A 57,671-nucleotide genomic window follows, 5' to 3' on the forward strand; every position below is an offset into this window, starting at 1 on the left:
CTAATCCGCGGTCAAAGTAACTCAAATCTTGTGTGAAGTGGCTCAATTCCGGTTCGAAGTGCCTCAATTCTTATTGAAAGTGGCTCAAATATGGTTAGAAGTGGCTCAATTCCAGTTGGAGCGCCTCAATTCGTATTGGAAGTAGCTCAAATCCGGTTGGAGTGGCTCAATTCGTTCTAGAAGTAGCTCAAATCCGGTTCGAAGTGCCTCAATTCGTATTGGAAGTAGCTCAAATCCAGTTCGAAATGCCTCAATTCGCATTGAAAGTGGCTCAAATCCGGTTGGAGAGGCTCAATTCGTACTAGAAGTAGCTCAATTCCAGTTCAAAGTGCCTCAATTCGTATTGGAAGCAGCTCAATTCAAAGCCGAAGTAGCTTAAACCCAGCCTATAGTAGCTCAATTAAAAGTAAAATTAGTTCGCCCCCCTCTCAGAGCGGTACACTCTAGTTGAGGCGACCCAACACCATTCACATTTACACTAACCCAAACCCAAAGGAGGATAAGAGCGATGCAGCGAAGTATGATTACCAGCAGTGTCACGATGGGGCAAATCCAGAAGCAGTTAGATATGATTGGCAATAATCTAGCTAACGCCAGCACGACAGGGTACAAGAGTAAAAATGCGACATTCACTGAATTACTGGAGCAGCAAATGGATAATATCAACCCCAAAGAAGATAAGGCACCTCGTCTGACACCAGATGGGATTAGATCTGGTACTGGTGCAAAAATTGACGATATAAAAACCAATATGACGCAAGGCGGTATTCAATCAACCGACCGTGATCTAGATCTTGCTCTGACTTCTCCTGATCAAATGTTTGAAATTGGTGTATCTAATGGAACGGGTGGACGCGTCACACAATATACACGCGATGGTGCTTTTTACTTATCTACAAATGATCAGAATCCATCGCAAGTCAATTTTGTGACAAGAAATGGACAAGCTATACTCGATTCAAATGGAAATCCCATTAGTCTTCCGAGCGGATCAAAGTCGATTGAAGTGAGCTCGAATGGGGAAGTGACCGCTATCATGCCAAATGATACACGTCAGACAGTCGGACAAATTGGCATTGTCACGGTCAATCGCCCTGAATTGTTAGAATCCAGAGGGGATAATTTATACGGTTTACCGAACATGCAGGCTCTAGGTCTTACTGCGGCCGATGTGCTAACGCAAACTCCGCTAGCGGATCGGGCTGTAAAATCACATGCTCTTGAAAATTCAAACGTTGATATGACAAAAGAAATGACAGATCTAGTAACTTTAGAGAGGTCGTATCAATTTAACGCACGGGCACTAACGATGAGTGACCAAATGTCTGGTCTTGTAAATAATTTAATCCGTTAAGAGAGGAATAGAATCATGGCAAACAACACTGAACAAAACGATCCTAAGGCATCTCGCATACGGCAAACAGAATCAGGCAACAGTCAGCAAAATCGCCCGGGTGCTGAAAAGAAACCCGCTTCAAGAATAGAACAGAAAAATACAAAAAAAGAAAAAGAAGAATCTGCGAAAGAAGAGACTCAGTCCACGTATCGTCGCCGTATGTTCCCAATTTGGCAACGACTCGTCCTTATTTTATTTTGTGCACTTATCATGTTTATCGTAGGAAACATGATAGGCTATAAAGTGGGCGGCGGACATGCCTTAGATGTATTTAAACCCTCAACTTGGAGCCATATTACTGACTTTTTGAAGGGTTCCAAATAGCTCGTATTTTACATAGAAAGGACTAAAAACATGTTAACTATTGATGAAATAAAAAAACTTCTCCCACACCGTTATCCATTTCTTCTCGTTGACCGAGTACTTGAAGTAGAAGAAGGAAAACGTGCGGTTGGAATAAAAAATGTATCCGTCAACGAACCGTTTTTTAACGGCCATTTCCCAGACTATCCTGTGATGCCAGGCGTCCTCATTTGTGAAGCACTCGCTCAAGTATGTGGCGTCGCCATGCTTTCTAAAGAAGGAGCGAAAGATGACCGCATCGCTCTATATGCAGGAATTGACAAATGCCGTTTCAAACGTCAAGTTCGACCTGGAGACCAATTGAAACTCGAAGTCGAAATCACACGTTTCAAAGGTTCAATTGCAAAAGCCACAGGCACAGCGACAGTCGATGGCGAACTCGCTTGCCAAGCAGAAATGATGTTTGCTTTGGTTGATAATAAAAATTAAACACTTACTGAGACTTTGGGTGAAATCCTGGGGTCTCAGTTTTTTTCTATGGTTGATATCGTAACATTATCTGTTGAACACTATAAAACTCATCGGAACGTCACATAAAAATTTGCGGAAGCCACATATCCTCGAACGAACGCCACATAAAATCTGCGCTCACAACAAATTCCCGAACAACCTAAAAATCTGAGTCAATGACATAAATATATAGTCTACATAAATAATGATCCCAACATTGAACCTGAGTACGGACCATATCCCATTTAACTCATACAGCCCGTTTTATTATCTTACTCCCGAGTATATTCTCTTTTCTAAATATACGCTGTGCCTTCTTTGAGTAACAATATGCTCTTATATATGAATCAGACACCGCAATCACTCTTATGGTACGCTGGCTGATGTTGTTATTTTTATCTATATAAATAAGTTGAATAATATCACCTTTACGCATATTTATTCACGCTCCTATTTATACTATATTATACCGAACATATGTACTTATTTCCAGTATGAATCGAACATGTATTCCTGTATAATATATGGTAAATGAGAGGAGATGATGCTATGAAACCGAATAAATTAACAAAAGGAAGTAATGTCAGATGGGAATCTATGCGAATGTTGCTGCCGGAACATGTTCAGGCACTATTGAAGTACAAAGAAGAGCAAAAGAAGATTGTCAAACCCATCTTAGATGATCAAGAACTCCAAGAAATCGGAAGAACATTAAACGAAGCACTACATAATCACCATCAGATTAGAGTTAAGTATTATAAAGACGGGTTTATCGAATCACTTGATGGATACATCACGAATTTCGATCATGTCATGAAGCGGATCAAAATTGAGAAGGAGCCTGAAATCTGGTGGTTAAAAATTGAAGATGTAACAGGGGTTGAACCTCTGTAAATTGAACTCTGCTCTCTAGCAGAGTTTCTTTATTTATTATAAAAAGAATTGTCTCAAGGTTCCTCATCAATTGTATGTAATGATATACGTAAAAGCAAAGGTTGTGCAATTATGATATGATTAGGGGTGGTGCAAATCCATTTTAAAGCCTGTGAAAATTTCTCATAGAAGAACCTCAATTCCATACCGAAGCTCATTAATTAGACGTCGAAGTGCCTCAATTCCACTTCGAAGTGGCTCAATTCCTCTATGAAGTAGCGCAATTCCTTTTCGAAGTGGCGCAATTCCTTTTCGAAGTGCCTCAATCCCACGCCGAGGCGCCTCAATTCCACGTCGATATGCCACAATCCCAAGCCAAAGTGCCTCAATCTCACGCCAAAGCTCCTCAATTCCGTGGCTATTCCCCAATAAATCTAGAAGAAGCTCAATACCGCAATACAGCTGAAGCTCTTCAATCCCAGCAAGTAGTGCAATCCCCAAGCGAAGTAGTGCAATCCCACCCCCAGGTAGTGCAATCCACAAGTAAAGTGGTGCAATTATGCTTGTAGGTGGTGCAATCCAAAAGCGAAGTGATGCAATCCCACCCCCAAGTAGTGCGATAATCCGAATTCGAAGTAGCACAATACCGCTCCGCCCGGGCGTAATCTTGCCCACAAATAGTCCAATCCCGCTCCGCCCTCGCACAATCCCCAAACCGCTCAATCCCACACCAAAGCGCCTCATCTGCCGCCCCCCACACATCCGGTATTCATTCACACCGAAGCAGCAATTCTCGCCACCCGATGTCCATCGCACAACCTAACAGCACAAATATTCAGCCCACATTACCCCCACGCCTCAACCAGAAGCACTCACCACCCGCCCCACACCCCATCCCTACAAAACAAGAACCCCGTTCAATCCCTGCTCTCTACCTTCCGATATGCTTGAGTTCCTCCTCACAATATCCCGGATAGGGCTCAGCTAGTTTGTATTGCTGCAACAACTGAGTGAGTTCTACTGTCAAGTTTCGTTGTTTGAGTTCGTCAACGAGGAGGAGGAACATGTCGTGTAGTTGGTCTTCGATGTGATCATGAATGCGAGTGGCCCATTCGCCGCGAATATCCTGGCCAAATTTGCGATTGACGTCAAAGTGAATGAAGTACATGTACGGATAGTAACGTCTCATGACGCCAAATTTTGGGTCAAAGAGGTGGTCAAGGGCTTGTTGGTAATTGAGTAAATCACATTCAATATGAGCTTTTAGTGTAATTTGATCTCGTGTGATGATAAGGGCGTCATGCAATGCGGGATCAGGATGCTGCCGGAAGATGTTTTTTAAGTGATTGAGTGTGACGCGTAAATGGTTTTTGGCTTTTTGGTAGTCCAGGTTGCTGAAGAATTCGTCGACGCATTTGTCTCGTGTGACGGAGCCTTTGTTCATAATCAGAAATAAGAGAAAGTCTCTTGCATGCCGTCTGAGCCAATGCCCTTCAACAAGTTGGTTGTTCCATGTTACTCGGTAGTCTTTCATGACTTCCATCCGCAGGGAACCGAGAGATATCACAGCGGTCTTGATCGTTTTTATTTTTCGGGCTGGCACTTTCGTTGTGATATCGTCTAAAAATTGATCGATGAACGAAGCGACGACGTCTGGGCGATCAAGGGCGACTTCGCTTGAGCTGTTCGCAATCATTAAGGCTCTGGCTTTTTTAAAATAGCTGGCATATAAAATAGCCATTTTGGCAGGGAAAATGGGATCGTATTCACCGTGTAAAATAAGAACGGGCTGGGTGACGGATGTCATATCCGTTAATCGTGTTTCCTCTTTGATTAGTAGCGTCGTCGATTGGATGAGAATGTTCAATGGGATTTTGAGCATCGCTTGTAAGACGATATTTAATTTTTCTTCATCAATAGGGTAAATCATCTGCTTAGCTAATTCATAACAATAATCATAGGCACCCGTGACGCCGGTCTGTTCCATATGTTCACCGTGCAATAAACCGGATGGGAATCGAAAGGGGGTGGAAAGCAGCGTGATCGATTGGACGTCATCTTGAAAGGTCGTCGCAAAGTTTAACGCTAAGTTCCCTCCGAAACTGCAACCGATTAAATGTACATCAGCTAAGGAAAGATGGCTTAAAAGCGACCTAAATTCCAATTGTAGTTGTTTAAGATTCAGTGGACGAGAGGAATAGCCGGTTTTCCCATGTCCATAAAAATCATACACAAGAACATTGTATTTAGTTATAAAATAGGGCAAAAGTCGCTTCCAAGATGTCGAATCAAGCCCAAAACTCTGGATTAGGACAACGGTTGGTAGGCGCGAATGGCGTTCGAAGTACTCGTAATATAGTCTATAGTCATTCATCTGAATATAAGACATCGCACGGATCCCCCTTAGTTATTCCTATCATACAATGTAATAAGTCCTAATAAAATAAAAATCATTCCAAAAATATCGACAACAGTCGATGAGAAAAGGAGCAAAATACGACATTTCAAACATTTTTAACAAAAATAACCATTACAAATGACCCATGACGGGCCTAAAGACTTACGTAGGGTCAAAACCATGATGATTGCAAATCTCGTCCCAAACAACTCTTAAGATAAAGAAACTTGTCAATTGCGGGGCCTATAAGACGAGACAGAGGCCTAGTTACACGTATACTGATTGAACGAAACTATCAAGGTCCCTCACTTTTTGGCTATGTAGCCTCTTTTAGAGAAAGCACTTTTCGCGTGTTTTCCCACTTCAACATACTTGTACTTCTTTAAAGTGCAAAAAAAAAATCCCTAACACATAGGTGCTAGGGTATCCTTATGGTAAACAAAGGAAAATAATATGAGAGGAGATAGGGTAATTAAGATTTTCAGAGATTACATTCCCTCTCTTTCTGAATAATAAACACTCTTTTTATCGATTTTTGTATGTAATGTGCCTAATTCCTGTAACGTTTCTTTACAGAAGCCTTCATACGGTTCGATCGGTTCACATTTTCGCAAGAGACGTTTGATTTCATAGATGAAGTGTCGTTTTTTTAGTTCTTCATAGATGGTCATCATGGCTTTAGTAAGACGTCGATCGATTTTATCACTTAAGTTCACAAACCACTCACTTCGGAAAGTTGAGACAAGGTTAAAAGAACCGGCATTCAATAAGTCGATGAATATCACGTAACGCTTCATGAGCGATTTATTTGGATTGAACAGGCTGTCGAGCTGTTTGACATAATCCACAAGATCACATTCGACTGGCAAGAGAAGCTGAACGCCTTCTCGTGTTATGGAAAGTGCTTCGTTCAGTCGCTCGTCTTCTTGCTGTTTGAACAGAGAATGCAGATGGCTCAGCTGAACGCGCAAGGCACTTCGAGCTTTTTCCATCGATTGATGTGGAAAGAACATGGTGATAATCGTCTCACGCGTAGCCACCCCATCATGAAAAGCAAGAAAGACTAAGAGCTCCTTCGCATTCCGGCGATTCCACGTCCCCTCCACAGGGGTGCCCTCCCAGTAAACTTGAAAGGAGCCTTGTGTATGAATCTGAAGGATCGGCTTCTCTGAATTCATGGTCTGGTTACTCCAACTCATCGGTCCCACCAATGAGACATCTTCAAGACATTTTGTAAAAAAATCTTCGTTATAAAAAGGGACCGTCTTTTGTTCAACCTTCTCATCCTCCAAAAAATTCAGGAGAAACTGACTCACAATTTCGGGACGATCCAGCGCAACAAGGGTCGAGCTGTTGGCAACAATGAGGGCCCTGGCGTTTCGCAAATCATTCGCATAAAGAATCGCATGATGTGCGGGATATAAAGGATCATACTCCCCGTGTAAAATGAGTACCGGACAGTCGATGGAAGAGAGATCCGGTTTCATCAGTTGTTGATTGAGTGGGTAGTTAAAACCTCGCTCATTGAGGGAGGACAAAGCTTTTTCCACGATCTTACGTTTCTCGCTTGTACAGGGATAAATGAATTTCCCCGCCAGCTGCCGTGCGTATTCCTTTTGAGTTAAGGTCTTATGAAGGTCCTGCTCTTCTTGTAAGAACAGATTCGGAATAGAAAAGGGAGTGGACAACAAGGTAAGCGATTTCACGATATGGTTAAAAATAGGGTAAAAGCCTAATGCCACATTGCCACCCGTGATGCTGCCAATCAGATGAACCTTCGTTAGCTTAAGATGATTTATCAAGGCACGGAATTCATGGCAGAGATCTTGGAAAAAACAGGCTATTTCCTTTGTGGTGACGACCGAGCGGCCATGTCCTTTGATATCATAGATCAGCGTATTATAGTTTTGCCCAAGTAGAGGCAGGAGAGATTGCCAAATTGACGAGTCAAAACTTAAACCGTGAATGAAGACAAGTGTAGGTCTGCTAGATTCATAGTCATGGTAAGAGTAGTACAGATCATAATCTTTCATTTTAAGATAGGGCATGGTTTTATCCTCATTTCTTCGTATAAAATATCATTTGAACACGCTAGCTTACCTTGTCTAGTGTCCTTACTTATTTATGCTCCGTACTCAAAACTTATTAACGGTTTGACTTTAGAGCAAAACAGTTTTAAATACGACCCCTAACGAACAATCTATTCTAAATATGATCATACATTGAATGCTCTATGCCTGAAATTGTATGGTCCCACATAGTCATACTTCTCTTGCACTATAACCATCAGAATTAACACAAAAAAGGTGTTCTGTCTTTTCTACTAATGTCATACGATTAAATATTAATCTGTAAATTATTAGGACGATATGAATGAAGCTTAAGACCCGTACATACATAAACTCAAAACCACGACCAACGACCGACTAATAAATTTAAAAAAATTTACAATACTAGCGTTTTATCGCAATGGTGTAATGATAGTGTAACGGTCGGTGTGTTATTATTACGTAAATTGTTGAAACTTAATAGAAAATGTGTGAGATATGTCATATCTAATAGTTTGCTTAAATAGCATCCGAAGATTTTGATTATTATGACATCATTTTAGTCTATTCTTTCCATTTTGTAAAATTTTATCACTAATCGAGTCCGTTGTTTTTGGGAGGTGTAAGCATGTCACGATCATCGCCACCGGCGCAGTTTCTATTCTTCTTAAAAAGAGAAAGAGGCGTGCAGGAGTCACTACCACGTCATTATGTCACGCTGGTCAAAGCGCGTTCGATCGAACAAGCCGTCAAGCGTTTTGAAAAGATGTATAGGGCAACATATAGCGGGCTGTTTAAAGTTAATGCCCGTACATACCATGTCTTTTACTCGAAGCGAAAAGGGGATTGTTTGGAAGAGACGATGTACCAAGTGACATTGTATGAAGATGGATAAAAAATAGCAAAAATTGCCGAAATATCTTCCTAGACTCTCATAATGTGGTAAGTTATAATGGAAAATCAATGGAAAGTAATAGGGCTATTTGAACTGTTTAAATAAAAATAAATAGGAAAAAGAGAAGGGTGATGACTTTGTTAGATCATTCTCGCCCCTGTCTCGTCTTAAGAACATGGCCTCCCAGTAGTTGCATGTTTAGAGGGAAAAAAGTAACGACATAATTCTAGAAACCTTACGAATCATCTATGAATCCTTAATCTAAGCTCCTTAAAGTTAAACATGTTAAACGTTTAGCTTTTTGTTTTAACGTTTCATTTCAATAACAAATATTATCAATTTGATAACGACCGACTTACTGGTCCAATTAAAATACGAAAATAAAAAAATAGACAAAGAATGCTATGAGGAGAAAGGGCGGAGCATATCATGACCAAATTTTCATTTTTTATTGAATATGACGGAAGAAAATCACATCTGGCGGAGAATTCGCAGCCAATTGAAACAATCCTTGCAGATGATGTCAAGAAAGCCATTGAACAGTTCGCGAAAAAGAATAAATTGCATGAAGTGGATTACGATGACTTGCAACAAGGTGGTTATCGAGTCTTCTTCAAACAAAGTCGAATGTTTGCAAAAAAAAGGGAACAAATTTACTATATCATTCCAGAATAAACGAGTATATTCTATTTTTTAAGAGACTGTTAAACTCTCACTTTATTAATAAAGCTTTGGAAAAATCTCTTTAAAATTGTTTAAATTTGTATTATACTTTAATGGTTATTTAAGTCTAAAGTTGTAGAAAAATAGAAAATATTGTCTACTTCATAACAGCTTAAGACAACAATTCAAGTTGTTAAATTTTATAAATTTAGAACATAGTAGCCTTATTCATCTACAAATATGCTATAATGACAACATTATGAGATCTAATTCTAAATTATTTGACAAAGTGGAGGCGACTATGGAAGAAACGATAAGTTTGAAAGAGATTTTTGCAACGTTGAAGAAACGTCTACTTCTCATTATTACCATTACCCTATTAGCTACAATTATAAGCGCTATTTTTACTTTTTTCTTTATTACACCGCAATATAGTGCATCAACTCAAATACTAGTTAACCAGCAAAGCTCAAAAGATAGTCTATATAATCAGAATGCTGTGCAAACAAACGTACAGCTCGTCAATACGTATAGCGGCATTGTGAAAAGTCCAATTATCCTAAATCAAGTGATAAAGGATTTGAATTTAGATTATTCAGCAGAAGCTCTTCAAAGTATGATTTCTGTCGAAACAGTCCAAAACGCTCAATATTTTAATGTGACGGTCAAAAACACCGATCCAGCAGAGGCTGTTCAAATTGCTAATAAAACGGCTTCCATCTTTAAAACACAAATTAAGAAAATCATGAAAGTGGATAACGTGACCGTTCTCTCGAAAGCCAATTTAGCAAGTAGTGAAAATCCAGTCAGCCCGAATCCAAAAATGAACATGGCGATTGCCTTTGTTGTTGGATTAATGATTTCTGTCGGTCTTGCTTTCTTGCTAGAGTATCTAGATAATACCGTTAAAACGGAAGATGACCTTGAAAAATTATTGGGTCTTCCTGTCCTTGGTACGATTAGTGAAATATCGGCTGATCAACATCACGTGAAGAAAACATCCCATGCGGCACATACACAGGCAAGGGGGGATCACCTTGAAGCGTAAATTAAGCAAAAGAAAAACTATGACAGAAATGAAGCAGCGCAGTCTCGTTTCCTTTAATAACCCAAAATCCCCGATCGCAGAACAATATCGGACGATACGTTCGAATATTGACTTCTCAACGGTGGATCAAGAATTAAAGACGATCATGGTGACCTCATCAAGTCCAGGTGAAGGGAAATCAACAACAACAGCGAACCTTGCCGTTGTGATGGCCCAGCAAGGGAAGAATGTCCTAGTTGTTGATGCGGATTTACGTAAACCAACGGCTCATTATACATTTAGACTCGCTAATACAACAGGACTTACGACGGTCTTAACGAAGAAAGACACCTTAGAAGAAGCCATTCAAAAGACCGAAGTCGATCATTTATTTGTTCTAACGAGTGGCCCAGTCCCACCGAATCCAGCGGAACTATTAAGTTCAGCTGCTATGAATGCGTTTATGAAATATGCTCTCACGTTATTTGATGTGGTCATTTTTGATACACCGCCCGTGCTTGCGGTAACAGACGCGCAAGTCATGGCGAATCAATGTGATGGGACCGTTCTTGTTGTTCAAAGCGGTACAACAGAGAAGGAAGCGGCTGTAAGTGCAAAAGAATTACTTGTTAAAGCCCAAGCAAAATTGCTAGGTGTGGTTCTAAACCGTAAGAAGCAAACAAAAGGTAGTCACTACTACTATTATTACGGTAATAGTTAATCGATTGTATAGGGGGAGGTGTAGTTATGATAGATATCCACTGTCATCTTATTCCAGGAGTTGATGATGGACCAGAAAATGAAGAAATGGTTCTTTCAATGGGGAGAGAAGCCATGAAGGAAGGGATTACCCATATCGTAGCGACTCCTCATCACCGTAATCGAGCTTGGGATAATCCTAAAGCTTCTGTTGTAAAAAATGTTGAATTAATTAATGAACTCTTCGCAATAGAAAACATCAACGTCATAGTTTTACCTGGACAAGAGCCGAGAATCTTTGGTGAAATGGCCTTGCCTGAATCAGAGGAAGAACTCGTGACCGTTAACGAAACGGGTTCCTATATATTAGTTGAATTTCCGACACAGAATGTCCCGAGATACGCAGAACAATTATTCTTTGACTTGCAAGTCAAGGGAATCACTCCGATTATCGTTCATCCTGAACGTAATCAAGAAATCTTTGATCATCCAGAAGTGCTTTATAACTTAGTCAAAAATGGAGCACTATCTCAAATCACCGCAGCAAGTCTTATTGGTAAGAATGGAAAGAAAGTTAAAAAGTTAACAATGCAAATGGTCGAGCATGGATTAACCCATGTCCTTGCCTCAGACTCCCATAATACAACAAAACGACCATTTTATATGAGGGAAGCTTATCTAGAGCTTGAAAAGAGTTTTGGAGGCGAAACGGTTTACCTGTTTCAGGAAAATGCAGAGCTTATTGTTGATGGGAAAATGGTGAACAGGGAAGAGCCTAATAGAATTAGAGAGAAAAAGTTTTTGGGGATATTTTAAATTAAACTCTTGAGGGGAGATTTTGAAGTGAAAAAAGTAAAAAAAGCGATTATTCCTGCTGCTGGACTCGGTACCCGTTTTTTGCCAGCTACAAAAGCCATGCCGAAAGAAATGCTTCCAATTGTCGATAAACCAACGATTCAATATATTGTTGAAGAAGCAGTTGAAGCCGGTATTGAAGATATTATCATCGTAACTGGAAAAGGAAAGAGAGCCATAGAAGACCACTTTGACAATTCCTTTGAGTTAGAAAATACACTTATTAAAAAAGGAAAACTTGATTTACTAGAAAAAGTACAAAAATCATCTAAGATTGATATCCATTACATAAGACAGAAAGAACCACTAGGTTTAGGTCATGCTGTATGGATAGCACGTAAATTTATTGGGCATGAACCATTTGCGGTATTACTTGGTGATGACATAGTTCAAGCAGATAATCCGTGTATTGGTCAACTAACTGAACAATATGAGAAGACAGGCCGCTCTGTTATTGGAGTTCAAGAGGTTCCTGAGGATCAAACTCATCGTTATGGAATAATTGATCCAACAAGCCAAGATGGCAGATTATATAGTGTTAAACAATTTGTAGAGAAGCCTGAAAAAGATGCACCTTCTAATTTAGCCATTATGGGACGTTATGTATTATCACCTGAAATTTTTGATTTCCTTGAGAAGAAAGAAATAGGGGCAGGCGGGGAAATTCAGCTGACGGACGCTATTCAGAGATTGAATGATCTTCAAGGTGTAGATGCTTATAACTTTGAAGGTGATCGTTATGATGTTGGGGAGAAGGTTGGGTTTGTACTTACACAGGTAGAACTGGCTCTGAAGAATAAGGATATTCAGCGTGATGTGCTTGAAGGGATAAACGAAATACTAGCAAACCATAAGGCTACTTATGTTTAAGAGGGGGCTTGTAAATGGCTCTCTCTAAACAGAAAGTTGAATCTGATTATCAAGTTATACCTAGCAAAAAGCAAGTTAACGAGGATATTATTGCTTCTCAACAAGGATATTTAATTATAAAACGTTCAATTGACATTTTGGGTTCTCTAATAGGATTAATCTTATTATTTCCAGTATTTTTAATCGTTTCTATTTTGATTAAAATAGAGGATTCGAAAGGTACTGTTTTGTTTAAGCAAGTGCGTGTAGGGAAAAATGAAAAGACTTTTACGATGTATAAGTTTCGATCCATGGTTTCAAATGCAGAAGAACTCTTAGAAGACTTATTGGATCAAAATGAAACGACGGGCGCAATGTTTAAAATGAAAGATGATCCTAGGGTGACTAAAATAGGTAAATTTATCAGAAAGACGAGTATTGATGAACTTCCTCAATTGCTTAACGTATTAAAAGGTGATATGAGTTTAGTTGGACCTAGGCCCCCCCTTGTAAGAGAAGTAAAAGAATATACAGAGTATCAAAAACAGAGATTATTGATTAAACCAGGGTGTACAGGATTATGGCAAGTAAATGGTAGAAGTAATGTGGGGTTTGAAAAAATGGTAGAGTTAGATCTAAAGTATATAAAAACTAGGAGTATAAAGGTGGATTCTGCTATTGTCATAAAAACTATTTTTGTAATTTTAAACAACAAAGATGCTTATTAAAATAAGGTATACTCAACATAATGGTTTTTTCTGTGAGTATCGGTAAATATGAAGAGGTTAATATTATATTACTAGTTTTTTTAGAAATGATGTGTGATTAATATGAAAATTATGCATATAGGTGAATATGTAAATGGTGGAGTTAATACGTACATTAATGAAGTACTAAAATATCAGACAAAAAAAGATGATACTTGTCAAATTTATGTTTATGCTAGCAAAAAAAAATCAGACAAAGTCTATAATGAGTCAACTAAGATTAATACTGTGTATTATAAATATAGTAGAAGTATGTTTCATTTGGTTAAAATGATATTTTACTTTAGAAAAAAAATTAAAATATTAAAACCAGACATCATACATATTCACAGTACTTTCGCTGGCTTTTTTGTAAGATGTGCATTGTTTACGATAAGATCAAAAAGTAAAGTTATATATTGTTCTCATGGTTGGAGTTTTCTTATGGATACTTCTAATTTTAAAAAGAAAATATATATTATTTGTGAAAAAATATTGTCCCTTTGTACCGATAAAATAATTAACATTTCAATATATGAACATAATCAAGCTTGTAAAGTTAAACTCCCTACAAAAAAAATGCTTTTAATTAATAACGGTATTTCCGAAAAAAAGTTGGATAATAATAAAAAAAGTAATGCATCAATAAAAATGCAATCAAAAAAAATAAAGGTTTTGTTTGTGGGGCGGTTAGATAAGCAAAAGGGTATAGATATATTGCTTAAATTTGTCATGAAATATAAAAATCAAAATTTTCATTTTTATATTATTGGAAATTCTGTTCTTGATAATCAATATATTGAATTCCCCTCGAATACAAGTTATCTTGGTAAAATAGATAACTCGTATATTGATGATTACTATCAGGCTTCGGATGTTGTTATAATCCCCTCAAGATGGGAAGGGTTTGGACTGGTTGCTATAGAAGCGATGAAAAATAAAAAAGCAATTATTGTTAGCAATAGAGGGGCGTTGCCTGAGCTTGTAAATAATGATAATGGATTCGTGTTTGACATCGATAATATTCAGTCTTTAGAAAACATATTTAATAATCTTGAGAAAAAAGAATTACAAAATAAAGGTGCGAATGGATATCAATATTTTATAGACAATTATACAAGTAATGAAATGAACAAAAAAATTTATAGGTTATATAACAAACTATTAAATCGAGAGGGTTATAATTAGCACAAACTTATTAAAATTTTAATCTTTTTGGAAGGTGAGATTTAGTTTTGTCAGATTATTAGATGTTAAATTTATTGAAAATACTTAAACATTTGGTACTTTTGTATACGGTAATAAGGAGTCGTTATGAGTGTTTATTTTAAGACTATTAAAATTATATTAACTATTATTTTGAGTATTATTATTGGAATTTCTTCTTCCTTGGTTTGGTTAGTTAATAATAGTACATTATCTTTAGAATTGATAGTTTTAGTCGTTTTTATAATCGGCTATATTATTTGTTGTTTAATTTTTAACCCTTTGATAGTGTTTGTTATTGTCAGTATACTATCAATTGTGATTCGTTCAGAAATAGAAATAAACCCTGTAGAGTATTTAAGTGGTGTTGGTGCTTCAGATTTTTACTTGAATATTACCCACTTGGTCTTGTTCCTTGGAATTATATCTATATTAATCTTTAAATTAAAGAGCAATGATAAATTAGTGGACTATAGGTATTTTAATAGTAGAGTGTTATTTGTTTTTCTTTTTGTTTTCTTTTCACTTTTTTTAAGTTTTTACGCTGAATATAAAAAAGCAAGTTTCCCGCAAATAAGTTTTTATTTAAGTTTGTTCGGTATGTATATGTTTTGGAATTTTATTTTTCTGAAAATAGATAGAGAAAAATTAAAATCAGTAGTTGTGTGTAGCTTTGGCTTTGTAATATTATTTGAATGTATATTAATATTACTTGAATTAATCAAAGGAAGGGCTATTGGATTAAGTATAATAGGTGAAGGTGTAATTGACCAGAGGAAGGGTGTTCCGTTTGTGTCAGTTACTGGGACATTTGGACATCCAGGTCCTCTATCAATGTTTCTACTTTGTGTCGTTGTGTTTTTATTTCCTCTAGTCTTACAAAAAAAAGAATACTTTGTCTCGCTTTCTTTTTTATTAGGATTAATAGGGGTTATATTAACTTTTTCAAGAACTAGCATTTTTATTGTGGGATTTATATTGATTTTTGAGTGGATATTGTTAAACAGAATGAAAAACAAAAAAAACTTTTCAAAAGTAAAAAAAGTTACTATAGTACTTTTGTTAACCTTAATAGTAGTAGTTATGGGGCCTTATATTCTACAAAGATTTGGAAATTTAGATAGTGGTAATGATGATCAAATTTCAAACAGACACTATCATAATGAATTTGCCCTACAGTACATTAGAGAAAAGCCTTTGCTAGGTTATGGTTTGAATAGTTGGGTATATGCAGTTAATAAATATAGTTATTTAGCAATGAATTATAGAGATTCATTTTTCTTTGAAAATTCGGTTCATAATATTTATTATTTGATATGGTTTGAAGGTGGGATATTTTATTTATCTATATTTATATTAATGTTTATAATGCATATAACTCCTTTATTTAATTTTAAAAAATATAAATCAGATCCATTTATTTTAGGGTTATCATTCAGTCTAATTGCTATTCTTTTATATGGCTTCTTGGGAAAGGCTCTACATTCATATCACCAATTATTTTACCTAGTTTTTCTTATCTTTACCTTAATAAATTATTTTGCCAGTGTAAGAAATTAAGTTTTAACAAAAGTAAAAATATAGTTTCTCATAATAAACTTTTAATTTATTTATTAACCATATTACATTAACTTTTATATAAGTTATTGTTTGAGGGAGGTTATAAAATGCTAGTAAGTGTAATTATCCCTATTTATAATAAGGAGAAATACTTAAATGATTGCATAAAGAGTGTGGTTAAACAAGATTATAAAAACCTAGAATTGATCTTAGTTAATGATGGTTCATCAGATAATAGTGAGGAAATTATTAATTGGTGGTTATTAAAGGATACAAGAATAAAATATATTAAGCAGAAAAATTCAGGTGTGTCAGTAGCAAGAAATAATGGCGTGACTAATTCAAATGGGGAATATGTATTTTTTCTTGATGCAGATGATTTTTTGGAGAAAGATGCAATACAAAAACTAGTGGAACATACAAATAAAAATACTATAGACATTGTTATTGGGAATCATTATGAACAAGAAAAAGGGGGGTATGTAAAGAACAACAAGTTCCAAAATAAATTGTTTAGAAGTGATGAGTTACGACTATTGGAAAATAAATTAGAATTTTTTATATCAGGATCTAGGTCTTTATCAACTGTATGGAATAAGTTGTATAAGGTAGATTTTCTTAAAAGAAATAAAATAAGGTTTCAAGAAAAAATCCACGCAGAAGATAGGTTATTTAATTTAAAATGTTATGTTAATGATCCAAATATAAAAATAATAAATAAATATACCTACTATTTTAATATTGTAGAAAATTCAAGATCTAGAACCTATAATAATAAATTTTACGAAGAGACTATTTCACTTTTTCATTCTTTCTACACTTATCTTTCAAGAATCAATAAAGAATACGAAAACAATGACTTATTACAGCTTACATTGATTTATGATATGGAGAAAATTTTTTATTTTATATTAAGCTATTCCAATAAAAAAAAATATGACTTGATTAGAACATTAAGTTTATTAAAAAAAGATAAAGAAGTTTGTTATATATTAAAAAAAATTAAGAATGAGAAAACTTATAAAAAAATTAACATATACAAAAAAATATATGTGAAACTATTTTGTAATCTTTTTTTATCTGCACATAATTATGTGTTTATTTCATTTTTCACTTGTTATTTTCTAACTGAAAAGATAAAGAATAAGCTTTTAAGATTAAGAGGTATAATAAATGAGATGGGTAATAAAAAGGAGTAACAGAATGAAAAAAGTGATGCTCTATGCTTATACAAATCTTAATTTAGGTGATGATCTTTTTATTAAGATTTTATGTAATAGATATCCAAATACAAAGTTTTTTTTATACGCACCAAAAAAATATAAAAAATTTGAAAAGGAAATCAAGAATTTAAAAGTGTTTTCAAGTGATTCATTTTTTTCAAGAATAATCAATTTAATCTTGCGAAAACTAAAGTTTTTTTACTTCATTCGGAAACAAATAGCAAAAAGAACAGATATATCTGTTTATATAGGAGGTTCCTTATATATGCAACATGATAATTGGGAATCTTCTTATATTGATAAAAAACATATGCAATTTAATGATAGTCCGTTTTTAGTATTAGGAGCCAATTTTGGTCCATTTAATCAGAAACAATTCTATGAAAGATATAATAAATTATTCAAGAATTATTATGATATTTGTTTTAGGGATAGTTATTCTTACAATTTATTTAAACATTATAATCATGTTAGGTTCAGTGATGATATTATTTTTCAATTGGGTATTAAGAAAAGAAATATTAAGAAAAAGAATAACATTATTATATCAGTAATTAAACCATCTCAGAAATGTATACCTTGTGTTGATGACGGGTATTATGAAAAAATAAAAGAAATTTCTAATTATTTTATTAAAAATAACTATACAGTTACACTAATGTCTTTTTGTGAATCGGAAGGTGATGAGGAAGCTGTTGAATCAGTAATTAAAAGAATTCCAAAAATATATCGGTATAAGGTCGAAAGACATTTATATCAAGCTAATATCGAAGAAACACTTAACGTTATTGCAAGTTCATCTGGTGTAGTAGCAACGAGATTTCATTCAATGATTCTTGGATGGATTTATGATAAACCTGTATACCCGATTGTTTACAGTGATAAAATGTTAAACGTAATGGAGGATATTGCTTTTAGAGGTTTTTATGGAGATCTTAGAAATAAAATTCACAGAATACACCCTAATGAAGTTTTTGAGAGTTTAAACACAAACAGTATGGACGTATCTAAACAAGTGCATAATTCTAGTAAGCATTTTAAAAAACTAGATGAGCTTCTATTAACAAAACCAATCAATTGAGAGAGTGCTTAATATGGGAATTAAAGGTAATGCAATTCATCAGTTGGGTTTAATGATGTTATTAACTATTTTAACTCAATTCTTTATACTGATTAAAAATTCACTCACGGCTTCATATTTTGGAATAAGCACTGAGTTAGATGTTTTTAATCTTACAACGAATTTTTCGAATTTTGTATACAGTTTCATAGGTGCAGGTGTTTCTACTATTCTTATACCATATTTAAGAAGTAGAAAAAACAAATATTCAATAGATATATTTATCACAACTATTTATACAGTAGCTATCGCAGTTCTTTTTGTGTTAATTGTTTTTCGGAGACAACTAATATTATTGTTAAGTGGCTCAAGTGATAGTTATTTTATTGGTATTGCCTCTAACATAATAATATTCACATTATTAATTGGTTTTTTTAATTCATTAATGGTACTTGTTCAGGGAATATTGAATTTTAATGACAAGTTCAATGGACAAAAGTTAATACTGCTCTTTACAACAATACTTTCAGTAATATTGCTTATTTTTATTGCTTCAAAAATTAATATTTATTTATATGCAATTATTATTTTAATAACATGTTTAATTAGTGTTACTTTGCATTTGTATATTGTATATAAATCTGGGTTTAAATATAAAATAAATTACGATTTGAGAGATAGTGGTTTTAGAGAGATGCTAAAAGTTTTTTTTCCAACAATGCTAAGTACAGGAGTGTACCAAGTATCTTTAATAATTGATAGCATGATAGCATCCCGATTAGGAACTGGAAGTATTTCAATATTGAATTATTCTAATTCAATAATTGTTATGATAAACATGTTATTTCTGAGTAACCTCACTTCATTTATTTATCCTAAATTGATAAAAAAAGGAAATGAGCTAGAGCGTCAAAGGAGTCTATTTAAATACATTAAGATTATTAACGTTATATTATGCTTAATTGTTGTATTATTCTTTGTTGGGGGGAGTGAAGGGATACGCATACTTTATGAAAGAGGAAATTTTAGTGCCGAAGATACCCATTTCGTTTTTTTGTGTACTTTAATCTTAGCAATTGCTTTGCCTTCTAATGGAATTAGAGATTTGATGTATAAATATTTTTATATCAATAAGGACTCATTTTCACCATTTATTAATAGTATTTTTATTAGTATATTAAATATTACTTTAAGTATTATATTTTCTAAATTCATTGGATTGTATGGAGTAGTAGTAGGTACAGTGTTAGCGTCATATTTAAGTTTGTTATTTATATATATTAAGTTTTTAAAAAAATTCTCTATGCCTATTGCAAAAAAAGATTTTAATATAGATATTTTGAAAACAATCGCAATAACAACTGTATCAATTATTGTTTCTATTTTTATTAAAAAAGAGCTTTCAATAGACAATGAATATGTAGGAATTGTTCTTTTTAGTTTTATGGGAATATTTATATATACTGTTATTTTAGTTATCCTAAAAAGTGACGTATTCATTGAATTTATAAAAATATTATCTAAGCGGAAGTATAAAAATATGATTAAATGAATAGATGAGTTTATTAATATTAAGAGGAGAATGATTATATTGGATCAGTCTACAAAAATAAGTGTAATAATACCTACTTATAATCGGGAAAAATTATTATATGGAGCAATAAATAGTTTAAAAGATCAGACGTATAATAACATTGAGATAATTATTGTAGACGATTGTTCAAACGATAATACTGAACAGATGGTTATGGAAGAAAAATTAAAGGATCATAGAATTGTTTATGTCAAACATAATAAAAATATGGGAGCTCCACAAGCTAGAAATACAGGCATAAGCAAATCAACTGGTGAGTTTATCGCGTTTCTTGATTCAGATGATCAATGGTTACCATCAAAACTAGAAAAACAAATGAAGATATTTCAAAAAAAGAAAAAGGTTGGAGTTGTTTATACAGGTATAATTAATGTTTCTAATAATGGTATTAGAAATAAAACCACCCCTAAATTTAATGGGCAGATTTTAAATGAATTATTAATAAGAAATTGTGTAGGTACAACTTCAACTGTAATGATACGAAAGAATCTTTTAGTTAAGACGGGTGGTTTTGATTCTAATTTGCCAAGTTGTCAAGACTGGGATTTATGGGTTAGGCTGGCACAGATTTCTAATTTCGATTTTGTAGATGAATCTTTAGTAGTATTTAATGAACATGACGGTGATAGAATAACAACAAATATAAAATCTGTATTAGATGGACATATAAGGTTTTATGAAAAGTATGATTACTTAATAGAGAAATTAGAAAAGAAAACTTATTGCCTTTCTCAGTTTAATTTAGCAAAAATAATTATAAGAACTGGAATAGTAGACCAAAACAAATTAATTATAAAAAAAGGGAGGGCTTTTTTGAGAAAGTCTTTTAAAAAGGATTCTTTTTTTGTTAAATCTTATATATTGTATTTTAGTACTTTTGTAAATTTAGGAATACTCTATAAACTCTATTTTATTACAAAAAAAAATACGTCTTCATTTACTTCCGTTAAATCTAAACGTGAAATTTGAATAATTAAATGTGGTTTACTTAATTTTAATAAAACAAAAATAAAGATAAGGAAAATATTTATGAATAATATTGCTGTTTTAATACCTGTTTATAATAATCAAGAAGGTTTACTTTTAACTCTTAATTCTTTAGTTAGAGAGACGGATGCAAAACTAGATGTTTATGTAATAGATGATGGTAGTAAGGTACCAATTAAATGTACTACTATCATAGGAAATCACAATATTTTTGTTTACAGAATGGCTGAAAACTCAGGAATTGAAAATGCTTTGAATTATGGTCTTAAAATTATTCAAGCTAATGGATATAGATATATTGCTAGAATAGACGCAGGTGACAAAATTTTAACAAATCGGTTTAGTAAGCAATGCTTATATTTGAAAAATAATAAAGATGTAGCTTTAGTGGGTAGTTACACAGACTATAAAACAAAAGATGGAAAATTAATGTTTTCCTTTAAACCTCCCATGACATATAAAAAAATAAAAAGTAGAATGCACTTAAACTCATGTTTTAGTCATCCTTCGGTTATGTTCAATTCTGACGTCTTAAACGAAATCGGAAACTACTCAGTTAATTTTAAAAGCGCAGAGGATTATGAATTCTTCTTTCGGATTTTATCTAAATACAAGGTTGCTAATATAAATAAAGTATTACTAGAACAAGAGTATAATAGTACAGGAATATCGGCTACAAGAAGAAAGCAACAATTATTAAGTAGATTTAGAATTCAAATTAAATACTTTAAAGTAACTGAAATTAATAGCTATATTGGACTTATAAAAACTATTTTATTATTATTTATTCCGAGAAAAATAGTAGATTTACTAAAACATTAAATTAGAAAGTATAAGACTTAGTAAGAAAAATAACTCTAGTTATATACTGAATATATAACGAAAAGGGGTAAATAGTTATGGGGAAACATGCATATCTAATAATGGCACATAATAATTTTAGTATATTAGGAAAACTGATTAGGTTACTTGATTTTGATAAAAATGATATTTACATTCATGTTGATAGAAAAGTAACTGATTTTGATCAAAATTTATTTATCAATATACCTAAAAAATCCAAAATTTATTTCTCAGACAGAATTCATGTCAATTGGGGGGGATATACTCAGGTTAAATGTGAATTATTACTGTTGGAAATGGCCTTTAAAAATGATAATTATGACTATTATCATTTACTTTCTGGGGTAGACCTACCAATAAAGAATCAAAAATTTATTCATGAATTTTTTGAATTGAATTCTGGAATGGAGTTCGTTGGATTCATAAGTGAATGGGATAATACACGTATTAAGTATTATTATATATTTAATGAGATTGGAAGGAAAAAAGGAATCTTGCCATATATACAAAAAATAATAAACAAAATTTTTATTCTAACACAAAAATTAGTGAAAATGGATAGAAGCAAAAAAAATAAATATGCTAAGGGGTCAAATTGGTTTAGTATCACAGGAGATTTAGTAAAATTGATATTAGACAATAAAAATAGAATAAGAAAATTATATAGATCTTCTGTTTTTTGTGATGAAGTTTTTCTTCAGACATTAATTGTTAACTCTAAATTCAAGGAAAAAATATATCGTTTTAGTGTATCTGGTAATTTGAGGTACATTGATTGGAAGCGGGGCAATCCATATATTTTTCAAAAAAAGGATTTTGAATCTTTAATAAACTCCAACATGCTATTTGCACGTAAGTTTGACGAAAAAGTAGATTTTGAGATTGTTAATATGATATATGACGAATTTTTGCTAAAAAATAAACAGGTAAATTCTTAACCTTATTAGTTTACGATAGGTATACTATACCTCCACGCACTTGAATATTAAATTTATTGGCTCCTCGCCATTTAGTGTGGAAAGGGTAAAAATTAATAGAATCTATCATTCCAATAATGTTCTTGGACTTTTCATAGGATCTCAATCTTGGGAAATCCCGTCAAGGGAAGCGCTTGACCGCCTTTCCCAAGATTGAGGGTGTGTATTTAGTCCAAAAAGGACATCATTTAGCCACAGGGGGCTGAACATTGATGGCCAACTTATTTACAGTCGCATATATTACTGCAATATAGTTCCGTATAGATCGGTATCCTCTTGCTTTACATTTTGAGGCTTGAACCAGGCTGTTGACACTTTCAAGAAAACCATTCGTCATTTTTGTGATGAACCATCTCTGGATGCCTATTTCATGCCGTTTTATTGTTTTTGCTACCTTTATCATGGGTGGAAGCTAGGATCTTATCGCCCATTCATACCGATCCTCAAAATATAATGGGGGAGTAATATTCATTCTGTTGCCAAAGTCTTTGAAGAGACAATTTTAAACGATCGGCTCGCCCTGTTTTGAGGTCAGAATCCTTTAACTTAAGAAATGTTTCACGTTGTTTCATTGTCAGGTTCTCTTGATTCTTCAGCCAGATATAACGTGTCCGTTTTAGATCAGGCTGATCTGCAGATTCTAATCGACGGACTTTATCAAGGGCTTCGTTTACCAGTTTCATCACATGAAATTTATCAAACGTAATATGAACATGAGGTAACCGTTCTTCGATGCCATGAATAAAGAGCAGCCGACATGTCACTACAAACTTCTTTGACCTGACTGGGTTTCACACCTTTTTCAATGAGAAATGCCTGAAATATTTTTAGCCCTTCTGAACCTTTTCCTTCCGTAGCGAATAGTACACGTTTCGTGTCGATATCAACAAATAAGGTGACATAGTGATGGCCGCTCTTAGATGATGTTTCATTAATGGCAAGTCGTTCCAGTTGGGTGATATCACATTCATCCATGGCTTTTTGGACATAATAGTGAAAGACACGCCAGAGTCGTATATCATGTTCGTCCACTTACGGTGAACAGCAGCGACGGCATTTCTTTCATCAAATTCATTACTTTCGATTCAAAAAACCAAGTAAAACCAGCACCTTTTTGCGACCATCCTACGATGACGGTCCCGTACTTTGCCGCAGATGCCACATTCTACTCTAGGTAACCGAGCATGTAGAACCGTTTTGAATTGCCAAAAATCAAGATGCTGCCATGTTTGATCTTCATCCACGATATCATACACTTTGGCAAGTGGATGTCCACAATGTGCGTCTGTAAAAGTTGAACCACGATGAAAATCAAGAAAAATATGAAGAGCTTGATACTGATGATCAAATTCATAATTCGAAATGTACCACGGAGATTCAATAGCTAAAGCTGCCTCGAACGATGTGTATTTTTTTAAAAATCTTTCATTTTTCTGCTTCACCCCTGGATATTTTCATAGTTTAATATCCGGTTTAATCTAGAAAACTACTATATACCCATAGGTTTTAGCGAAGAGGTTTATTATTTGTCAATAGAACCACGTTTTCGGGAGATCCTATTTTGACTGAAGCTGTCATTGACAGATTGATTCGTTATTCTCACTTATTATTGATCACAGGGGGTGACTTTCGTTATAAATAATCTTTATTCATGGGTAAAATTAGAGGTGGCAAGTGGCATACACTTTTATGTGCCATTTCATACATTTTTTACTTAACAAATACAAGAATGATAGGGTAAATGAAACAGGTTAGATTAAAGGAAAGAAAGGTGTTTTATTCCGGCAGATCTGGCTGATGCTCATTACTTTGAATAACTTATATAGAAATATGTATGAGTAGTTAGAAGTCACTTGAAGCCACAATGCGAATTAAAGAAAGCCTAGCAATGAAGGAGTGTGGTATAATTTTGATTTACACACTTGTCCGTTAAAGTAGACAACAAATTAGACTGGACTTGCTTGATCGATAACGGAGAACAAAGAAAAAAATTCTCCGTCAAACTATTTCATGGAACTGATGTACAACGGATTCATCCTCTATATATAAGAATACTGTTCTAAATAAGAATGGTAGTTTATCCGGTATATTTTTTAAGGGGTGTGTATATTGATTAAAGCTAAAAAAATTGTTGTTTTATTCTTATTAGTATTATTAATAATATTTTTAACACCTAAGCCAATTGAAAAAAAAAAATTAACTTTTAGTGGTCATGGTGTGAATATTCATTTTACTGGAAATCCAAAGGATATTGGATTAATTAAGGTTGCTGATTTTAAATACGTTAGAATGGATCTTATTTGGTCAAATATTGAAAGAAGAAAAAAAGTATACGATTTCCAAAATACTGGATACGATCAATTAACTCAGTCATTGACTAATAAAGGTATAACGCCATACTATATTTTAGATTATAGTAATAAGTTATATGAACAAAAAAATTCAATAGTTACTGAGAAAGGGAGAAAGGCTTATTGTGAGTTTGTTGCAAAGGCTACTAATAGATATAAGAATAATGGGATTATTTGGGAAATATGGAATGAACCTAATATCAAATATTGGGAGACACAGCCTAATTATGATGACTATGTTTTATTGGTAGAGAGAGCGTCAAAAATAATTAAAAAAAATGATCCCAGTGGATTTGTTGTAGCACCCGCGTTAGCAGGAGTGAATTGGAAATCAATTTGGATGAAAGAAGTTTTTAAAAGAGGAATTCTTAACTATATAGATGGTTTTTCAGTTCATCCTTATCGTGAGACTATACCAGAAACAGTAGTACAAGATTATAAAGCTCTAAAAAAGTTGATTGCAGAATTTACCAGAAAAAAGATTCCTATAATTTCCGGTGAATGGGGTTATTCAACAGCTAAAGGATGGAGAGGGTTAAATCTTACTGATGATTTGCAAGCAGCATATGCTGTTAGAATGTTCTTAATAAATCAATATCAAAGAGTACCTATTAGCATATGGTATGATTGGAAAAATGATGGTTTAGATCCTAATGATGGAGAACATAACTTCGGATTAAGAGGGCATGATGTAACGGAACCCAAGCTTGGATATTACGCTGTCAAAACAGTAAATAATATACTTAATGGATTTTATTTCTATAAAAGATTAAAAACAGGAAATGATAATGACTATCTGATTGTTTTTAAAGATTCTTTAGATCGCATTAAAGTAGCTGGTTGGACCACAAGAAACATTCATGAAGTTATATTACCTAAAAATATTTATGGTAAAATAATAACAATGTATGGTGAGAAAATTGGTACGATTAATAAAAATGATACTAGAGTTATATTGTCATCAAAACCTATTTATATATTACCAGATTAGTTATGTCATTATCTATTCACTATTATGCTTTTATTTGACAGATTGTAAATGGCTGACATTCAAGTATAATAGAGTAGTAAATCATACTTAATTAAGGTCAAATTTCAAGCTGGTTAACAGGGACTTTATATTTACATACTACGACGGAAGGAAGGAATTGGGATGAAAATAACGATTGCCGGGACAGGCTATGTTGGTCTCTCAAATGCTATCTTACTAGCTCAGAACAATGAAGTCATTGCCCTTGATATTATTCAAGAAAAAGTGGACATGTTAAATAATAAGAAATCTCCTATTATTGATGCGGAGATTGAGGAATATTTAGCAACCAAGGATTTAAATCTAAGAGCAACAACAGACAACTTTGTTGCGTTTAAAGATGCAGAGTATGTGATCATCTCAACACCAACAAACTACGATCCTGAGAAAAACTATTTTAATACAAGAACGGTTGAAGCTGTTATTGCGAACGTATTATCCATTAATCCTGATGCTGTGATGGTTATTAAATCAACCGTGCCTGTTGGTTATACAGAGAAAGTAAAAGAAAAATTTGAAACTGATAACATTGTTTTTTCTCCTGAATTTTTAAGGGAAGGGAAAGCTCTTTATGATAATTTATATCCTTCTAGAATTATTGTCGGTGAACAATCTAATAGAGCTAAGATTTTTGCTGATTTATTAGCGGGAGGGGCAATTAAAGAAGATATTGATATATTATTTACCAATTCAACAGAAGCAGAAGCTATTAAACTATTTGCAAATACATACCTTGCGATGCGTGTTGCTTTCTTTAATGAATTGGATTCCTATGCAGAAGTAAGAGGACTTGATTCCAAACAAATTATTCAAGGAGTTGGCCTTGATCCACGTATTGGTTCACATTACAACAATCCATCTTTTGGTTACGGCGGATACTGCTTACCTAAAGATACGAAACAACTCTTAGCCAACTATGCTGATGTACCGAATAACATCATGACAGCTATTGTTGAGGCGAATAGAACGAGAAAAGATCATGTTGCAGAAATGATTATTAAACGCAACCCAAAAGTTGTCGGAGTTTATAGGTTAACAATGAAAATGGATTCAGATAACTTCAGACAATCTGCTATTCAAGGCGTTATGAAGCGTATTAAATCAAAAGGTATTGAAGTTGTTGTTTATGAACCAACCATGCAAGAAGACACATTCTTTAATTCACGAGTGATTAATAACTTTGACGAATTTAAACAAATTAGTGATGTGATTGTAGCTAATCGTTTAACAGACGATTTAAAAGAGGTCGAAGAGAAGGTTTATACGAGGGACTTGTTTAGTAGAGATTGAGTTTTAGTTTTGCGGGCCTGTCACCGCCCAAAATTTGTCGAAAAGTATAGAAAATTAAATTAGTTTTGCGTGCCTGTCACCACCCGAATTTTGTCGAAAAATATAGAAAATTAAATTAAAAAGTTATTGACAAGTTTATAAGTGCTCTATATTATAAAAATGAGAACATACATTCGTTTTTATAGGAGGGGTGTCATGTGACAACAATTGTTCAGAGTATTGGTTTAAAAGGTCTGGAAGGATATAAGGTTAAGGTCGAGGTACAAGTGATGCCGGGTAAAGAGAGTGTTTGTATTGTTGGTTTGCCGGATGCTTGTGTGAAAGAATCAAAGGAAAGAGTGGTTGGCGCTCTATATTCGTTAGATTGTGAGTTTCCAGATAAGAAAGTGATTGTGAATCTATCACCTGCAGAGCAAAGGAAGAATAGCCCGATTTTTGATTTAGCTATGGCGATTGGGATGATGAAAGAGGTTAACTATTTTCAAGATAAAATACCTGATGATGCTGCGTTTTTAGGTGCTTTGTCTCTTGATGGAACCATTAAGCCAGTGGAAGGCATGCTTCCCGCTGTTCTTGCAGCTAAGAAAGAGAAGGTTAAACGACTATATTTGCCTGTTATTCCGGATTTGCCTTTGACAAGGATTGAAGGCATTGATCTTTATTTTGTCCATTCATTAGCGGAACTTCTGCAAACACTTTCTGGACAGCTTTCTATACCTCTTCAAACGGAACCCCAAGTTTCACCTTCAAATTTAGCTATTAAACAAACTCCCTACATTTGAAAAAGACTTTAAAGATATTATTGGACATAGTAATGCGAAACGGATATTAGAGATTGCCGCGGCTGGTGGTCACAATGTGCTTCTTATAGGTCCACCTGGATGCGGAAAGAGTCTTTTGTCGGAGACGTTTCCTTCTATATTACCGCCATTAACGCTAGATCATCAATTTGAGGTCATGAGTATCTATCAACTTTCTGGAGTATCTTTACCAATTATTAATCAACCGCCATTCAGATCGCCCCATCACTCTTCTTCTGCCGTATCCTTGATAGGCGGGGGGACGAACCCAAAGCCTGGGGAAGTTTCATCCTCATGAATATCCATGGAAGAAACTATCACAAACCTTCACTATAATTCCTAAACCACAAGGAGATGAAAATGATGGCATAACTTTGTGGTACCTGTCTCCACCCAAAATTTGTCGAAAAATATAGAAATATTTTTTAAAACATTATTGACTTAGAGTGTATTGCAATTAATAATTATGGCCACTGAAATGTACCACTTCTGACATGCTTTTTACCACTGAATGACACGGAATATATCAGTAAATGTCACGCGTTTACCGCTTTATACCTTTGTATAATTAACAGGTATACCTTCAGGGTGTGCCATTTTTTATATGGAGGTATTTTTTTATATCCATTATCAAAAGATATTGGAGTTCGTCATTTATAAAGTAAAGTATATTCGTTTACCCGATCTACTTGATGAATTAGCTGTTGCCAGAGGCGAAGGTATCTTCCGAAAAGTGATGAAGCTGTTTAAGAATGTCAATCTACTTATTTTAGATGAATGGCTCCTAACACCTTTAAAAGGAAATGAAACACATGATTTTAGAAATTATAAATCGAGACATCTTAATAGTTCGACAATTTTCTGTTCACAATTTGATCCTAGAGGTTGGCATGAAAAAATAGGAGAAGACACATTAGCAGATGCGGTACTAGATCATATTGTACACGATTCTTATAGTATCTTAATAGATGGAAAAGTATCAATGAGAGAGCGAAATGGAATAGAAAAATAATTAATCTTAAGCCGCTATCTATAGATATAGTGGCTTACTCTCTGTCAGTAGTGGCTCATTTTCTTGGCATGGATGGCTCAAAAAAATGGCAAAGCTGGTCCTATTGGTTGACAATATTCAGTATCTTATACAAAAAGTTATCATATTATGTATTGACGTGATAATTATAAAAGGAAACGAAATCACATGAGTGACATGAGTGACAACTGAATGGTGGTTAATTATAATTAGTGCTAAGAACTTTAAAAAGGATGGAAAAATGGGCTTAATAGATGTAACGAATTGGAATATTGATGAAAGAAAGCAAGTTTCAGGAACTAGAGCGAAGTATTGGTTGATCCATCCTGAGACAGAGCAGCGTTTTCTGTTTAAAATTCCTAAAGAAAATACTGGAGAAGCCTGGGCAGAAAAAATTGCATCTGAAGTAGGAAAAGCTATGGGGCTTTCTATTATGGATGTAAATTTAGCAAAGAGAGATAACACAGTAGCAATCTTAGCAGCAAATTTTATAGATAAGCAGGAAGAGTTATTTGAAGGTGGAGACCTTTTTTTTAATGTTGCTGATGACTTTGATCGCTATAATCTAAAGTATTATGATATCTTCAATATCATGAAAGTTCTATCTGAATTTAAACTTGAACGTGACTTTATAAAAATCCCTGTATTTGATGCATTTATCGGAAATCAGGATAGACATTGTGATAATTGGGGTATAATATATGGGAGAGATGGTTATCGACTAGCACCTATTTATGATAGTGGTGCATCATTAGGATTTCAATTAAAGGAAGACAGAATTAATTTAATGTTCAAAGATATAAACATGTTCAAGGCTTTTAGCAACCGTAGTTTTTCTTTAATTGGCTTGCCAGATAAAAAGAAACCACGATATCTGGATTTGTTGACTGTTATTAGAAAATACTATCCTACAGAAGTGCAAGAGGCATTGCACTTACTTAATATTATAGATGAGGATTTACTCGAAGGAATAATGAAGTCCATACCAGAGGAAGTTATGAGTTTAACTTATAAAATGTGGGTTAAAAAGTTACTGTTTTATCGTAAAAACTGGTTGTTAAGTTGGTATAAAGGAAGTGTTTAAATGGTAAAGAAACCTTATGTCTTATGGTTAATTTGGCAAAATCAAGAGACTAGACAACGCTACCATGTAGGTAATTTATTTCATGAAGATGGAAAATATACTTTTTCCTATGAGTTGAGTGGAAGGCGCCGAACTTTATTTGAAGCGATGGAAAATGGATATCAGCCTCATTTGTCATTTCGTAATATAGAAAAGTCATATGTTTCTAACCGCTTGTTCGGACCATTTGCACGCAGATTACCGGATAAAAGAAGGCCAGACTTTAAAGAAATCTTAAAAGATTTTGCTCTGCCTCTAGACTATACAGAAATGGATTTATTACGCGCGACAGGTGGACGCTTGGCTACTGATCCATATGAGTTTGTAGCTCCTATTAGTGTTTTAGGTGACCATTTCCATTTTGATTTTTTTGTTGCCGGTTGGCGTTACTATGAAGGAGATAAAATAGAAAATCAATTACAGGCAGAGTCTCATGTAACTTTTGAGTTAGAGCCTTTAAATGACGAGGATAACAAAGCAGTAATTGTATTATCGGGTAAAAAAGGATACAAGCTAGGATATATTCCGGCATTTTATAGTGGATTTATGTTTGATGTTATCAGAAATAAAGATATTTATGAAGCGAAAATTGAGAAGATCAACCCTTATGCAAAACCACAATTAAAAGTTAATATTTCAATTGTTGGTCGATTAAAAAAGGGTTATTCTTCAACAAGTAATGAAGATGTTGAGCCAGTACAATATGTCTAGGGAATGGTTCTTTGTGTCTGCTGCCGCCCCTGATTTATAATCCTATTAATGGGCTCAAAACCTGAACATTGCTCGTTTTCTAAGGTATTTGAAGGCAAAGCTCTTGAATGTCTGTAGAGAAGGTTCAAGAAAAATATTCCTCACAATTTCATAGCTAACTCTAACAACTAACACTAACTGGTTGCACTAGAAAGTCCTACAGTCTATCAAATTGGTAGACTGTAGAACTTTTTTTTTTCATCAGTTTCGGGTGCCAGTCTCACCCGAATTTTGTCGAGAATTATTTTTATCGAAAAGTAAATAGCCCCATACCATCGTGATTCCTAATGATGATATGGGGCTTTATTTACGACACTTTATCCTTCGGCAACGTCTGGACAATCGCATTCGGCAGCTGCTGAATGGAACGGTTAAGCTCATCAAGCTTACCTTCAATCCGGTAAAGTAAATATAAGGTAACCATGATGGGAAAACCGACATCCTTTGCTATAGCGATCCATTGATCCATCGGCTTGACCTCCCTTTTCAAATAGTTATAAGAAAAGAGGGGACCGCAAACCCCTCTTTTGCTTTAGCTTAATGCAATATCTGTGACATTACGTTCCAGTAATTTAGCTCCTTTCACTTTGACATAATCGCCTCCAGTCATTTTTGCATGCCTGTCACCACCCGAATTTTGTCGAAAAATATAGAGAATTAAATTAAAAAGTTATTGACAAGTTTATAAGTGCCCTATATTATAAAAAATAAGAACATACATTCGTTTTTTATAGGAGGGTTATCATGTGACGACGATTGTTCAGAGTATTGGTTTAAAAGGACTTGAAGGATATAAGGTTAAGGTCGAGGTACAAGTGATGCCGGGTAAAGAGAGTGTTTGTATTGTTGGTTTGCCGGATGCTTGTGTGAAAGAATCAAAGGAAAGAGTGGTTGGCGCTCTATATTCATTAGATTGTGAGTTTCCGGATAAGAAAGTGATTGTGAATCTATCACCCGCAGAGCAAAGGAAGAATAGCCCTATTTTTGATTTAGCAATGGCTATTGGAATGATGAAAGAGGTTAATCATTTTCAAGATGAAATACCTAATGATGCGGCGTTTTTAGGTGCTTTGTCTCTCGATGGAACCATTAAGCCAGTAGAAGGCATGCTTCCCGCCGTTCTTGCAGCTAAGAAAGAGAAGGTTAAACAACTATATCTTCCTGTTATTCCAGATTTGCCTTTGACAAGTATTGAAGACATTGATCTTCATTTTGTCCATTCATTAGCGGAACTTCTGCAAACACTTTCTGGACAGCTCTCTATGCCTCTTCAAACGGAACCCAAAGTTTCACCTTCAAATTTAGCTATTAAGCAAACCCCTACATTTCAAAAAGACTTTCAAGATATTATTGGACATAGTAAAGCGAAACGGGCATTAGAGATTGCCGCTGCTGGTGGTCACAATGTGCTTCTCATAGGCCCACCTGGTTGTGGAAAGAGTCTTTTGTCGGAGACGTTTCCTTCTATATTACCGCCATTAACGCTAGATCATCAATTTGAGGTCATGAGTATCTATCAACTTTCTGGAGTATCCTTACCAATTATTCATCAACCGCCATTCAGATCGCCCCATCACTCTTCTTCTGCTGTTTCCTTGATAGGTGGGGGAACGAACCCAAAGCCTGGGGAAGTTTCATTAGCTCACCGGGGTGTCCTATTTCTAGATGAAATGGCTGAATTTCCGAAACGAACATTAGATATGCTTCGGCAGCCAATGGAATCAGGGAAGGTGACCATCAGCCGGGCAGCATCTACCGTTTCCTATCCCGCTAGATTCATTCTCATCGGTGCCATGAACCCATGTCCTTGCGGTTATCTAGGAGCAAGAGATCGCTATTGTACCTGTACACCGAAACAAATTCAGGCTTATCAGAATCGAATTTCTGGACCAGTTCTCGATCGGATGGATATTGTATTAAATCTCTCCTCCGTTTCTTTCGATGTTGAATCTAAGGAAAAGAGAGAAACGTCATCAGACATACGTGATCGCGTGATAGAAGGTCGAATGAGACAACATCAGAGGTATGGCACAGATCAATGTAATGCCACCATACCCATTGACCACATTTTACAAACCATATCCATAACGCAGCAAAAAATGGTTGAAAAATGGTTTAGTCAATATCATTGGAGTAACCGTGTACAAACAAAAATATACAGATTAGCAAGATCCATTGCTGATCTAAATGGTGATGAAAACATCACCAATGAAGCCCTTTGGGAAGCCATGTCTTTAAGAAGAGGGAAAGTGAATGGGAATGACAGATTGAATGTTAGGGTGAAGTAAAAATTATGGGTAGGAAAAAACGAATTTGTCTGCCAAACCATTTTTACCATGTCGACTGTCGTGGCAATCGAAGAGATCCGCTATTCAAAGACGCTGGCGACTTTCTGACCTTCATGTATATACTGACGAAAGTATATGAGAAAGCACCCTTTGATTTGGCCTCCTATTGTTTGATGACGAATCATTTTCATTTGCAGTTAAGATTTCAAGATTTCCCCATTTCAAAAATCATGTCCCTCATCAATAAGCACCATGCGAATTATTACAATACACGTTACCATCTGACAGGCCATGTATTCGAAAAACGATATTATGACAATATGATAGATTCGGGAACGGGTATGCTGGAAGTTAGCCGCTATATTCATTTGAATCCTGTTCAAGCTGGGATGGTCAACCTTTTATCAATCATGAATTATGAATACGCAAGATTACTTGCAACATCTAAATGCCAGAACGTAAAATGAACACTTACTTTGAAGTGGGTTTGGTGGAGAATAAGGGGAGGTAGGGTTTAATCTAGTCGTAATCTTACTAATGGATTCCATTTTTAAATGGATGCCCATCACCACCTGAATTGCCGAAAAATATTTAAATTTTGTGCGTGAAGTTGTTGACAAGAGTATGGTTACCTTTTAATATAAAAATAAGAACAAATATTCCCTTTTACGTTAGGGATTATCAAGTGACAATGATTGTTTGGAGCATTGTTTTAAAAGGGATCATTTTGGGGCTGTTCTTCATGGAGTGAATATCCTATTAAACTTTTCTTATGTTTCTTCCAATATAGAAAATGTAGGAAGAAGAGATATATTATCTAATATTCGTCGTTTGTTAGTCGGAATAGAGAATTATGTGATAAGTATGGCATAGAACGTTGTTGTAATGTCACCATAATACAAAAAGATCATTGTATAAGAATGACTATTAATTTGGTACTATTCATTAATAATCATTAACAAGAAAATTTATATGCTATAATATTTGTATATTTATGATGCGTTTTTTGTTCTGTTAGAACAAAGGAGGAATAAAAATGGTTTATTCTGCCCTAGATGTAGCTAATTTCGTTGTGAATTATACGATCAAAAGTGGAAAAAACATAAGCAATTTAAAACTTCAAAAAATATTATATTATTTACAAGCTAGATTTTTAACAAATGACAGTGGGCCTTTATTTAACGATGAAATTAGTAAATGGAGATATGGCCCAGTTGTACCTTCTGTTTACCATGAATTTAAATTATTTGGCTCGGGTGCAATTACTCGTGTTTTAGAACCTTTAATTATTCATCACAATGATGAAGGTGGTTTTAAAGTATCGAAAAAAAAATTTAGTGAGAATAAAATAAATCCATTGGATAAAAAAGTGATTCTAGAAACAGTGGATATATTAAGTAAATACAAGGCGTTTGATTTGGTTGAAAGAACCCACAAACAAAAAATATGGAAAAAACACGAAAACAAAATTGAATTGGGTCAAGCCGTGCCTCCTTACAAAAATGATGAAATTATTCATCAATTTAATTCCCATCCTGAGGAGAAGTTATGGAACAACTAGAATATAGTCATATTTTCAAGGATTTTATGGAGAGAGCTCAATTGCCATTTAATGATGAAAATGTTCAACTTTGGGCTCAGATTTTCAGTAATACTCTATATGGAAATCTTAGACTCCCATATAGTGATATAACAAGTGCTATATATAGAATCGAAGATGAAAAACTACTAATCATTAAGGAAAATTTAGATAAGATATCAGAGTATGTTTTACATGAAGAAATGGAAATAAAAGATCTTAATAAATTAATTGATCACATTGAACTTGCAAAAGTACAACGTGAATATATTCTGACAAATGTGGATGAATTGCAAAAGCAAGTGGACAAGGAGCAAGACAAATTAAATGATATTAAGAATATAAAATCAAAAATATACACTGAATTTGTAGGGATATTAGGTATATTTACTGCCGTAGTACTTGGAGCCTTTGGAAGTTTACAAGTAATTGGCAGTGTATTTAGTAATATAAAAGACGTTCCTACTGGGAAATTACTTGTATTTTCAAGTGTTACTTCATTAGGAGTTATCTCATTATTATTTCTTTTAATGAGATGGATTAGTAGGATTGTATATAGAGATTTTGATAAAAAATCTTGGAGTTTCTCTATTAAAGATAATTTGATTTTTATAATGTGCTTAAATGTTCTTGGATATATGTTCGTTTTAGGATTTTTATTGTTTTGTAAAGAGCCTAAAACCACCATAATTTCTTGGCTGTCTTCCGGAAATCTTGGAATATATATTTTAGTTATACTAACGATGATTATGCTAATAATACTGTTTGTTTGTACTTTAATAGGTGTTTTGCACAATAATAAAACTAACCCCTCGGAAAAAGTGTGAAAAAATTGAGGGATCTGCATTACAAGGGTGTATCTATGAATGTTTTTAATGAAGGAGAAGAAAGAGATGCACCTGTTGAAGAAGAAAAACAGTTAGCTAAAGTTGATACTCAAGAAAATTTTATTGTTTTGAGTGCCTGTGGGTTGCGATCCATAAAGTAGACAAAATAAATTCGGATTCGCATGTTTATGTCAGTGCTACCAAGGTATAACTCTAACTTCTTCTCATCTTCCTAGAAGGATATAAGAATCAGGAAAGATCATCAAGGAAAGCACTTGACAATCAGCTATGAAGAGTAAATTTAATTACATTTGCTCTTACCAGTAAAAATTCATTATTTTGGGTAGTAAAATCAATTAATTTTCTTTATCTTTTTGCCAAAAAAGCTAACCCATTTAAACTTTATTGTATTTAATTGGAAAATAAATGAACTATGTGTAAAATATTTCTCGGGGTATTTGAGGCAAATTACTAGCCAAAAAAAAGAGAAAGCACTCTATCATAAATGTATGCTTTGACGGGCAAATACATTTAGAAAGAGGCTTTCTTGAAAAAATTATATCAGAAATATATAAAATAATAAAGAACACTGACAACCTAATCGAATTAGAAGAAAGCGTCCGAATTTATATGTATGAGGTGTTTGCTTCTTTATTGGGGGATGTATTCACCCAGTTAAATCAAGCGATAAAGGCACAAAAGCAAGAAAATGGTTGGACCGTAAGTAGGAATGATTGGAAAATTGTTCAATTTACTTTTGGATCAGTTACGTTCCGTCAACCTTGATGAAGAATCCAAAGGGTGAGTAACAGAATTTTAAGTGCTGTCACCGCCCGGAATTTGTCAAAAAATATTTATATACATCACAAACTTCCACCTATTTTTTAAAAAAGACAGTTTAATAAAGGCATCTAGGTATCTAACAGATGACCTCGATATTAATTCGAGGTCACTCTTTTTAGGTTTCATTAATAAGGATGGTTATAATCAACCAAGGAAAAACTATTAAAACTCGATATCAAAACGTAACCCATTCAAGATCGTCTACACTTTCTTCACCAAATGGTTCCCAGTTTTTTATTGATGTATCACTAGCAAGATCAAAATGAAACCAAATTAAATCATTGCACCTTCCTGGAATAAAAACACTCTGTGTGTTATTCCAATTATTTCTTACAATAAACTTTGCTTCATTACCATACTTACCATTCCATTTTAGAAATGTGTATCTTTCTTTATTTGATTGTTGTTGTTTTAGACTATCAGTGTATAAATGATATAATTCGTGCAGGATAATATCTCGATCATTTCGTCTTTGTGGACAGGGATGGTAATAATCTTGACGATGGTTTAGTTTTCCGAACATAGATATTTTTGATAGCGTGATTTGCTCCATCCATTTTTGTTTTATATTTTTGAAATTTGTCCACTTAGTTTTATTCTTAACTCCCCATCCAATCAAAATCCAAGGATTCTCTTTTAGTTCATTAATAGAAATTAAAGATTCGTGTATATTGAGGTAGCCATGATTCACAAGCATTTCAAATGTATCTATGGCGTGCTCAGATTGGGTATCTTGTAATGCAAACAGATTATAAATGTTGAATCTTCCGTCAATCTCATCGGTGCCATATATGTAGTACACTAGTTTGATCAATTGTCCCATAGTTGGATCTGCATGGATTTGACCATGAGCTTTTCCGTGGCTATTTAATAGAATTCCAAGTTCGGGGTTGATTTTATCAAAGTTTGCTGAACCTGGATTTAATAAGAGACAAGAACCAAGTGATTTTTTGGACGTCCCCCATTGGATGTAAGCAGAAGATCTGAATGTATAATCCCCTCGTTTAAAAAATGAACCATAGACTTTAGGTTGATTCATGATTATCCCTCTCATCTGGATTGTTTAATCAATATATACCTAATTATACAACAATTCAGATTAATATCGAGTGCCTAGTATAGAAAATAGGTTCAGATAATTAAAAAGACAATCATTTTCATAGTACAATAGAAGAATCCATCACAGAACTTCCGTTGCAATTCCTAAACCACAAGGAGATGAAGATGATGGCTTATACAATATTGAATCATATTCAAGGTAAAAGCGGAAGTCGATGAGTGACGACTGGCGGGGGTATCGTATCCATTGTATGGGACGATGCAACCGTGGAGAATATTGTTATGAGCGAAGGTTTCTCAGAGAAGCTAGGCATGGGTGGTATTCATATCTTGATGAGCAGGGTATCGTCTGTTACATTAAGAAGACTTGCTGCTCTTTACACAGAGCATGGCAACGCCTACGTTGAAGCTCCCATTTTTGGGAGATCCGAGGTAGCAATTGCCAAAAAGCTATGATAACCATAAAATGAAGAAATACCAAGTTAATGATGTTTAAAGGATAAAAGCAAGGATTAATTATTTACCAAGTAAAATGCCATCTTATGTTCTGATTGTGGTTGCTGACAAAATTTTATATTTTGAAATTTAAAGTTAAATTTGTAACAATAATAGCAAAGGGGGAGAAAAGTATGCTTAAAATTGGAAGAAACGATTTATGCCCTTGCGGAAGCGGTAAAAAATACAAAAAATGTTGTATGGACAAAGATAAACAACTGATGGCGAAACCAATTGTAAGGAATCCCTTTAATCACTTGCTTACATATGAAGAGGTAAACGAACTGAGTACCGACGAAATCATCCTCACGTTGCGGAAAATGGGTATTTCATTTAATCAAGAAACATTTTTAAAAGATATCGAAAAGTCCTACTCTGCTGAAGATATTTCGGAAAGTTGGTTCGATCAATATACTGTTACTGCAAAGGGTAGAGATGAAGATTTTCCTTGGCTTGCGGCGTGGATTTTATGGGAAAGATTAGCTCCAACAAAAAAACTATCCATGGAACAAATGAATGACTTGATTGAAAAGGGTTTTGAGTATGTAGATAAAAAAGATCCTGTATCTGCATGTGATACATGGCTGAAGGTCTGGGAGGCAATAAAGGAAAGGATAAAACCTGAATTCCAAAACTTAGATTATCTGGACAAGCATTATAAGGGTAGTTTTTTTATTAGTAATTTTTGTCAGGACTTAGAATATGAACTTCATAATGCGGGTTTGAAGGATCCCGTTTATTTTGAAAAAAGGCTGAAATATTGCCATGAGTTTTGTGACTATTTTCCCAAAGAAGATGAGCTAATCATTCACAATATGCGGCGTGCCATTGCGGAATCATACGCTAAGTTAGATCAATACGGGAAAGCTGAGTCCGAGTTTGAGAAGTTAGTGCAAGATTTTCCGGACAATCCTTGGGGCTATATCGGTTGGGGAGATTTGTTCTTCTTTGAACATAGGAAGGATTATCATAAAGCACGTGAACTATACGAAAAGGGTTTAACAATTGCCAAGGATCAAACGGATATTGTATCAATAAAGGAGAGGCTTGAAGATTTAAAGGAAGAATGATGAACATATTGTTTGTTACATGGATGTAGATGTAGCTTAGTGTATTTAACAAACAGAATGATAGGGTGAAATGAATGTTAATCCAATGTACGAAAGTCTTACTTGATAAGATAGAAGTAAAGGGAAGTGAACTAGTTTCATCTAAAGGCTATGAGCAATTTCCCCATAGTTTCATGGCATGGCACGCTAATTTTGTAACGATTAATAGAAGAAAAGCAATTATTTTGATGAATAATGAAACAAGATATTCAGTTGTAATCTACCGGCCGAATAATAAGGATTATTCTAAAATAAAGGATTTAATTTATCAGGGAATAACGGAAGCTTTACGAATGGAAGGTGTCCGAAAAGAAGTCATTGATGCTTATATGGCTAAAGCCGGTAAGATTTCATTCTCTAAAACGGCAAGTAGAAGCATGGTGGCAAAGATGAATAATGCTGTGCGTGAAGTTGAATTTATGCAAGATTATTTAGATGAAGAAACCAAAATACAGAGATATATAAGTATCGTAACGGGCAGGTTAATTCAAAATTGTGGTGATAATGAGTCGTTCTATCCTATTGAAAAAATGCTTAAATGTCTAAGCTTAGTTTATGGTCAAGATAAAAAAACAGCTGCCATCGAAGTGTTAGATATTGATCTCTATCAACTTAAGATCCAAATCAATTTAGAGGGTCATGATATTTGGAGAAGAGTTTTCGTACCTTCAACCTATTCCTTTGAACATCTTCATAATATTATTCAAACGGTTTTTGATTGGAAAAACTCTCATTTACATCATTTTGTTGTAGAAAAAGCGGAAAAAAGGCCACTCAAAATTGTAATGGATGCTGACCCGGAAGCGTTGGAATATATAGACCCTGAAGAAATTGATATTCGACAGGAGCGGTTTGTTGCTCTTGAAGAAATTTTTCCAAAGTTTAGTGAGATTATTTAAGAATATGACTTCGGGGACTCATGGGAACATATCATAACACTTGAAAAGGTAGTAAAATCTACGGCCTTTCAAGCAACATTTCTAGAAGGAAATGGAGAAAGACCTCCTGAAGATGTGGGTGGGGAATGGGGCTTTGAAGAATATTTAAAAATTATGGAAAACGAAAAGCACCCAAATCACAATGACATGATGGCATGGGCAAGCAATCAAAAAGAAAGAAAGATAAGCGCAGAGCAAACAAACCAACGGCTTAAGCGAGTAATCAGTGGGTATCGTTATTCGACATTTGTGTTTTAAAACTGGTGTCAATTCTGGTGTCAGGCACTGCAAAAAGACAAATAACTATAAAATGTCTTTTCTGTAAATACAGTGTCCAGGGAATGCCTATTTTTAACGTAGCTCATACTGAGATAATCACCATCAGAATTTTGCCGAAAAGCAATAGTTATATGGAAGACAAACAATTCAGAGATAGTGTAAACACGCCTCTATCTTTTGTTTGGTTGTTAGTGAGTGTTGTCATCAACCGAATTATTCAAAAATCATTCAACAACCGATTCAATTAATAGCACAGACAGCCATTGATATCCTGCTTAAGGAGATCTCGTTAGCGTCTGTAGAAGGAGAGAAAAAGCCTCCTACTATAATCATAGTAAAAGGCGCTAAAGCAGGTGGACTTGGACATAAATGTCGACGACCAAGTCGCTAGCTAAGACTGAAGTTTACTTAAAGACATTAGATATAGCCAACTAAATTAGACTAAACTCATTCTTCAATCCTGAATATATCGTTCTCTTTTTCATTAAACTGGTTGACGATATAATTTCTTATTATTTCTTCATCCACTGTTCCTAGAGTGGCACAAAAATAGTCTCTTGCCCATAAGTGTTGACCCCAATATTTCTTTACCGTCTAAAGACGGTGGAGTTTGAACACGCATTTGGAAATTAAATAATCTTTGTGACTAGTGGTGAAAGTCTACTCGATTTCAGCATTTTTTAAAGACCAGAGATTAATGCTCGTAATTGATACCTTTGTATTCTCAGTAAATAATTCAATTCCGTTACTTGTTAATTCAGGATAGATTCTTGAAGAAAGTGAAACTTCACCATTGTTAACGAATACTTCAACAGAGCATGTATCTACAAAAATATGGAATTTTAACTGATTATTTTTACGCAAGGGCGCTTTATTCAATGCTTTATGGGACCTTTCACCTGATTGAGTCGTGTCGACAACAATTTCACTTGCTGCTATATCATAATAGACTGAAGTAAATTCAGATCCATCTACTGATTTTCTTAACTGTAGACCAATTCTACCTGTTTCTATTTTTTCTGGAACCGTTACATCACAGATTAATTCATAGCTATGTGAGTGGCTATTAGAATTGAGACCGACTGTTTGGTTAGCTCCCATCTCAAATGCATCATAATTAGTGTGAAGTTCACGTAGTGATTGCAGTTCTGGGATTGGATTAGCTCGGACATGTTGTGTCTCATCGTCTAATGTGAGTATTCTCGGTATAGTCATAGCTCCTGACCAATTATAAGCTTTGGAAGGGAACTCTGTGAACGGGAAATCCATCCAGGCAATGAGGATCCGTCTACCTTGTTCATCCTCAAAAGTTTGTGCTGCATAGAAGTCAATTCCATAATCAATTTCACGCTGTGATTCAGGTTTGAAAATACCTGCATTATAGTCCAGTGTTCCAACGAAAACGGTACATTTCCCATTTTCCATATTCATCGGTGAGGTAATTAATACGTATTTATCACCAAGAGGGAAAAGATCTGGACATTCCCACATATCCCCTTGTTTTCCGTTACCCTTCGCAGCGATTCCAAGATACTCCCAATCGATTAAGTCGGTAGATTTATAGAGTACAATGGCACCATTTCCTTCAGAAGTAGTGCCAACTACCATATACCAATGTTCTTCGTGCTTCCACACCTTTGGATCACGAAATTCACTACCGAGCTCATTCGGAACACTCCGAATTACAGGGTTTGCCTCATGTTTTTTAAAGTGAATTCCATCAGTAGAAGTGGCTATCGCTTGGACCTCTTTTGGCGTATGCCCTTCAAGATGGCCCGTGTAGATTAATGTAAGTTCATCATTATGGATCACTGCACTACCTGAGAAGCATCCCATTTCTTGCTTAGCCTCGTCATATTCATACGGTTCAGATGGTGCAAGTGCTACAGGCTCATGCTGCCAATGTACAAGATCAGTACTAGTTGCATGCCCCCAGTGCATTGGGCCCCAATCAAAGCTGTATGGATTGAATTGATAGAATAAGTGGTAGATGCCTTTATGCTGGATAAGACCATTAGGATCATTAAGCCAACCAACGGGAGACATGAAGTGGTAATTAAGACGGTATTGTGCATGCTTCATTTTCTCCCTTGTTTGTTGGACTGCCTCATTAGCACGATTAATTTGTTCATTATGTGTTGAATTGGGATTCTGTATTGTCATATTGGTTATCACCTTTCTTTTTTTGGTTACTTAAAAAGAAAATGGAAAGAATGGTAAATGCGAATACAAGCGCACCTAGTACAAAGAATGTAAACTCGAAACCAGAGATATCTTTCATTTTACCTACTGATGATGAAAAGAAGATAACTCCAAGTTCACCAGATATTTTAAAAGCAATCAAATAAATAGTTGCTGACAGTCTAGGGTCAAAGTTTATTGAAATATATTTGAAAATAGCTATTAATAAAATTGGTAGTTCTATACCATGTAGCAGTTTGATTAGTGAAATACTAATTGTGTCAGCAACAAGAGCTGAACCTATTATTCGTGTCCCCATGAGAACTCCTGCTAGTATTAATGCTCGCTTTGCTCCGAGTTTATTTACAATAAATGGAGCAGCGAACAACATTGCTGATTCAAGGAAAACCTGGAATGAGTTTAGGTATCCATATACTTGATACCCTGTATCTACATTAGAAAAATGTTGGGTGAAATAGATTGGGAACAACTGAATATCGTACACTGTATAGATGCAAGCGGTTCCAAATAAGAAAATGGTGAAATACCAGAATTTTTTCAATTTGAAAGTAGAAAGAATATCTTTCATTTTTAAATCTGATGTATTTTTTTCTTCTTGATCATCGATTTCAATTTTGTAGAAGCAGTTTATAAGAAAATAAATTACACCTGCAGCTGAAGCAATCCAGAAATTGAAATGAGGATTAATACTTAATAATATACCTGCCATAAATGTTGCACAGGCATAACCAATGGATCCCCACATTCTTGAGGTACCATACTCAAAATTAAACTTACGACTTAACTTTTCTACATATGTTTCAATTAAAGCAACTCCTGCTAGAAAGCCAGCACCAAAGTAAAAACCACCAAGGATAGCCCCAGTTAAAAAATGTGTTTGTAATAACGGTTCATATACGTAAATGAGAAAAGGTCCTGTACCCATAAGGATAATACTTTGAAACCAAATTAAATATTTTTTTGTGCCAAGTTTATCTTGGATGATTCCATATATGAGCATGAAACATAAAGCTAATGTTGAATTAATGGAGAAAACAGTTCCTGTTTGGGCTCCAGTTAAATCAAGTGTTCCATTTAGCCAAATTGAATAAAATGACCACCATACTGACCAACTTATAAAAAAGAAAAATAGGTAACTAGATGAAAACCAATATTTTTTGCTTTTAAATATGTTCATTTTCTCACTCCTTTGACCTTTCCAATGTAACCGCTTGCAAATTATTTTACCCTGATACTTTTAATGTGTCAACCGGTTTCATACTTGTGTAATTAATATAATCAGAGTAGAATTTCAAAGCTATATATAACGGTTCTAATTCAGAGTATATGTTGTCCAAAGGCTTTTATGAATTGAAAAAGGTATATAATACAGAATCAAATTACGAAGAAGTACCTGAATTTGACAGTGAAATTCCTTTGAAAACAGAACCTCTTTCCCAATTAACGACAATGGAATTAAAAAATTCGTTCATGTTGAGTAAGTTATATCTTTGGGAATAAAAAATCCTCAGCAATGGAGCATTACAAATTATGCTCAAATAGATTTTATCCCAGAAAGTAGGGAGGAAAAAAATACATCTATTTGCAACCACACCTGTTTCATTAAGCTTCAGCTTAGGAAGAGTTATCAATCATTATCATCCAGAAATGGTGTCTATAATCATAACAATAATTGTTTTTGATTGGGGAATTGATCCTAATAGTTTAGAAGTCGTGATGAACTAAATACACGTTGACGAGTTGAGATTTGATCCTAACGTTATCTAGGGGGGACATGCCTCTATCTTTGGTTTGGTTACCATTTTGATGAATATATCTTGCTTAATCAATAAGCCCACTATTATAAGTCGCAAGAACCAGTCCATTTTGGTGAGAGAAATCAAAAAATATCGAAAAATGTAAAAACTCTGTGAAAACTATGTGAATTGAAGTAAAAAAGACACACAACTAATTACACATCTGATAAATTATTAGTAACCGGTAAATCTAATAGCGCGCGCTCATAGGAGCGAATATATGGATAGAGTAATGATACCTTCATTTGATGAAATGGCAAAAGCATTTGAACCATTAATAAAAAAAGTTATAAAACAACTTTATTGTGAGAATGACTTTGATGAAATGTTTCAGATTGGACTTATTGGATTGTATGAAGCGACGATTTCTTTTGATCCAAAGAGGGGGGCTTTCCCTTCTTATGCAGCAATAAAAATACGTGGTCGAATGCTATCAGAAATTCGAGCCAAAAAGCGTCACTACTCACGTCATGTCTATGCAGATAAAATAAAGGAGCAACTATTTGAATCTCATCAAGACAACTACTTCCCTAGTGATATCCTCCAGAGATTAAACTCAATTCTTACACCACGTGAATTCTTATGGGTAAAACTCCAATATATTGAAGATCAAGATACTAACGCGATTGCAAAAAAGTATCATGTATCTCCACATACCGTGAGATCATGGAAGAAATCAGCCATTAAGAAGATGAAAAAAGCTGGGATAGCGTTCTTTCAGTAATAAATGAAGTTGTTACATATAGAAAGTATTGAAAACATTAAACTGAGTTTTTTAAATGAAAATAAATAATACGTAGTAATGAATTGTGCTGTCACACCTTAATCGAACGTACAGGCTATTAATTTACCGTGATTTTCTACTAAGAAGAGGAAAGAAGTCGAAAAAGAAATCGGTTGGTTCAATGCATATCTTCTTTATATAACAATTGAATAGAAGCCAATAAAAATGCAGCATATCACTTTTATTGTGATGATGCTGCTATTTTTATTTAAAGCTTATTACCAACTTTTTGAAGTAATTATAATTCTATGGTTAGCTTTTAGGTTCATCTAAGTTATTTAATTCTTGTTGAAGAAATTTCCAAAATCTATATAACGTAGCAACTTTTTTATCGGGATCATGAATAAGATCTTCGAAAAAATATGTATATTTTTTTAGTTCATGTAATACTTGAATTTCAGTTTCAGAGAATGTGGTATTATCTGAGACTTGAATATATGTTTCTGGTTTCAAGCGGTCAGTTGAGCCAATAAGATAGTCAGCAGATGTAACAAATATTTGAGCTATCTTTTGAAGGGCATCTAGTGAAGGTTCATTTCTTCCTTGCTCATAGTATCCATAGGCACTCGTAGAAATGTTAAGTAACTTCGCCATATCTTCTTGTTTATACCCTGCTTCTTCTCTTAAATTTCTAAGTCTTTCGGGGAAGGGAGTCATTCTATACACTCCTCCTTTTGTGGAGAATTATACAATGAAAAATTGTAAAGAATTTTAAATACAATAATTTGTCTGATAATATATTTACATACAACAAAAAGTTGTTTATAATATTCCATATACTCCGAAGAATCGACATAATCACACATATCTATATTGAAAGTAAGTCATTAAATAGGGGGGATATGAAACGACAAAATAATAATGAGAAACCATATATTGATTAAAGAAAGGGGGAAATTCGTTTTCGTTTCATTTCGTCATTCATATTTTATTGAATAATCCAGGGGGAGAATAATGAAGTTAAAAAAACTAAAATTCAAGAGATCTGCCATAACGGTCATTTTGCTTTTATGCCTGTCTATTTCTTTATTTGGATGTAATAATGCCTCGTCAAGTAGCGATGGCAAGACGATTAAGTTAGGTGTGTTGGAGGATCGGTCAGGCGATTTTTCATTGGTTGGGATTCAGAAGTATTATGCGGCAAAGTTAGCGGTTGAAGAAATTAATAAGAACGGGGGATTACTAGGAAAGAAAGTAGAAATGGTAGCCCCTGATACACAATCCGATAATAATCGTTATCAAGAAATGGCCAAACGGTTGATCTTAAATGATCATGTTGATGCGATTATGGGGGCATTTTCAAGTGCCTCACGTGAAGCTATTCGTCCGATTATGGAACAAAATAAAATGCTTTATTTCTATAACAATCAATACGAAGGCGGGGTAGCGAGTAAATATACCTTTAATACAGGAGCCATTCCGGATCATCAAATTACTCCTCTAATTAAAGAGATGATTAAAAATTTTGGACCCAAAGTCTATACGATTGCGGCTGATTATAATTTTGGACAAATCTCAGCCAAATGGGTAGAGAAGACGGTAAAAGAAAATGGCGGTCAAGTTGTTAATCAAGAGTTTATTCCGCTAGGTGTTTCTCAATTTAGTAGTACGATTAGTCGGATTAAGAAAGCGAAACCGGATGTTCTTGTGACATTGCTTGTTGGTCAAGATCAATCGTCTTTCTATGAACAGTGGGCCAAATCAGGAGATAAAAGTATTCCGATGGCTTCCACGGTTAATATGGCACAAGCCTATGAACATAAACGGTTTGCTGCTCCGGCATTAGCTAATATGTATATTACCGCAACTTACATGGAAGAATTGGCGGACAAATACCCAAGTGCCAAGACGTTTGTTGATAAATTACAGAAGAAGTTTCCGAAAAATAAATATGTTGGAATGGAAGCCGAATCAGAATATAGCGGAATCATGCTTTGGGCCAAGGCTGTGAAAAAAGCCAAAACAACGAAGACGGATGCGGTGATCAAAGCTTTAGAAAGTGGCATTAGTTATAATGGCCCAGCTGGGAAAGTCAGCATTGATCCTAAAACCCACCACACGGTGAGAAATGTGTATCTTGTGCACACGGATAGCCAGCAAAAATTGCACATTGATAAAGAGTTCAAAGCGGTTAAGCCAGACTGGTTATCAAAAGACATGGGTGTCGATTTGACGAAAAAGCCAGAATTTAAACAATATACACCATTAAAATAATAAAAATATAACCATTTAGAAAATAGAATAAGAGAGGGGATGGGTCCCCTTTTATTCTATTCACTTCTTGAAAATCAGGAGGTTTTTGATGAGTATTTTAGATCTATTCTATCAGTTTATGAATGATTTTTCCTTTCTGATATTATCGGCGATTGGGTTGGCTATTATTTTTGGGATGATGAAAATTATTAATCTATCTCATGGGGAATTTATTATGCTTGGGGCTTATATGACCACTTTGTTTACAAAAGCAGGAATGCCCTTAATTCTTTCTATTTTTATTAGTGCCATTGGCGTGGGCGTGTTTGGTTTCATTATAGATCGACTGGTTATTAGTCATCTGTATGGAAGAACGCTCGATTCTGTCGTCGTGACATGGGGGATCAGTATGGTCCTTCAACAAGGCATGTTGATTATCTTTGGTCCATCGCTTCAAGGGGTATCGACGCCATTAGGTTCGCTATCTATTGGAGGAAGTGCCTATTCGATTTATCGACTGCTGCTTTTTGTCATTTCCTTTGTTGTCTTAGTTTTACTGTATGTGATTTTCATGAACACGAAGTTTGGACTTTATTCCAGAGCTACCATGCAAAATCAAGAAATTGCTCAAAGTATGGGAGTGAATACGAATCGCGTCTATTCCTTGACGTTTAGTCTTGGCGCGGCCTTTGCTGGTTTGACAGGCGGATTATATGCTCCAACGATGACGATATCCCCAAGTTTTGGAACAAGTTTCTTAATGCCGAGCTTTGTCACGGTTATAGTCGGAGGGGCGAATCCTCTCATTGGCACATCATTATCAGGCGGTGTGCTTGGTATCGTGAGCAGTATTCTTGATGCGTTGTGGGGAACCTTTTATGGAAGATTGGGTTTACTTATTGTAGCCATTATCGTGATTCGAATTCTACCTCTAGGTATTTCCGGTTTAGTTGAAAAAGTGCTCGTTAGAAAAAATAGGGTGTGAGATTGAATATGACATTAAAAACAGAAAATGTGGTTGCGGTCTTGCTTTTTATCGGTCTATTTATCTATCCGCTATTTGTGAACCCCTATCAAGTGATGAATCTTTCGTATTTTTTATCGATGGTGTTCCTATCTCTAAGTCTAGCTTTAATTTGGGGATATTGCGGCATATTTAGTTTTGGACAAGCGGTATTCTTTGGTGTTGGGGGTTATTTTTATGCCATATTCACCATGAATAGTCAGCTATCTACCATTACACCTATTGGTTTCATCTTAGGCATCCTTGCAGGTGGTGTTGTGGCTTGGATATTAGGTTACTTTATGTTCTATGGCGGCGTAAATGATGTGTTTGTTGGTCTCATTACCTTGTGTCTGACGCTGGTGCTAGAAACATTTATGGGGCAGACGGCCGGATCAGAATGGAAAATTGGACAAGTTGGTTTAGGTGGATTTAATGGGATTAACGGCATACCGACCCTGCAAATAGGTTCACTAAGTTTAACTGGGAACAACTTTTATTACTTTGTCTTAATGATCTTGCTGATTGTCTTTGGTTTATTAAAATTCTTGACACATTCGAAATTCGGTTCATCGGTTATTGCGATTCGTGAAAATCGAGATCGGACGAGGTTACTAGGATATAATGTACCCAAAATACAATCTTTCGTTTTCGCAATTGGCGGCGCACTGGCCTCCTTAAGTGGCATTTTATATGCTTCATGGGGAAGTTATATCACGCCATCTGTCTTTGGTTTGACGTCAGCCACCATTCCCGTGATTCTCGTAGCTGCTGGCGGTCGAAAGAATTTCACTGCTTCAGTCATCTTTACCTTATTATACTACTGGTTCTCACAAGCTTTATCGGCGAGTGGAAATCAATTTGCGTTGATTATCCTTGGTTTAACGTTAATATTAGCCATTTTATTTGTTCCAGATGGCATCGTAGTAGCTCTATTTAACTGGTGTGATCATCTATTTTCTAGGAATAAAGGCAAAGTAAAACTAGAAAAGGGGAATTTGCATGAAGAAAAAATTAGTTGAAAAGGATCACTCTAGTGCATTGTTGGAGCTACGAGATGTAGGAAAGTATTTTGGTGGACTTAAAGCGGTTGATCATGTCAACATCTCGGTCAATGAAGGAGATCTGCATTGTTTAATTGGCCCTAATGGCGCTGGGAAAAGTACCATTTTTAAAATGGTGATGGGTGTCTATAAACCAACGATGGGAAGTATTTATTTTAAAAATAAAAATATCACCAACTTAAAAAGCTGGGATCGGGTGCGTCAAGGTGTGAGTATTAAAATGCAGATTCCCGGTGTTTTTGGTGAACTCACCGTTTATGAAAATATGAAAATTGCGGCGCAAAGGTATTACCGACATTCGGAATTGAAAAATAAAATTTTAGAGATATGTGATCTTTTAGGCATTACTCATTTACGTGATGAGATCGTAAATAATCTCTCACATGGTCAACAGCAATGGTTAGAAATAGGCATGTCACTCGCTTCTGATCCAGAGCTCCTTTTATTAGATGAACCGGCTGCAGGCATGGGACCGGAAGAAACGAATTTCACAGCTGAACTCATTCGGAAGTTAAATCAGAAAGGGATTACCATTTTGTTTATTGATCATGATATGGATTTTGTCAAGAAAATAGCAAGGAAAGTCACCGTCTTGCATTTCGGAAAAACCTTTGCGGAAGGATCCGTTGAAGAGATTGAATCCAATCAGGACGTGGTTGACATTTACTTAGGAAAATCTTGAATCAGAATGGTTGAAAGGAATGAAGGGCTATTTTAAAAGTCGAAGGTGTATTTTCAGGATATGGGAAAGTCGTCGTGGTTCGAGATATGAGTATCACTATTGAGAAAGGTGAAATTGTCTCCATTATAGGAAGAAATGGTGTAGGTAAAAGTACCTTTGTCAAAACACTCATGGGCTTATTGAAAACATCGAAAGGAAAAATCACATTCAATCAACAAGATATTACGAGAACAAAAGCAGATGAACGAGCCAAACTGGGTATCGGATATGTACCTCAAGGTCACGGCGTATTTCCGGCTTTAACGGTCGAGGAAAATCTTCACATGGGTAAGTTGATTAATAAACAAAAGCCAAGTTTAAATCCCGAACAGGTCTATGATTATTTTCCCAAACTCAAAGAACGAAGAAAACAAAAAGCAGGAACACTGAGTGGTGGTGAACAAGCGGCGCTTTCCATTAGTCGTGCCATTATCGGTAATCCAGATCTCTTAGTTTTAGATGAACCGACGGAAGGGATTCAACCGAATATTGTCTATCATATTAGTGACATGATCAAACAAATTAATAAAGATATTGGACTTACCGTCCTATTTGTCGAGCAGCATATGGGTCTTATCCAACAAATGTCCGAGCGTTGTTATGCCATGGATAAGGGGAGTATCGTGGGTGAAGTCAAACATCAGGATGTGGCAAACTATGAAATTTTAAAACGTTATCTCACCGTCTAATTTTTGTTTGTAAAGGGGTTTTTAATATGTCAGTGAAACTCGCAGCGATTCAATTTGAACCGACGATGTTTGAAAAAGAACGGAATATTGAAAAGTTATATCATCTGATCGAAGAAGCCGCAGAAAATGGGGCAAAATTGATCACAACACCTGAAATGGCAACAACAGGTTATTGCTGGTACGACCGAGAAGAGGTTGAACCGTTTGTTGAGCCCATACCAGGTCCTACAACGGAGTCTTTTTATGAATTAGCCAAACGATATGATTGTTATATGGTGATCGGCATGCCGGAAGTTGATGTGACAACGAACCTTTATTACAACTCAGCGGTCTTGATTGGGCCCCAAGGGATTGTTGGTGTACACCGAAAAACCCACTTGTATATTTCGGAACCCAAATGGGCTGCTTCAGGAGACTTAGGACATCAAGTCTTTGATACACCGATTGGTCGAATCGCCTTATTGATTTGCATGGATCTCCATTTTATCGAAACCGCTCGTTTGGTTGCCTTAAAAGGGGCTGATGTCATATGCCATATTAGTAACTGGTTAGCTGAACGTACGCCAGCTCCTTATTGGATCAACCGAGCCTATGAGAATCACTGTTACTTAATCGAAAGTAATCGATGGGGCTATGAGAGAACGGTTCAATTCAGTGGTGGCAGCTGCATTATCAATCCGGATGGTTCGATTCAAAGTGTTGTTGATTTAGGGGATGGTATCGCCTATGGCACGATGGAAGTTGAGGATGCAAGATCGAAAACCATTGGAGAGGATACAATCTTTGAGGACAGGAAGCCTCATCTGTATTCGGCTCTATTAACGGATCCATACTTATGGAATCCACTTGATTTTTTCGGTCTGTACGGTCAGAAGCCCTTGCCGCCTGGAAAAAAATCAAAGATAGCGGTGGCTCAAATACAAGTTACCGAGGATAAGGAAAGGAATCTTTCTAAGATTGCGGATGAGGTAAAAATAGCGAGTCAAGAAGGGGCGGAGTTGATTGTCTTTCCTGAATGTTCGCTAAGTGGATATGTAAACCAAGAAAACGCAGAGACGATTCCTGGAGAAAGTACGAATCAACTCGTTACGCTATCAAAAAAATATCATATCTATATTGTTTCGGGTTTGGTGGAGAAAGAAGGCAACTTACTATATAACACGGCGATCCTCACTGGTCCAGAAGGATTCATCGGCAAATACAGAAAGATTCATCTCAATCACCATGACAAAATGTGGGCTACGAGCGGTGAGCAATGGATAACATTTGATCTCCCTATTGGTCGTGTTGGCTTATTAATGGGTTACGATGCCTTTTTACCTGAATCAGTCAGAATATTAACTCTCTTAGGTTGTGATCTTATTGCCTGTCCGTCGGCGATCAAAGTTCCAATTACTTTAGCACATTCTGGAACTCACGTGAAGCAAAATTATCCTATCCCAACATCAGCTGATCCCTATCATTGGCATCTCTATCGTGTTCGAGCAGGTGAGAATAATGTTTATTTAGCTTTTTCTAACTCCTATGATATGGAAGCTGGTTTTGTTGGAAAAAGTGGTATCTTTGGACCCGATACCTTTCACTTTCCACGAGATGAGTCCATGATCATGGATGAAGAAGGGATCACCTATTTACAAATCGATACAACCAACGAAGTAAGTGGCTATCCAACGAATGTTGTTCGGCGAAAAGACCTTGTTATGATGCGTCAGCCGCATGATTATAAGGATCTGATTCAAGTCAGTGAAGTAAAATCAATTATTAAGTGAAAACAGTACTGAACGGGAATGCAAACCAGTGATACTTGAAGACCCGTTTGCGGAAAATTTAAAAGTATGCGGAGGAATAGAAAATGATTGAAGTTAAACAGCCTGGGGAATACAGTTACGTCTTTAGTCGGTATTTGGATCCCATTGTTAAAGTACAACCGGGTGAAACCGTCGCTATCTATACAAAAGATGCCTTCGAAAACCGTGTGTCAAAAGAAACGGACCTGCCATCAAAAATTGTTGATGGCAACCCCAACCCACAAACAGGCCCGATATATATTGAAGGAGCTGAACCGGGTGACACACTGGCTGTACACATTTTGGACATTGAGGCCACGAGAGATTATGCCGTTAGTGCCCATATGCCAGGTCTAGGTGGACTTGCCCCTACTAGTTCCACACCGATGTTAAATGACCCCCTACCAGAAAGCGTCTGGCTCTATAAAATTGAAAATGGGATGGTCACTCACAATGAAAAAATGAGCTATCCATGGCGGCCTTTCTTAGGAACGATCGCCACAGCACCTAAGATGGAAGCCTTGTCTGCTTTAACACCTTTTGATAATGGCGGTAACATGGACACACCTGAAACAAAACCAGGCAACATTGTCTATTTACCTGTCAATGTACCCGGTGCCTACTTCTTCACGGGTGACTGTCATGCAGGACAAGGAGATGGTGAATTATGTGGATTTGCCCTTGAAATCTCTGCAAAGGTGACTGTTAAATTTGAACTTATTAAAGGAAAAGCGATCAAATGGCCACGTATCGAAAGTCCAACCGAAATTATGGTGATCGGAAGTGCTCGCCCTATGGAAGACGCGGCCCGTATTGCCTATTCTGAACTGATTGAATGGATGTGCGACGAATACGGATGGGATAAATTTGAGGCCTATCAAGCCTTAACACAAATCGGCAAACTCAGCGTTGGAAATATGGTGGATACTTACTATTCGCTTATAGCGAAGATTGAGAAGAAGTATTTGTGATGGGGATATTTATGGATGACAGGTACCGCAAAAGGACACTATCTGCTTAATAGTCTATGTCATATAGACGCTATGAAAGACATAGTTTTACTCCGATCTACCTAGATACTTGCTATTTCTGTTTAAAGCTCGGAATTTAGGTGGGTTGTATTTAATTATTTCAAACAGAAAAGAAATGGAATAATAAGGTATTTAATCTAATCCAAGAAACATTGATGTAAAGATAAAAATAATAGACAAAACGTTGAAAAAGAAAAACCCGCATCATCCTTCAAAAAGAGAAGGAGATGTGGGTTTTTGTATATTAGCCGTTGTCATCACTAAATAATCTGCAGGGTATATTAAAGAAGAATTTTTGGAATTACATACATTAATTTATTACCGTTACTATCCGTTTTTTTAAATGTGTGCTAGATTTAAAGATAACATTTTTAAATGATGGATTTTTCTAAATGATTGTTAAAGTATATTTATAAAGACATCTTATATGAAAAAACACGGATTAAGGAATAGATGACTTTTATTGAAGAATTAATATAAGGAAAGACAGAGGAGGTGGCAGACAATTGAGTGGTATAACAGTAAAAGAAGCCATGTCTATTGGAGCCTTAAAAAAATCAAAATTAGTGGCTGGGCATGAAGGGGTAAATAATATTATTACAAATGTAACGGTGATGGAAATCCCTCATTCCATTGAGTGGTTAAGGGGACATGAATTAATGATAACAGCACTCTATCAAATCAAAGATGACACATCAGAACAGTTAAAGTTAATAAGAGAAAGCAAAGCAAAAAATATCGCAGCACTTGCGCTTTGTTACCCGGGATTATATTATCATACATTAGATCAGCAGGTATTGGATCTTGCCAACAAACTCTCTTTACCAATTATTGAAGTACCCGTTGATATTGCATATATTGAAATCATAACCCCCTTGATTAATAGAATTCAACAAAATCATGTTACGGAATTGAACGAAACGATTCAATTGCAAAATAGGATGAATAAAATACTATCAATGGAATTAAATTTGTCCCAATTTATTCAAGAAATTAAAAGGTTTATCAATCAAGATATTTATATTTTTGATCAACACCGCCAATTACTCAAAAGTACAGTTGATGGGTTTGAAGAAAAAAATCATCTCTTTTGGGAAGATGTTACCAGAAACCATTTTTATTATGAAGAGATTAAGGGAATTGAGAAAAGCTTCGGATACCTAGTTATTCATCTATCTCAAGAACAAGTTGATTCCGTTCAACAAATCAAGTATTTGACGATAACAAATAGTTTATCGCTATTTTTTTCACATAATGATGCTATTAATAGGATTAAAGAAAATTACCAACAGAATATGCTAGTTGATTGGTTAAGTGGGCAAGATGTGGTCCCAAGTTATTTCTATAAAACAATTAACGAGCTGGGGCATAATTTCCATTACTTTCATTATCTTATGATGTTGTCTTTTTCCAATTCAGAATTATATGAGAAAAACAGAACAAAAATTGTACATTTTTTAGATAAATATCGGGCTCATTTAATTGTTTTTACACTTGGGCAACAAGTCATTATTTTAATATCCGAAACGTTCCACCATGACATTATGGAAATAATACACGCTATGCAGAATATAGCAGATAAAGATGTCTTGATTGCTTATACAAATAAAAACAAGAATTTATTCATTGAAGGGGTGAAATTGTATAAGGATTTAAGAAATGCTGTTTTTTTCATGAAACGGGTTCAAGCTCTACCAAAGATTATCTATACGCCTAGCTTTCCATTATTAACGGTGGCTCGTTCAGAGGCAATGAATAATGTTCGCACTACTTTTAATCGATTAATAGAGCCCCTACAGGAATATGATAGACAATCATCAAATGATCTCGTTTTAACTCTTGAATATTTACTGTTATATCCAAATCAATCAGAAATTCCAGATATTTTGCATATTCATCGTAATACCCTTACTTATCGAAAAACAAGAATAATTGATATATTAGGGTTTAATCCATTTGAACCTCCCTTGAAAGGACAATTTGAGCTTGTTATTTTACTAAGTTATGTAGATAGTCATGAATTTTAGCCCTATTTGGTCAGTTAAACAAAAAGGGCTTATTTATTTTGGTCAATTGCAATATTCACAAAAATATAAATTTACATGATAATTAAATTATTAGATGGGGGGAGGTTATTCGTACGTGAATCAAATAGCGAATCAAGAAGTAAACCAACCAGCGAATCAAACGGTTTCATCAGACGACTACTCTTTGGATAGGGTGCCTAAAAGTGAAAGAAAATCGATGTTTTCTATTTTATTGGTCCGGATAGGAGCCCTTACTTCAATAAGTCAATTTATGTTAGGTGCAACCTTAGGCTATGGCATGACTTTATGGCAGGCTTTTGTTGCTACGTTTCTTGGAAGTGTCATTTTACAAGTTGTATCAGTACTTCTGGGAATTGCAGGGGCTAAGGAAGGAATGTCTACAAGTTTGTTATCCCGTTGGACAGGGTTTGGAAGAATTGGATCTAGTATCATGGGACTTATTTTTGCGATTAGTTTAACGGGATGGTTTGGCGTTCAAAATGCTGTCTTTGCTCAAGGAATTGATAGTGTATTTGGAAATCGACTTGGGTTTACGCTAGCTGCTATCATTACAGGTATTTTCACGACATTACTCGTCTATTTTGGCTATAAAATGCTAGATTGGACAGCAAGAATAACAGTACCTTTATTTTTGATTGTGATGGGATATGGCGTCTTTCAAGTGTTAAAGGATTATAATTTCGCCCATTTAGCGACGATGAATCCACCTGGGCCAGCCCTCGGGTTAGGTGCAGCGATCACTATGGTAGCTGGCGGCTTTATCGTAGGATGTGTCACAACACCGGATTTTACACGATTCGCAAAGTCCTCAAAAGATGTTATTTGGATCACAGTTATTGGAACGTTTTTGGGTGAACTAGGTGTTAATTTAATTGCTGTTCTTATGGCCCATGCCGTGGGATCAGCTGAAATAATGGCCATCGTTCTAAAATTAACTGGTCTTATCGGAGGCATTATTGTTGCCTTTGCAACATTGAAAATTAATGATCTCAACCTTTATTCATCATCTTTAGGGATCACAACGTTCTTTTCATCTGTTTTTAATGTTCAACTGAATAGAGGAATGTTGACATTAGTTCTAGGTGTGATAGGTACATTACTTACGATTGCAGGTATATTAGATAATTTTACTGGCTTTTTAACGATATTGGGTATTGCCGTACCACCTATAGCTGGGATTATGACGGTTGATTACTATATCTTAAAAACAAATGAAGAAGAGCTGACCACTTCTAGAAAAGTTGGTGTATTACCTTCAAAGCTTGAAACAGTGAACTGGATTGGCATGATTGCTTGGATTGGTGGATTTTTAGTTGGCTATTTCATTACCTTTGGAATACAAGCTTTAACTTCAATCATCGCAGGCTCAATCATTTACTATATATTAATGATTCTTTTTAAACGTAAATAAATGCAAGGAGTGAGGAATATGTCACGATGGATTACAGAAGAGGATATTGAGAACTTAGCGGTAGGTGCAGCACTTCTTGGAACCGGTGGAGGCGGTGACCCTTATTTAGGTAAGCTCATGGTGCAAAAATGTATACGGGAAAATGGACCAATAGAGTTAATCGATCCTAACCAATTATCGGATCAAGATACTGTGATTCCAGTCAGTATGATGGGTGCTCCAACGATCATGACGGAAAAAATCCCCAATGGCGATGAGTCATTAAAATCATTACGATTGATGGAAAAACAATCGGGTGTGAAGGCAAATGCGACGATGCCTGTTGAGTGTGGAGGATTAAATTCAACTATTCCATTTGTTGTTGCATCGAAAGCTGGAATTCCAGTTGTTGATGCAGACGGTATGGGCAGGGCATTTCCTGAGCTTCAAATGGAAACTT

59 protein-coding genes and 4 pseudogenes (1 of these 63 running past the window's edge) are annotated in these 57,671 nt (G+C 35.1%); 50 read left to right on the forward strand and 13 right to left on the reverse strand.

What is annotated here, in order from left to right; genetic code table 11:
* The first annotated feature begins 161 nt into the window (after window positions 1–161).
* The 5 genes from GMB86_RS15510 (at window position 162) to GMB86_RS09010 (ending at window position 3,103) form a co-directional block, all read left to right on the forward strand.
* Complete coding sequence (locus GMB86_RS15510; RefSeq protein WP_196220174.1) at window positions 162–305, forward strand: hypothetical protein; 144 nt, start codon at window positions 162–164, stop codon at window positions 303–305.
* Window positions 306–508: 203 nt separating this feature from the next.
* Window positions 509–1,354: a flagellar hook-basal body protein gene (locus tag GMB86_RS08995; protein ID WP_155218855.1), complete on the forward strand. Its 846-nt coding sequence runs from the start codon at window positions 509–511 to the stop codon at window positions 1,352–1,354.
* Window positions 1,355–1,369: 15 nt separating this feature from the next.
* The gene (locus GMB86_RS09000) at window positions 1,370–1,720 is read left to right on the forward strand and encodes a DNA-directed RNA polymerase subunit beta (RefSeq protein WP_155218857.1); all 351 of its coding nucleotides are present in this window, start codon (window positions 1,370–1,372) and stop codon (window positions 1,718–1,720) included.
* Window positions 1,721–1,750: 30 nt separating this feature from the next.
* The gene (gene fabZ, locus GMB86_RS09005; protein WP_155218859.1) at window positions 1,751–2,188 is read left to right on the forward strand and encodes a 3-hydroxyacyl-ACP dehydratase FabZ; all 438 of its coding nucleotides are present in this window, start codon (window positions 1,751–1,753) and stop codon (window positions 2,186–2,188) included.
* A 570-nt stretch (window positions 2,189–2,758) separates the two neighbouring features.
* The gene (locus GMB86_RS09010) at window positions 2,759–3,103 is read left to right on the forward strand and encodes a YolD-like family protein (protein ID WP_196220175.1); all 345 of its coding nucleotides are present in this window, start codon (window positions 2,759–2,761) and stop codon (window positions 3,101–3,103) included.
* A 162-nt stretch (window positions 3,104–3,265) separates the two neighbouring features.
* On the opposite strand, the gene GMB86_RS09015 is transcribed toward GMB86_RS09010, so the two are convergent.
* The 3 genes from GMB86_RS09015 to GMB86_RS09025 all read right to left on the reverse strand — a co-directional run bounded on the left by GMB86_RS09015 (window position 3,266) and on the right by GMB86_RS09025 (window position 7,528).
* Window positions 3,266–3,796, reverse strand: a complete 531-nt coding sequence (locus tag GMB86_RS09015) for a hypothetical protein (protein ID WP_230459064.1) — start codon at window positions 3,794–3,796, stop codon at window positions 3,266–3,268.
* Between the two features lie 217 nt (window positions 3,797–4,013).
* Window positions 4,014–5,471: an alpha/beta fold hydrolase gene (locus GMB86_RS09020; protein WP_155218865.1), complete on the reverse strand. Its 1,458-nt coding sequence runs from the start codon at window positions 5,469–5,471 to the stop codon at window positions 4,014–4,016.
* 497 nt (window positions 5,472–5,968) lie between these two features.
* A complete protein-coding gene (locus GMB86_RS09025) occupies window positions 5,969–7,528 on the reverse strand; it encodes an alpha/beta fold hydrolase (protein ID WP_155218867.1) in 1,560 nt (519 codons plus the stop codon).
* A gap of 628 nt (window positions 7,529–8,156) precedes the next feature.
* Here GMB86_RS09025 and GMB86_RS09030 point away from each other — a divergent pair.
* From GMB86_RS09030 to GMB86_RS09100, 15 genes are all read left to right on the forward strand, one after another.
* Window positions 8,157–8,423 carry a hypothetical protein gene (locus GMB86_RS09030; RefSeq protein ID WP_141189618.1) on the forward strand — a complete coding sequence of 89 codons (267 nt, stop codon included), beginning with the start codon at window positions 8,157–8,159 and terminating at the stop codon, window positions 8,421–8,423.
* A gap of 429 nt (window positions 8,424–8,852) precedes the next feature.
* Window positions 8,853–9,098, forward strand: coding sequence for a hypothetical protein (locus GMB86_RS09035; RefSeq protein ID WP_141189617.1), 246 nt, complete (start codon window positions 8,853–8,855; stop codon window positions 9,096–9,098).
* A gap of 289 nt (window positions 9,099–9,387) precedes the next feature.
* A complete protein-coding gene (locus tag GMB86_RS09040) occupies window positions 9,388–10,134 on the forward strand; it encodes a YveK family protein (protein WP_141189616.1) in 747 nt (248 codons plus the stop codon).
* Between the two features lie 19 nt (window positions 10,135–10,153).
* Window positions 10,154–10,834, forward strand: a complete 681-nt coding sequence (locus GMB86_RS09045; RefSeq protein WP_141189907.1) for a CpsD/CapB family tyrosine-protein kinase — start codon at window positions 10,154–10,156, stop codon at window positions 10,832–10,834.
* Window positions 10,835–10,860: 26 nt separating this feature from the next.
* Window positions 10,861–11,628, forward strand: a complete 768-nt coding sequence (locus tag GMB86_RS09050; RefSeq protein ID WP_155218869.1) for a tyrosine-protein phosphatase — start codon at window positions 10,861–10,863, stop codon at window positions 11,626–11,628.
* A 27-nt stretch (window positions 11,629–11,655) separates the two neighbouring features.
* A complete protein-coding gene (galU, locus tag GMB86_RS09055; protein WP_329602837.1) occupies window positions 11,656–12,537 on the forward strand; it encodes a UTP--glucose-1-phosphate uridylyltransferase GalU in 882 nt (293 codons plus the stop codon).
* A gap of 14 nt (window positions 12,538–12,551) precedes the next feature.
* Window positions 12,552–13,244 (forward strand): sugar transferase, encoded by a 693-nt coding sequence (locus GMB86_RS09060; protein WP_155218873.1) that lies wholly within the window; start codon window positions 12,552–12,554, stop codon window positions 13,242–13,244.
* A 102-nt stretch (window positions 13,245–13,346) separates the two neighbouring features.
* Window positions 13,347–14,450: a glycosyltransferase gene (locus GMB86_RS09065; RefSeq protein ID WP_230459065.1), complete on the forward strand. Its 1,104-nt coding sequence runs from the start codon at window positions 13,347–13,349 to the stop codon at window positions 14,448–14,450.
* Window positions 14,451–14,576: 126 nt separating this feature from the next.
* A complete protein-coding gene (locus tag GMB86_RS09070) occupies window positions 14,577–16,028 on the forward strand; it encodes an O-antigen ligase family protein (protein WP_155218875.1) in 1,452 nt (483 codons plus the stop codon).
* A gap of 107 nt (window positions 16,029–16,135) precedes the next feature.
* On the forward strand, window positions 16,136–17,227 hold the full coding sequence (locus tag GMB86_RS09075) for a glycosyltransferase family 2 protein (RefSeq protein WP_155218877.1): 1,092 nt from the start codon (window positions 16,136–16,138) through the stop codon (window positions 17,225–17,227).
* A gap of 4 nt (window positions 17,228–17,231) precedes the next feature.
* A complete protein-coding gene (locus tag GMB86_RS09080) occupies window positions 17,232–18,332 on the forward strand; it encodes a polysaccharide pyruvyl transferase family protein (RefSeq protein WP_196220176.1) in 1,101 nt (366 codons plus the stop codon).
* Between the two features lie 13 nt (window positions 18,333–18,345).
* Entirely contained in the window at window positions 18,346–19,863 is a 1,518-nt protein-coding gene (gene murJ, locus GMB86_RS09085) for a murein biosynthesis integral membrane protein MurJ (RefSeq protein ID WP_155218881.1), read from the forward strand.
* A gap of 30 nt (window positions 19,864–19,893) precedes the next feature.
* A complete protein-coding gene (locus tag GMB86_RS09090; protein WP_155218883.1) occupies window positions 19,894–20,874 on the forward strand; it encodes a glycosyltransferase family 2 protein in 981 nt (326 codons plus the stop codon).
* Window positions 20,875–20,934: 60 nt separating this feature from the next.
* On the forward strand, window positions 20,935–21,714 hold the full coding sequence (locus GMB86_RS09095; RefSeq protein ID WP_155218885.1) for a glycosyltransferase: 780 nt from the start codon (window positions 20,935–20,937) through the stop codon (window positions 21,712–21,714).
* A gap of 77 nt (window positions 21,715–21,791) precedes the next feature.
* Window positions 21,792–22,673, forward strand: coding sequence for a beta-1,6-N-acetylglucosaminyltransferase (locus tag GMB86_RS09100; protein ID WP_155218887.1), 882 nt, complete (start codon window positions 21,792–21,794; stop codon window positions 22,671–22,673).
* A 223-nt stretch (window positions 22,674–22,896) separates the two neighbouring features.
* Here GMB86_RS09100 and GMB86_RS15995 read toward each other — a convergent pair whose 3' ends face one another.
* Genes GMB86_RS15995 through GMB86_RS16085 form a run of 4 tightly spaced genes read right to left on the reverse strand, consistent with a single transcriptional unit; the run spans window position 22,897 to window position 24,154 of the window.
* Complete coding sequence (locus GMB86_RS15995; protein WP_268987307.1) at window positions 22,897–23,115, reverse strand: transposase; 219 nt, start codon at window positions 23,113–23,115, stop codon at window positions 22,897–22,899.
* Between the two features lie 40 nt (window positions 23,116–23,155).
* On the reverse strand, window positions 23,156–23,476 hold the full coding sequence (locus tag GMB86_RS16000) for a transposase (protein WP_329602838.1): 321 nt from the start codon (window positions 23,474–23,476) through the stop codon (window positions 23,156–23,158).
* Window positions 23,409–23,744, reverse strand: a complete 336-nt coding sequence (locus GMB86_RS15780) for a transposase (RefSeq protein WP_329602839.1) — start codon at window positions 23,742–23,744, stop codon at window positions 23,409–23,411. Before GMB86_RS15780 ends, GMB86_RS16000 begins: the two co-directional genes overlap by 68 nt.
* A 53-nt stretch (window positions 23,745–23,797) precedes the next feature.
* Complete coding sequence (locus tag GMB86_RS16085; protein ID WP_329602840.1) at window positions 23,798–24,154, reverse strand: transposase family protein; 357 nt, start codon at window positions 24,152–24,154, stop codon at window positions 23,798–23,800.
* Between the two features lie 107 nt (window positions 24,155–24,261).
* Here GMB86_RS16085 and GMB86_RS15790 point away from each other — a divergent pair.
* The 8 genes and pseudogenes from GMB86_RS15790 to GMB86_RS09140 form a co-directional block, all read left to right on the forward strand.
* Window positions 24,262–24,354: pseudogene (locus tag GMB86_RS15790) on the forward strand (ATP-binding protein); the annotation flags it as partial.
* Window positions 24,355–24,821: 467 nt separating this feature from the next.
* Window positions 24,822–26,054 carry a cellulase family glycosylhydrolase gene (locus GMB86_RS09115; protein WP_155218889.1) on the forward strand — a complete coding sequence of 411 codons (1,233 nt, stop codon included), beginning with the start codon at window positions 24,822–24,824 and terminating at the stop codon, window positions 26,052–26,054.
* A gap of 162 nt (window positions 26,055–26,216) precedes the next feature.
* Window positions 26,217–27,383 carry a nucleotide sugar dehydrogenase gene (locus GMB86_RS09120; protein WP_155218891.1) on the forward strand — a complete coding sequence of 389 codons (1,167 nt, stop codon included), beginning with the start codon at window positions 26,217–26,219 and terminating at the stop codon, window positions 27,381–27,383.
* A 197-nt stretch (window positions 27,384–27,580) separates the two neighbouring features.
* Window positions 27,581–28,165 carry a magnesium chelatase domain-containing protein gene (locus GMB86_RS15795; RefSeq protein ID WP_329602841.1) on the forward strand — a complete coding sequence of 195 codons (585 nt, stop codon included), beginning with the start codon at window positions 27,581–27,583 and terminating at the stop codon, window positions 28,163–28,165.
* A 52-nt stretch (window positions 28,166–28,217) separates the two neighbouring features.
* Window positions 28,218–28,481 carry an ATP-binding protein gene (locus GMB86_RS15800; protein WP_329602850.1) on the forward strand — a complete coding sequence of 88 codons (264 nt, stop codon included), beginning with the start codon at window positions 28,218–28,220 and terminating at the stop codon, window positions 28,479–28,481.
* Window positions 28,482–28,838: 357 nt separating this feature from the next.
* Window positions 28,839–29,195 (forward strand): annotated as a pseudogene (locus tag GMB86_RS09130) (ATP-binding protein); the annotation flags it as partial.
* Between the two features lie 199 nt (window positions 29,196–29,394).
* Window positions 29,395–30,297, forward strand: a complete 903-nt coding sequence (locus GMB86_RS09135) for a HipA domain-containing protein (protein ID WP_246092812.1) — start codon at window positions 29,395–29,397, stop codon at window positions 30,295–30,297.
* Window positions 30,298–31,047, forward strand: coding sequence for an HIRAN domain-containing protein (locus tag GMB86_RS09140; RefSeq protein WP_141189583.1), 750 nt, complete (start codon window positions 30,298–30,300; stop codon window positions 31,045–31,047).
* 346 nt (window positions 31,048–31,393) lie between these two features.
* Here the strand turns inward: GMB86_RS09140 and GMB86_RS09145 are convergent, their stop codons facing one another.
* Window positions 31,394–31,555 carry a YvrJ family protein gene (locus tag GMB86_RS09145; RefSeq protein WP_141604453.1) on the reverse strand — a complete coding sequence of 54 codons (162 nt, stop codon included), beginning with the start codon at window positions 31,553–31,555 and terminating at the stop codon, window positions 31,394–31,396.
* 277 nt (window positions 31,556–31,832) lie between these two features.
* Between GMB86_RS09145 and GMB86_RS09150 the strand changes: the two genes are divergently transcribed.
* From GMB86_RS09150 to GMB86_RS15515, 6 genes are all read left to right on the forward strand, one after another.
* Window positions 31,833–33,374 carry a YifB family Mg chelatase-like AAA ATPase gene (locus GMB86_RS09150; RefSeq protein ID WP_329602842.1) on the forward strand — a complete coding sequence of 514 codons (1,542 nt, stop codon included), beginning with the start codon at window positions 31,833–31,835 and terminating at the stop codon, window positions 33,372–33,374.
* Between the two features lie 5 nt (window positions 33,375–33,379).
* A complete protein-coding gene (locus GMB86_RS09155; protein ID WP_230459066.1) occupies window positions 33,380–33,841 on the forward strand; it encodes a transposase in 462 nt (153 codons plus the stop codon).
* Window positions 33,842–34,446: 605 nt separating this feature from the next.
* Window positions 34,447–34,935 carry a Panacea domain-containing protein gene (locus tag GMB86_RS09160; RefSeq protein ID WP_196220177.1) on the forward strand — a complete coding sequence of 163 codons (489 nt, stop codon included), beginning with the start codon at window positions 34,447–34,449 and terminating at the stop codon, window positions 34,933–34,935.
* Window positions 34,923–35,780 carry a hypothetical protein gene (locus GMB86_RS09165; RefSeq protein WP_155218895.1) on the forward strand — a complete coding sequence of 286 codons (858 nt, stop codon included), beginning with the start codon at window positions 34,923–34,925 and terminating at the stop codon, window positions 35,778–35,780. The genes GMB86_RS09160 and GMB86_RS09165 overlap by 13 nt, the downstream gene beginning before the upstream one ends.
* A 35-nt stretch (window positions 35,781–35,815) precedes the next feature.
* Complete coding sequence (locus GMB86_RS16005) at window positions 35,816–35,941, forward strand: hypothetical protein (RefSeq protein ID WP_268987308.1); 126 nt, start codon at window positions 35,816–35,818, stop codon at window positions 35,939–35,941.
* A 418-nt stretch (window positions 35,942–36,359) separates the two neighbouring features.
* Window positions 36,360–36,566: a UPF0236 family transposase-like protein gene (locus GMB86_RS15515; protein WP_329602851.1), complete on the forward strand. Its 207-nt coding sequence runs from the start codon at window positions 36,360–36,362 to the stop codon at window positions 36,564–36,566.
* Window positions 36,567–36,798: 232 nt separating this feature from the next.
* Here the strand turns inward: GMB86_RS15515 and GMB86_RS09175 are convergent, their stop codons facing one another.
* Window positions 36,799–37,662: a hypothetical protein gene (locus tag GMB86_RS09175; protein WP_155218899.1), complete on the reverse strand. Its 864-nt coding sequence runs from the start codon at window positions 37,660–37,662 to the stop codon at window positions 36,799–36,801.
* 239 nt (window positions 37,663–37,901) lie between these two features.
* Between GMB86_RS09175 and GMB86_RS09180 the strand changes: the two genes are divergently transcribed.
* From GMB86_RS09180 to GMB86_RS15520, 4 genes and pseudogenes are all read left to right on the forward strand, one after another.
* Window positions 37,902–38,138 (forward strand): NAD(P)-binding domain-containing protein, encoded by a 237-nt coding sequence (locus GMB86_RS09180; RefSeq protein WP_155218901.1) that lies wholly within the window; start codon window positions 37,902–37,904, stop codon window positions 38,136–38,138.
* 173 nt (window positions 38,139–38,311) lie between these two features.
* Entirely contained in the window at window positions 38,312–39,247 is a 936-nt protein-coding gene (locus GMB86_RS09185) for a tetratricopeptide repeat protein (RefSeq protein ID WP_155218903.1), read from the forward strand.
* Between the two features lie 74 nt (window positions 39,248–39,321).
* Window positions 39,322–40,482 (forward strand): annotated as a pseudogene (locus GMB86_RS16150) (plasmid pRiA4b ORF-3 family protein).
* Window positions 40,483–40,684: 202 nt separating this feature from the next.
* Complete coding sequence (locus GMB86_RS15520; RefSeq protein ID WP_196220178.1) at window positions 40,685–40,894, forward strand: hypothetical protein; 210 nt, start codon at window positions 40,685–40,687, stop codon at window positions 40,892–40,894.
* A 56-nt stretch (window positions 40,895–40,950) separates the two neighbouring features.
* Here the strand turns inward: GMB86_RS15520 and GMB86_RS09200 are convergent.
* The 3 genes and pseudogenes from GMB86_RS09200 to GMB86_RS09210 all read right to left on the reverse strand — a co-directional run.
* Window positions 40,951–41,079 (reverse strand): annotated as a pseudogene (locus GMB86_RS09200) (transposase); the annotation flags it as partial.
* Window positions 41,080–41,163: 84 nt separating this feature from the next.
* The gene (locus GMB86_RS09205) at window positions 41,164–42,666 is read right to left on the reverse strand and encodes a glycoside hydrolase family 32 protein (protein WP_155218907.1); all 1,503 of its coding nucleotides are present in this window, start codon (window positions 42,664–42,666) and stop codon (window positions 41,164–41,166) included.
* Window positions 42,635–43,882 (reverse strand): oligosaccharide MFS transporter, encoded by a 1,248-nt coding sequence (locus tag GMB86_RS09210; protein ID WP_155218909.1) that lies wholly within the window; start codon window positions 43,880–43,882, stop codon window positions 42,635–42,637. The genes GMB86_RS09205 and GMB86_RS09210 overlap by 32 nt, the downstream gene beginning before the upstream one ends.
* A gap of 365 nt (window positions 43,883–44,247) precedes the next feature.
* On the opposite strand from GMB86_RS09210, the gene GMB86_RS16155 reads away from it, so the two are divergent.
* A complete protein-coding gene (locus tag GMB86_RS16155; protein ID WP_408033836.1) occupies window positions 44,248–44,430 on the forward strand; it encodes a hypothetical protein in 183 nt (60 codons plus the stop codon).
* Between the two features lie 291 nt (window positions 44,431–44,721).
* Window positions 44,722–45,225 carry a sigma-70 family RNA polymerase sigma factor gene (locus tag GMB86_RS09215; RefSeq protein ID WP_155218911.1) on the forward strand — a complete coding sequence of 168 codons (504 nt, stop codon included), beginning with the start codon at window positions 44,722–44,724 and terminating at the stop codon, window positions 45,223–45,225.
* Window positions 45,226–45,537: 312 nt separating this feature from the next.
* Here GMB86_RS09215 and GMB86_RS09220 read toward each other — a convergent pair whose 3' ends face one another.
* A complete protein-coding gene (locus tag GMB86_RS09220; protein WP_155218913.1) occupies window positions 45,538–45,942 on the reverse strand; it encodes a helix-turn-helix domain-containing protein in 405 nt (134 codons plus the stop codon).
* Between the two features lie 297 nt (window positions 45,943–46,239).
* Here GMB86_RS09220 and GMB86_RS09225 point away from each other — a divergent pair, with 297 nt between their 5' ends.
* From GMB86_RS09225 to GMB86_RS09270, 10 genes are all read left to right on the forward strand, one after another.
* Window positions 46,240–47,499 carry an urea ABC transporter substrate-binding protein gene (locus GMB86_RS09225; RefSeq protein WP_155218914.1) on the forward strand — a complete coding sequence of 420 codons (1,260 nt, stop codon included), beginning with the start codon at window positions 46,240–46,242 and terminating at the stop codon, window positions 47,497–47,499.
* An 88-nt stretch (window positions 47,500–47,587) separates the two neighbouring features.
* Window positions 47,588–48,463 (forward strand): ABC transporter permease subunit, encoded by an 876-nt coding sequence (locus GMB86_RS09230; protein ID WP_155218916.1) that lies wholly within the window; start codon window positions 47,588–47,590, stop codon window positions 48,461–48,463.
* An 8-nt stretch (window positions 48,464–48,471) separates the two neighbouring features.
* Window positions 48,472–49,503 carry an ABC transporter permease subunit gene (locus GMB86_RS09235; RefSeq protein WP_155218918.1) on the forward strand — a complete coding sequence of 344 codons (1,032 nt, stop codon included), beginning with the start codon at window positions 48,472–48,474 and terminating at the stop codon, window positions 49,501–49,503.
* Entirely contained in the window at window positions 49,484–50,227 is a 744-nt protein-coding gene (locus GMB86_RS09240) for an ABC transporter ATP-binding protein (protein ID WP_155218920.1), read from the forward strand. Before GMB86_RS09235 ends, GMB86_RS09240 begins: the two co-directional genes overlap by 20 nt.
* Window positions 50,228–50,301: 74 nt before the next feature.
* Entirely contained in the window at window positions 50,302–50,955 is a 654-nt protein-coding gene (locus tag GMB86_RS09245; RefSeq protein WP_329602843.1) for an ABC transporter ATP-binding protein, read from the forward strand.
* A 26-nt stretch (window positions 50,956–50,981) separates the two neighbouring features.
* Window positions 50,982–52,724, forward strand: a complete 1,743-nt coding sequence (locus GMB86_RS09250) for a nitrilase-related carbon-nitrogen hydrolase (protein WP_155218922.1) — start codon at window positions 50,982–50,984, stop codon at window positions 52,722–52,724.
* Window positions 52,725–52,807: 83 nt separating this feature from the next.
* On the forward strand, window positions 52,808–53,713 hold the full coding sequence (locus GMB86_RS09255; RefSeq protein WP_155218923.1) for an acetamidase/formamidase family protein: 906 nt from the start codon (window positions 52,808–52,810) through the stop codon (window positions 53,711–53,713).
* A gap of 566 nt (window positions 53,714–54,279) precedes the next feature.
* Entirely contained in the window at window positions 54,280–55,800 is a 1,521-nt protein-coding gene (locus GMB86_RS09260) for a PucR family transcriptional regulator (protein WP_155218925.1), read from the forward strand.
* A 115-nt stretch (window positions 55,801–55,915) separates the two neighbouring features.
* Complete coding sequence (locus GMB86_RS09265; RefSeq protein WP_329602844.1) at window positions 55,916–57,232, forward strand: purine-cytosine permease family protein; 1,317 nt, start codon at window positions 55,916–55,918, stop codon at window positions 57,230–57,232.
* 18 nt (window positions 57,233–57,250) lie between these two features.
* Window positions 57,251–57,671: the start of a DUF917 domain-containing protein gene (locus tag GMB86_RS09270; RefSeq protein ID WP_155218929.1), read on the forward strand. Its footprint extends 698 nt past the window's final position; only the first 421 of its 1,119 coding nucleotides appear in the window; the start codon lies at window positions 57,251–57,253; its stop codon lies beyond the right edge, outside the window.

Source organism: Terrilactibacillus tamarindi (assembly GCF_009718825.1).
In the GTDB taxonomy this organism is placed as follows: Bacteria; Bacillota; Bacilli; order Bacillales; family Sporolactobacillaceae; genus Terrilactibacillus; species Terrilactibacillus tamarindi.

Bases quoted from the DNA above. Each gene is read 5' to 3' on its own strand.
- GMB86_RS09235 (WP_155218918.1), top strand. From the start codon at position 48,472: ATGACATTAAAAACAGAAAATGTGGTTGCGGTCTTGCTTTTTATCGGT.
- GMB86_RS09215 (WP_155218911.1), top strand. From the start codon at position 44,722: ATGGATAGAGTAATGATACCTTCATTTGATGAAATGGCAAAAGCATTT.
- GMB86_RS09050 (WP_155218869.1), top strand. From the start codon at position 10,861: ATGATAGATATCCACTGTCATCTTATTCCAGGAGTTGATGATGGACCA.
- GMB86_RS09090 (WP_155218883.1), top strand. From the start codon at position 19,894: ATGATTATATTGGATCAGTCTACAAAAATAAGTGTAATAATACCTACT.
- murJ (WP_155218881.1), top strand. From the start codon at position 18,346: ATGGGAATTAAAGGTAATGCAATTCATCAGTTGGGTTTAATGATGTTA.
- GMB86_RS09065 (WP_230459065.1), top strand. From the start codon at position 13,347: ATGAAAATTATGCATATAGGTGAATATGTAAATGGTGGAGTTAATACG.
- GMB86_RS09075 (WP_155218877.1), top strand. From the start codon at position 16,136: ATGCTAGTAAGTGTAATTATCCCTATTTATAATAAGGAGAAATACTTA.
- GMB86_RS09030 (WP_141189618.1), top strand. From the start codon at position 8,157: ATGTCACGATCATCGCCACCGGCGCAGTTTCTATTCTTCTTAAAAAGA.
- GMB86_RS09255 (WP_155218923.1), top strand. From the start codon at position 52,808: ATGATTGAAGTTAAACAGCCTGGGGAATACAGTTACGTCTTTAGTCGG.
- GMB86_RS09035 (WP_141189617.1), top strand. From the start codon at position 8,853: ATGACCAAATTTTCATTTTTTATTGAATATGACGGAAGAAAATCACAT.
- GMB86_RS09010 (WP_196220175.1), top strand. From the start codon at position 2,759: ATGAAACCGAATAAATTAACAAAAGGAAGTAATGTCAGATGGGAATCT.
- GMB86_RS09165 (WP_155218895.1), top strand. From the start codon at position 34,923: ATGGAACAACTAGAATATAGTCATATTTTCAAGGATTTTATGGAGAGA.
- GMB86_RS09225 (WP_155218914.1), top strand. From the start codon at position 46,240: ATGAAGTTAAAAAAACTAAAATTCAAGAGATCTGCCATAACGGTCATT.
- GMB86_RS09000 (WP_155218857.1), top strand. From the start codon at position 1,370: ATGGCAAACAACACTGAACAAAACGATCCTAAGGCATCTCGCATACGG.
- GMB86_RS09095 (WP_155218885.1), top strand. From the start codon at position 20,935: ATGAATAATATTGCTGTTTTAATACCTGTTTATAATAATCAAGAAGGT.
- GMB86_RS09140 (WP_141189583.1), top strand. From the start codon at position 30,298: ATGGTAAAGAAACCTTATGTCTTATGGTTAATTTGGCAAAATCAAGAG.
- GMB86_RS09025 (WP_155218867.1), bottom strand. From the start codon at position 7,528: ATGCCCTATCTTAAAATGAAAGATTATGATCTGTACTACTCTTACCAT.
- GMB86_RS09100 (WP_155218887.1), top strand. From the start codon at position 21,792: ATGGGGAAACATGCATATCTAATAATGGCACATAATAATTTTAGTATA.
- GMB86_RS09040 (WP_141189616.1), top strand. From the start codon at position 9,388: ATGGAAGAAACGATAAGTTTGAAAGAGATTTTTGCAACGTTGAAGAAA.
- GMB86_RS09210 (WP_155218909.1), bottom strand. From the start codon at position 43,882: ATGAACATATTTAAAAGCAAAAAATATTGGTTTTCATCTAGTTACCTA.
- GMB86_RS15995 (WP_268987307.1), bottom strand. From the start codon at position 23,115: ATGATAAAGGTAGCAAAAACAATAAAACGGCATGAAATAGGCATCCAG.
- GMB86_RS08995 (WP_155218855.1), top strand. From the start codon at position 509: ATGCAGCGAAGTATGATTACCAGCAGTGTCACGATGGGGCAAATCCAG.
- GMB86_RS09020 (WP_155218865.1), bottom strand. From the start codon at position 5,471: ATGTCTTATATTCAGATGAATGACTATAGACTATATTACGAGTACTTC.
- GMB86_RS09080 (WP_196220176.1), top strand. From the start codon at position 17,232: ATGAAAAAAGTGATGCTCTATGCTTATACAAATCTTAATTTAGGTGAT.
- GMB86_RS09250 (WP_155218922.1), top strand. From the start codon at position 50,982: ATGTCAGTGAAACTCGCAGCGATTCAATTTGAACCGACGATGTTTGAA.
- GMB86_RS16005 (WP_268987308.1), top strand. From the start codon at position 35,816: ATGAATGTTTTTAATGAAGGAGAAGAAAGAGATGCACCTGTTGAAGAA.
- GMB86_RS09175 (WP_155218899.1), bottom strand. From the start codon at position 37,662: ATGAATCAACCTAAAGTCTATGGTTCATTTTTTAAACGAGGGGATTAT.
- GMB86_RS09120 (WP_155218891.1), top strand. From the start codon at position 26,217: ATGAAAATAACGATTGCCGGGACAGGCTATGTTGGTCTCTCAAATGCT.
- GMB86_RS09145 (WP_141604453.1), bottom strand. From the start codon at position 31,555: ATGGATCAATGGATCGCTATAGCAAAGGATGTCGGTTTTCCCATCATG.
- GMB86_RS09240 (WP_155218920.1), top strand. From the start codon at position 49,484: ATGAAGAAAAAATTAGTTGAAAAGGATCACTCTAGTGCATTGTTGGAG.
- GMB86_RS09045 (WP_141189907.1), top strand. From the start codon at position 10,154: ATGACAGAAATGAAGCAGCGCAGTCTCGTTTCCTTTAATAACCCAAAA.
- GMB86_RS09155 (WP_230459066.1), top strand. From the start codon at position 33,380: ATGGGTAGGAAAAAACGAATTTGTCTGCCAAACCATTTTTACCATGTC.
- GMB86_RS09185 (WP_155218903.1), top strand. From the start codon at position 38,312: ATGCTTAAAATTGGAAGAAACGATTTATGCCCTTGCGGAAGCGGTAAA.
- GMB86_RS09060 (WP_155218873.1), top strand. From the start codon at position 12,552: ATGGCTCTCTCTAAACAGAAAGTTGAATCTGATTATCAAGTTATACCT.
- GMB86_RS09220 (WP_155218913.1), bottom strand. From the start codon at position 45,942: ATGACTCCCTTCCCCGAAAGACTTAGAAATTTAAGAGAAGAAGCAGGG.
- GMB86_RS09230 (WP_155218916.1), top strand. From the start codon at position 47,588: ATGAGTATTTTAGATCTATTCTATCAGTTTATGAATGATTTTTCCTTT.
- GMB86_RS09205 (WP_155218907.1), bottom strand. From the start codon at position 42,666: ATGACAATACAGAATCCCAATTCAACACATAATGAACAAATTAATCGT.
- fabZ (WP_155218859.1), top strand. From the start codon at position 1,751: ATGTTAACTATTGATGAAATAAAAAAACTTCTCCCACACCGTTATCCA.
- GMB86_RS09070 (WP_155218875.1), top strand. From the start codon at position 14,577: ATGAGTGTTTATTTTAAGACTATTAAAATTATATTAACTATTATTTTG.